This is a genomic window from Ekhidna sp., from assembly GCF_964218185.1.
Classification (GTDB): Bacteria; Bacteroidota; Bacteroidia; order Cytophagales; family Cyclobacteriaceae; genus Ekhidna.
Window position 1 is genome coordinate 1 of sequence record NZ_CAXPLV010000004.1, and the last position, 57,671, is coordinate 57,671.

A 57,671-nucleotide genomic window follows, 5' to 3' on the forward strand; every position below is an offset into this window, starting at 1 on the left:
TTTTGACTTGCTGGATATCAATGGGGATGGACGTATCAGTGGGGGAGAGCTGGTAAAAGCTTTTGAAGAGTTTTTTCTATCTCCGGATGAAAAAGCACCCGGCAACTGGATTTTTGGGGATTGGAGGAATGGGTAATAAAAAAGCCACCTTGCTCAAGGTGGCTTAATCTGAACTTTGACTTTCTTATTCTTTTCTGCCCGGACGCTCCCTTGGAGCTTTAATTGTCATAGGTGTTTCAACATTCGTACCTCCGACTGTGATTCTTACAGTGTACTCACCCACCACTAAATGATAGTCTCCATTCTCCGCAGCTTTATAATCTTCTTTTTGCTCATCATCCAGAAGATCCTTGAAAGACTCATCTGTTTCCAGACCTAGTTCTATGATATTCAACCCCTTGTCCGCTTTGATGTTTATGGATGAAACCACCTGATCTTTGTAAACCACCTCGATTTTGCCATCACCATTTGCATTGGAGTAGAATGAGACATTGGTAGTTGGTTCGTAAGGGTCTCTCCATGCCCGTGCACTTCCCCATCTGGAGCTGTGCGTGATTTCCTCAATAGGAAATGCATGAATTTCTTTAGCAAGAATATCATTGGAAAGCTGCTGCACCAGTGATATGTTACCAATGTAAATGCCTCTACCATGAGTGCCCAGTACCAGGTCATTCTCTCGTGGATGAACAATCAAGTCATGTACCGGTGTGTTTGGCAAACCAGACACAAAAGCATTGTAGTTTCTTCCTCCAACCACTGAAACGTACACGCCGTGATCAGTGCCTACATAGATGATGTTTTCGTTTACAGGATCTTCTTTCACCACATTCACTGGCTCTTGCGGGAGATTGGAAGAAATGTTTTTCCAAGTCTTCCCATAATCCTCGCTCATGTAAACCATAGGTTGGAAGTTATCCCATCGGTAGCCATTTAGGGAAGCGTATACTCTCCCTTCCTTATGTGCTGAAGCTACCACGGTACTCACCCAATAGTTGGCTGGCAGGCCTTCGGTGATTCTGTTCCAACTTGCTCCTGCATTGTCTGAGCGGTGAATTAACCCGTCATCACTTCCAACATAGATTAATCCAAATCGAGTAGGTGATTCGGAGATTGTTGTAAGTGTTCCATAACTCACATCTCCTTTTTTTCCACCTTGAGTTAAATCGCCACTCAAGGTTTCAAAGTTTTCCCCCTTGTCCATTGATCGATGAAATCGATTGCTGCCGAAGTAGACAATGTCCTGATTGTGACTGGATAGGGCGATTGGTGCCTCCCAGTTCCAGCGGTAAGGTGCATCACCTAGCTTATGACGAGGAGTGATGTACTTTCTGTCACCTGTCTTGGTGTTAATTCTAAAGTAGTTACCAAATTGATATCCGGTGTACACTGTTTCATTGTCCCGGGTATCCACAGCCACTTGCATACCATCACCACCCATGAGTCGTTCATATGGGTATCGTCCTTCCTGATACCACCCTCTGGAATATTCGTAAGTGCTTGGTCCCTTCCACACTCCGTTATCTTGTAATCCACCGTAAACATTGTAAGGCTTGGCCATGTCCACTGCGATGGAGTAAAACTGACCTACAGAAGGAGAGTTGCAATTGATCCAGGTAGCTCCCGTATCGTAGCTCACATATACTCCGCCATCATTTCCTAAAATCAGATGTCGAGGATCGTTGGGGTTGATCCAAAGTGCATGATGATCAACATGCACATTGTCTTCATTGATGCTTTTGAAGGTTTTCCCTCCATCATCTGACCGAACAATCGGTACACCCATCGTGTACACTACATTCGGATCTTGAGCATCCACTCTTACCTGACCGAAGTAGTATCCATAAGAGTAGATCATACTTTCAATATAGTCTTCATGTGTTTTTGTCCAGGTTTTTCCCGCGTCATTGGAGCGATACATCTCGCCCCCTTTCACCGGAGTGTCAAAAAGCAGTGAGTTGGCATCTTCTGTGTATACTACCAGATCTATGGGCTTTACTTTTCCAGCCTCCACATCTTTTTTAATGTCTACCGCATTGTATTCCCTTGGAAATCCATTATCATCCAAAAACTGATTGATAGCTTTATTTTCCAACGCCAGAAACTGAGCATTGTTCATGCTTCTCAATTGATCTTTGGTTAGTCCCTCGTCCTCGTTTTCTTCTGGCTCTCTTCTATCCTGATTGTCCAAAATAGCGTAGATGATGTTTTGATCGGATGGAGCGAACGCAAGCCCGATACGGCCTGTACCATCAGTATCCGGGAACCCGGAATCATCCGAGATTTCTGTCCAGGTATTTCCACCATCTTCTGATCTGTAAAGTGCAGTTCCTGGACCTGCCTCTTCGAAGTTCCAGGCTTTTCTGTCCTTTTCCCACGCAGCAGCAACAAGGGTGTTCGGGCTGTCAGGATGCATCACCAAATCAACAATTCCGGTTCGGTTGTTGACGAACAGGGTTTTACTCCAGGTTTTACCTCCGTCTGTGGATTTATAGACTCCTCGCTCAGGGTTTTCAGAATAGAGATGTCCAAGAGCTGCGACCCAAATCGTGTTGGGATCAGAGGGGTGAATGAGGATTCGGCTGATGTGATGGGTTTCCGTCAAGCCAATATTCTCCCAGCTTTCACCATTGTTAGATGATTTAAACATCCCATAGCCAGAGTAAGATGATCGGCTTGAGTTATTTTCTCCAGATCCCACATAGATGATATTATTTTCCCAATCAACTGCAATATCACCTATCGTCATCACGATTTGGTTGTCAAAGATTGGCTCGAATGAGGTTCCGCTATTCTTCGTTTCCCATAGTGATCCTGATGCGTAGGCAACATAGAAATGAGAAGGATCAGCTGGATCTACTGCAAGATCTACAACACGACCGCTCATGACTGTTGGACCTACATTTCGGAATGGAACGTTTTTTACTAGAGAATTTTCTTCCAGCCTTAGTCTTTGCTGAAAGCCGTTCCATCTTTCACCAGCAGGTGTAGCAGGGGGTATGTCATTCGTTTTTTTCTTCCGCTGAGCAGGTAAAATAATTACGATACTCAGAAATAGAAGTAAGTAAAAGGTTTTCATGTGGATGTGTTTGTTTTTTATAGGACACATGGAATTCACATATTATTAATCATCCTAAGTAGATGTTTTATTAATCATGCTCATTTCATGGGGTTAGATTTTTTAATAAGTTAGTAAGTATAAAACTTTAGCCTTGTGAAAACAATATATAAATACATGAAGCAGCATTTCTGGATTTTAGTGGTAGCCGTATTTGGGTGTACCACTGTCGTTAATGATAGTGATGAGGTAGTCAATGATAAGATCTTGCCCGAAGCTAACTATTCACTTACATCAGATCAAACACATAATAAATGGAGTAGGTCGATTGAGCCTGTTTTAACTATTAATTCTGGAGAAGTAGTGGAGATCAGCACTGAGGAAGCCACCGATGGCCAGCTTACGCTTGACTCTGACACCTCAGATTTGATGAATTTAAGCTTTGAGCCTATACATCCATTAACCGGACCAATTTATATCAATGGAGCTCAGCCTGGAGATGTGATAGCTGTTACATTACATAAGATTGAAATTGGAGACTGGGGTTGGACTGCCATTCTTCCTGGTTTTGGTTTTTTAGCCGATGAATTTACCGAACCGCATTTGAAAACTTTTGAGTTGGCCGGAAAGAATAATGTTCGATTTGCTGATGGTATTAACATTCCTTTGAAGCCTTTTCCCGGTGTGCTAGGTGTGGCACCAAATACAGATTCGCTTCTTTCTACCATCCCACCTCGTGCCAATGGAGGCAACATGGATGACCCAAATATTGTGGAGGGCACGACTGTGTATCTTCCGGTATTCGTTGAGGGTGCTTTGTTCTCCATAGGGGATGCACATGCTGCGCAAGGCTTGGGTGAGGTGTGTGGAACAGCTATTGAAGCACCCATGAAGTTCCTTGTTGAGATTGAAGTGTTGAAGGGATCTTCGATATCAGAACCACAGTATGAAAATGATGATGTATATGCGGTGACTGCCTTTGCCACTACCATAGATGAAGCTGCAAAAAAGGCTACCAGATACATGATTGATTACCTTATGTCCAATCATGGCCTAAGCAGAAATGATGCTTACATGCTTTGCTCGCTGGCAGGTGATCTTAAAATAGCTGAAGTAGTAGATGTTCCACACATGTTGGTGACAATGTCCATTTCTAAGGAAGTTTTATAAAAATGATTACAATTTATCACAACCCCAGATGCAGTAAAAGCAGGCAAACACTTGGCTTGATTGAAGAAAAAGGTCATGATTTCGTCGTAAAGGAGTACCTCAAAAATGTCCCCTCAAAGGAGGAATTAAAGCAAGTGGTTGGACTACTAGGAATTAAACCTGAACAACTTGTCAGAAAAGGGGAGCCTGAATTCAAAGAAAATTTTAAAGGGAAAAACCTCTCTGATGATGAATGGATTGATGCCATGGTCCGTTATCCTAAGTTGATAGAACGACCTATCGTAATCGATGGAGATAAAGCTGTGTTGGGTCGCCCTCCTGAAAATGTTTTGAAACTTTTATGAAAGCCATTCTGGTAGAGGAGCTTGGTGGGCCTGAAAAATTAGTTTATCGAGATCATGATATAGGTTCACCTGGATCCGGTAAAGTTAAAATAGCTGTAGAATATGCTGGTGTCAACTTTCCGGATACTTTAATTATTCAAGGGAAGTATCAATTTCAACCAGAACTCCCATTCTCCCCTGGAGGAGAGGTTGCGGGTACAATCATAGAGGTAGGGCCTGATGTTTCAGAGTTCAAGCCAGGCGATCGGGTAGTTTCTGGAACTTCATGGGGCGGATTTGCTGAGGAAGCCATTGGCTTTGCATCCAACACTCATCATCTCCCAACTGAGGTTTCTTTTAAAGATGCTGCCGCTACGCTAATGACTCATGGTACAGTTATTCATGCATTGAAAGACAGAGCCAAACTTCAAGCTGGTGATACCATGGCGATTCTCGGTGCTTCAGGTGGAGTAGGAACAGCGGCCATTCAGTTGGGAAAAGCCATGGGAGCTAAAGTCATTGCGTGTGCCTCCACTGATGAAAAGCTAGATTTTTGCAAAAAAGTCGGTGCAGATATTGTACATAAATATTCACCCGAAAATATAAAAACAGCTTTAAAGGATTTAACTGATGGACGTGGGGTTGACGTGGTTTTTGATGCTGTAGGTGGTGGCTTTACTGAGCAGGCATTCAGAGCCATCGCTCCGATGGGAAGATACTTGGTTGTAGGATTTGCTGCGGGGCATGTGCCAGCGATCCCTCTCAACCTTCCTCTGCTCAAAAGTGCTTCTATAACAGGTGTTTTCTGGGGTAACTTTTTTAGGAATTTTCCGGAAGAGAATAAGAAAAATATTCAGGAGTTGTTAGGGATGCTAGCCACAAAAAAAGTATGTCCATTTATTGATGAAATTATCCCTTTGCATGAGGCTAGAAATGCCTTAGAAAAAGTTGAGAATCGGAATGTGAAGGGGAAGATCATACTAGAGGTTAATGCTGAATGAAAATATTCAGAATATAATACTGAGAGTGTATTGGTTTTCAATTGGAAGTTGCATTAACAATTTTATTCCTCGATGTTTTTTTGGTATTCATCTGATATTTCGTGATTTTTAATGGAATGTTAAATCAATTTTTAAGTTAAAAACTCTACTATGATGAAAAACTACTTAAAAAGAAAACTGATGGTTTTGGCGTTAATGCTACCCATTAGTTTTTTGATGGCCCAGGATGTAAGGGTCAATGGAACGGTTACGGATGCCTCTAACGGAGAGCCGTTACCGGGTGTGACTGTATTAGTAAAAGGGACTACAAACGGAACTATTACAGGAATCAACGGAGAATACGAACTGTCAGTACCTTCAGGTGCAACATTGGTCTTCTCATCAATAGGATATGCAAGTCAGGAGATAGACGCTTCGAGTGCTGGAGACGTTTCTATGAAGACGGATGTGACTAATCTAGATGAGGTGGTAGTGACAGGTCTGGCCACTTCAGTGAAACGTTCGAATTTGGCTAATTCGGTCAGTACAGTTTCTTCTGAGCAACTAACAGGGATGACCAATCAGGGGACTGTTGATGGAGCTCTTTATGGTAAGCTTACTGGTGTGAATCTTACCTCCATTTCTGGAGCCCCCGGGGGAGGAATTGCAATGAGACTTAGAGGTATATCTTCAATTAAGGGGAATAACCAGCCATTAGTGATAATAGATGGTATCTATATGAGCAATGCGGAAGTGCCTTCAGGTTTAAGGTTTGCTTCCGGCGCTAACAGGCCTAATGAAGAGCAAGCATCAAACCGCTTAGCTGATTTGGATCCAAATGATATTCAAAACATTGAAGTTCTAAAAGGTGCTTCTGCAGCTGCTATTTATGGTACCCGAGCTAATGCCGGTGTAATCATTATTACCACTAAGAGGGGTAGTCAGGGTAGAACTCAGTTCAGCCTATCTCAGGATGTTGGCTTTAGCAAAGCGGTAAGGTTGAAAGGACTTAGAGATTGGAATGCAACTAATGTTGCATCAACTTTTGGTGATGCGGAAGTAGCTGCATTTAATGCAGGTGAGGTGGTTGATTATGAGAAGGAGTTGTTTGGTGAAACCGGCCTTATCACAAACACAAATTTTTCAGCTCGAGGTGGAAGTGATAAAACCTCATTTTTTATTGGGGGATCAATCAGAGATGAAGAAGGCATTATGAAAAACACTGGTTTCCAGAGGTATAATATCAGAACCAACATTGATCATAAAATCAGTGATCGAGTAAAAATTGCAAGTTCATCATCTTTTATTCGTTCAGAGACACAAAGAGGATTTACTGGTAATGAAAACGAGGGTGGATTGGCAGTGATTTATAATTTGGCCTATACACGTCCATGGTACAACTTATTCCCTGATGCAAATGGAAATTATCCTGATAACCCATCAGCCTCAGGAAATATGATCCTTGTTAGAGATCAAGCTAAAAATGATGATAAGGTAAATCGAGTACTTCAGTCACTTGCGTTTGACGCAGACCTTATTAAAAAGGATGATCAAGTATTGAAGTTTAAATGGCAAGGTGGTTTAGACCATTTCACCAATGAAACTTACGTTTATGTACCGGAATACCATCAAGCTCAAAGAGGAAAGCAAAATGGTTATATAGGAGTTGGTAAGAATAACTTTACCAACCTTAACTATACTGCTTTTCTGGTTCATGATATCTTCTTAGGTGACATCTCACTTAGTACCAGTGCTGGTATATCCTACCTTAATTTTAAAAGAGAGTTTGTTTACAATCAGGCTACCCAATTAATTCAGGGACAAACAAGTCTGACTCAAGCAACAGCTTATGATATAGTTCAGACTTTTGAAAATGAGGAGGAATTCGGTTTTGTTTTTCAGGAACAAGCCAATTATAATGATCAACTAATTGGTACCGTAGGTATCAGAATGGATAAGTCAAGTCTTAACGGAGACCCAAACAAGTATTATTCCTTCTTTAAAGGGTCACTTGCAGCGAACATTCACAATTTTGATTTCTGGAGTGTAGACCAAATCAATCAGTTGAAAGTAAGAGCGGCATATGGAGAAACAGGATCTAGTGCTACATATGGAGCCTTATTTACAACATTTGATAGAAATAGCTCAGGAGGAATAGGAGGTAGTATTATCGATCAGCAACGTGGAACTCCGGGTTTGGAACCGGAAACTTCACAAGAGCTGGAATTCGGTTTTGATGTAGGCTTGTTCGATGGAATTGTTGGACTTGAATTCACAGCCTACAATAGAAAAGTGAAAAACTTGCTATTCGATAGAGGGTTACCTTCTTCAGTAGGATTTAGCACACAGGTACTCAACGATGCAGATCTTGAGAATAAAGGAATGGAGATTGCTTTAAATGCTCGTCCAGTAAGTAATGAGAACATTACATGGAATTCTACAATTAACTGGTGGAGAAATGAAGCAACATATACTCGTTTAGGAGTTCCTCCATTTGCCGCTCCTAACAATGGTTTTGGTACATCATTGGGAACTTTTTATATAGAGCCGGGAGGATCGGTAACTGGTATATATCAAGATGTAGATGGTACTCCTGTTGAGGTAGGAAACACAGCTCCTGATTTCCAGATGTCATTTTATAACACAGTGAACTTTATGAAAAACTTTGATTTTTCATTCTTGCTTCACTGGAAAAAAGGAAGCGAAAACCTGAACTTATCAGATTTATTATTTGATGATGGAGGAACCAACCCAATCATCGATCAAAGAGGATCTCAGTATGCCAGCACATGGATTCAGCCAGCAGGGTACTGGAGGTTGAGAGAGGTTGCACTATATTATACAATACCTAAAAATGTGTTGAATGTGTTCAATGGGACGATTGAAGGTGTGAAAATTGGTGCGTCAGGAAGAAATCTTTGGACCAAGACTGACTATCTGGGTTATGATCCAGAAGTTTCAACTAATGGTACCAACGCTTTGGGAACAGGTTTGGATGTTGGGCCATACCCAAACAACAGGCAAATTTTCTTCCATCTCAATGTTAACTTTTAATAACTACTGAAATGAAAAAAATATTAATAACAATAATTGCTGCTTTTGTGGCATTTAGCTGTGAAATAGATGAGCAAATAAATCCAAATGCACCTGCTTTGGATGATATTCTTGAAAGCGCATCAAAAGCTCAGCTAAATAACTTAACAGCTGGTGCGGTTGCAGGAATGCGAACAAATCATTCAATATTTGTGACTGCCGTTGGAACAATAACACGTGAGCTATACCTATTTGATGCGGATCCTAGAAATAGAACTGATCTTATTGGAACAAAAGGTACTCTTAGCCAAAGTGTTTTTTATACGACTGCTAATTGGACAAGTCGATATAGAGTAATTAAAAACTGCAATATTCTGTTAGAAGCATTGGATGTTGCAGAAGCAGATGTTACGAATGCAGAAAAGGCTGGATATCGAGGCTTTGCACAAACTATTATGGCGCATCAGCTTTTAGTGCTGTGGGGCGCTTACTATGATAGTGGGGTAAGATTGGATGTGTCTGATCCTGATAATCCTGGACCGCTAGTGACAAATCCCAATACTGTATTGCAGGAAGTGAGAGACCTATTGGATGACGGACTTGCTAGTCTATCAGGGGCAGAATTTGCCTTCTCACTATCAAGTGGTTTTGCAGGGTTTGATACACCCGCGACTTTTTCTGAATTTAATAGAGCTCTTGCAGCTAGGGCAGCATTATATGCTGGCGATATGGCCGCTGCTAGAGCTGCACTTACTGCGTCGTTTTTTGATATAGACGGAGATTTGAGCGTAGGCCCAAAAATGGCTTTTAGCACAAGCCCAGGCGATCAATTGAATGACATATTTAAACCTTCTGGACAGAATGGTGATCAAATTTTCGCATCTGATACATGGGTAGATGAAGCACAAGATCCAAACGATCTAAGGTTAAATAAGGTAACGGAGAGAGCTGAACCCTTTACAGGTTCAGGTATCACTGTAAATTATGAAACCAATCTTTATGAAAGTGCAATTAGCCCAATTGACATTATTAGAAATGAAGAGCTGGCACTGATTTATGCAGAGGCTAATATTGGATTTGATAATACAGAAGCTCTTGCTGGAATTAACGCTGTTAGAGATGCGGCAGGTCTTACTCCATTAGCGGGGACAGTGACCGTTGAGGATGTTCTTGTCGAAAGAAGATATTCACTTTGGGCAGAGGGTCATCGAATGGTGGACTTGAGAAGAACAGATAATTTGAATGAGACTTATATTACTCTGGATAATATTACCACAACAGATTCTGATGGAAATGTTATTCCAGCTCAGCAAATTATTTTCACAAAATTCCCACTCCCATTGACGGAGGAGGGTAGTTAAAAAGGTGTTAGAATCTTAAAAAAAAAGGCTCACGTCAATAGTGAGCCTTTTTTTATTTCAGCTCACCCAGCAAATTCTCCATGTTTAGAGGCCTGGTATACATATCCAATGAGCCGTCCTCTTTTTTAGGCCATTCTTCCCTTGGTCTGTCCCAATAAAGTTCAACTCCATTTTCATCTGGATCATTAAGGTAAATGGCTTCCGATACTCCATGATCTGAAGCACCGGATAGTGGATATTTTGCTTCTCTCAATCTCATATAAAGCAGAGCTAAATCCTTTCTGGTTGGTAAAAGAATAGCGGTGTGAAATAATCCGGTAGCCTCTCGTGGAGACGGACTTCCGCCTTTACTCATCCATGTATTTAAACCAATGTGGTGGTGATATCCACCAGCTGAAATAAATGCTGCATCCTCACCATAGGTGGTCATGAGTTCAAAGCCCAATAGATCGCAATAGAATTCCAGTGACCGCTTCAAGTCGGAGACTTTCAGGTGAACATGACCAATACGTGTCCCACCTGGTATTTTGTATTCGTTCATATGCGTCATATTAAATCATAGGCACTTCAATGAACAATAACCTGGCATTGGTACTCGCGGACACTTCCAGTTTTGAGGTGTCAGATATGCCTAATGCGTCTCGTTTCTTTAGAAGCTCACCTGCAACAGACACATTCCCATCAATTACGAATAGGTAAACACCGTTTCCGGATTTATGAAAATCGTAGGTGATAGATGTGTTTCTATCCAGGTCAGTTAGTGAAAACCAGGCATCCTGATTGATCCATAGTGCATTCTTATTATCCGGAGCAACTACCACCTGAATCTTATTCTTTCGAGCATTTTCATCAAAAAGTTTCTGTTCATATCGTGGATTTATGTCACGTTCTTTCGGAAGAACCCATACCTGAAGGAAGTTTACCTCCTCAGTTTTGCTTGCATTGTATTCGGAGTGGGACAATCCACTCCCCGCACTCATTATTTGCACTTCACCCGTAGCAATGATTTTTTCAGTTCCGGTGCTATCCTTGTGGGCAAGAGCCCCTTCCAGAGGAATGGAAACAATTTCCATGTTATTGTGGGGATGCGTAGGAAATCCGGCACCACCTACCACAATATCATCATTAAGTACTCGGAGCGCTCCAAACTGGATTCTTTCCGGATCAAAATAGTGACCAAAGCTGAATGTATGACGGCTGTTGAGCCAGCCAAAATTTGCTTTTCCCCGAGTATCTGATCTATGTGTTATAGTTTTCATTTTTTTTGCTTTTATATCACTGATGCTAAATGTACGTAATTACATTATATGTAGTTACATATAAATATATCCTCCTAAAAATCACCCTTCATATTTTTTGTACCTTTGCGTCAATTATTTCACAAGAAAAGAAAAATGATGAAGGCTAAAGCTAACGACAAGGTAAAAGTGCATTATACAGGAAAGCTTACTACAGGAGAAGTTTTTGATTCTTCTGAAGGACGTGAGCCCCTAGAGTTTACAGTTGGAGGAGGACAAATGATTAAGGGATTCGATGAGGCTGTAAATGGGATGGCGATCGACGAGAAAAAGACAGTGGAGATTCCATCTGCTGAGGCATATGGTGAGCGAAGAGAAGAATTGATTCAGGAGGTTCCGAAAGATCAGCTGCCTGCAGATATGAAACCTGAGGTAGGTCAGAAGCTTGTGGCTACAAATGATTTGGGACATCAGACATATGTGAGTGTTACGGCTGTTACCGATGATGCGATCACAGTAGATGCTAACCATGATTTGGCTGGAAAGGATCTGATTTTCGATATTCAGCTGGTAGAAATCGGATAGAATACAAAAAAGAATTAGTACAAAAGAGACCTTATTTCAGGGTCTCTTTTTTTGTGCTTTTTTTATTGTAAATTCAATCCCAACCTTTCATTAAATTCAGCGTTGATAGCGCAAATTATTGCAATGAATAAATTATTCCTCGTCGTTACCATCTGCATTTTCGCAGGGTCTTCCCACGCTCAAACCAATGCAGACAGTTTAAAATCTGATAGTGTTCAGCGGAGGTTGAATAGCTTGAGTCAGCAGCTTGAGACATATGAGCGCCTGATTTTACAAAACAAGCAAAAAAGAAAGCAAGACTCGCTGGCTAGGGTAGATCTGATGCGTCGCATTCAGCTTTTGCAGGAAAGTGGGCAGGTGAATCAGGCTACCTTAAAAGAGCAGATCAGAGAAATAGAACTTCGCGATTCGATAAGAAATTCGGAGCAAAAAAATCGCATACTTAAGTTAAAAGAAAGTTATAAAGGGTATGTGGTAGCTCCAAGAGGAGATTCATTGTTTACAATCTTTACGAAACTCGGGCCGGTAATGGCAGAAGATCGTGCGGCGAATGTTACTGAAAAGATAGAGTTGCTGGTGCGAGATGATTATTTCTTTCCAGACTCTTTGTATGTGGAACCGCATGAGGGAACGGTTGATTTAATGTATCAAAACTTGATCGTCACCAGTATTTCAGATTGGGATGCACTTTGGGTTGATGGAGAATCCAAAGAATCCCTTGCTAAAATTTATCGTGAGCAGATTTCAAACTTTGTGATATCTGATCGTAATCGAAGCAATATCAGAAATATTGCCGCTCGTATCGGACTTGTGTTTTTGATTCTAGGTATTGCTGTTCTAATTATCTATTTCTTAAACAGGCTGTTCACAGGCATTCAGGGTTGGATGGTCATGAATAAGAAAAAGTACTTTACCGGAATTAAGGTTGGTAATTATGAATTTCTACCTCCTGAAAGACAATTAGATGTTAGTGTGCGAGTGGTTGGGGTGCTTAAATGGGCCTTCTTTGCTATTGTTCTTTACTTCTGTCTGCCAATTATTTTTGGGCTCTTCCCTTTCACTAAGAATTGGGCGGAAACACTCATGGGCTGGATTTTAAGTCCAGCGCAGAGCATATTCCTATCTTTCTGGAATTACCTTCCGAATGCATTCACTATTGCGGTGATTTATGTGATCACTAAATACCTTGTGCGTTTTCTTAAGTTCATTTCACATGAGATTGAGACCAGCAGGCTGAAAATCACAGGTTTCCACGAGGATTGGGCCATGCCTACTTACAACATCGTTAAGTTTCTGGTATATGCGTTCATGTTCATTGTGATATGGGATTATTTACCAGGATCTGATTCTGATATTTTCAAAGGTGTTTCAGTATTTCTGGGTATCCTTTTTTCACTGGGATCATCCTCAGCAATCGCTAATGCAGTAGCGGGATTGGTAATCACCTATATGAGACCATTTCGCCTGGGCGATCGTGTGAAAATAGGAGAGGTAACAGGACAGGTAGTGGAAAAAACCCTTTTGGTAACCAGAGTACGGACTACCAAAAATGAAGATATCACTGTTCCTAATGCATCTATCCTAAGTGGGCATACTGTGAACTATACTTCAAGTAGCAAAGAGCTGGGCTTGATCCTTCATACATCTGTGACGATTGGTTATGATGTTCCCTGGCGTCAGGTACATGAGTTGCTAATTGAAGCAGCAGTGGCTACAGAAGGAGTGAATATAAGCAGGGAACCTTTTGTACTCCAGACGAGCCTTGACGATTGGTATGTGGCCTATCAGCTCAACGCCTATACCGACACTCCTGAGAAAATGCCTAAAATTTATTCTGAACTTCACGCCAATATTCAAGATAAGTTCAATGCGGCTGGTGTAGAGATCATGTCACCTCACTATCGTGCTGTGAGGGATGGAAATGCCATTACAATTCCTAAAGAACCTGATGGAAAAGATTGAATCCAAAAAACGATATCTTCAAAGAAGTAACTAGTCGATTGATAAATCTGAAAGGAAAGTTATTCTTGCTTCTATCACTTTTGAGCTTGTAGGCATACCGGATATTTCTTTGAAAAAGCAATTCTAATAGTTTTGCTTATACTTGTTTAGGTATATGCAATTATGGAGACAATAGGCTATTTTTAGTTTATTGCAGTTGTTTATTTCCTTCACCGAGAAAAGTGTATTATCTGCCGAGACAATACTGCGTGCCAGCGATTAATTGAACCAATCTTTAATCCTGAATCTAAGTTTGTGTGACTTATCACCTGTTATAATGAAAATAGTAATTTTTCTTACCCTTTTAACATCTTGTGCGTTATTAGATGTACTAGAAGCCTCTAATCCGGATCAAGAATTTGCTAATTCAGGACAGATAGCTGATGCATATGATCACTCAGTAAAAAGTGTTTCCCAATGTTCTTCCAATTATCAATCGCTTGATTTTTCACTTTCAGCTTATTTTGGAGCATTGCTAAGTACAGAAAACTGGCCGGCAAGATGGACCTGTGGAAACTGGTCTTCGGTGGAGGGCTGGATGTATATATCTGCTGATTTTTCCATTTTTATTGCGTATCTCTCAATACCCATTATCCTTTTTTTGTATATAAGGAAGCGTAACTTGGGGAAAGCGAGAAGGTTAGTCGTGTTATTTGCTGCATTCATTCTTTTATGCGGATTTACGCACCTTATAGATGTAGTACTTTTTTGGGAGCCTATGTACAGGCTCAGTGGTTTCGTTAAGCTACTTACCGGTGCTATTTCACTTACAACAGCTATTGTGTTGGGATTTATTATTCCTAAGGCACTGAAATTTAAGAGTCCTGAAATCCTTCAAGCTGAGATTGATGAAAAGAAAAGATTGCAAAATCAGTTTGAACTTTTTGTAAAGTTTTCCCCTGGAGCTATCGCAATGGTTGATACAGAGATGCGATATATCATGGCGAATAAGGGGTGGTATAAAGATTATGGGATTGAAGAGCAGGAAATTATTGGAAAATCACACTATGAGGTTTTCCCACAGATTTTAGAAATGCCTCTGTGGCTGGATTACCATAAGAGAGCGCTTTCTGGAGAAAAATTAAAGAATGATTTTGACTCATTCCAAAATGGAGATGATATCACCTACTTAAGATGGAAACTGGAACCCTGGTATAATTCTGATGATACTGTAGGGGGCATAATCATGTTTACTGAGGTGATAAATGAAGAGGTACTAATACAGAAAAAACTAAAAGAAAGCGAGAGAAAATTCACCAATATTTTTAATAAGGCACAATTTGCAATTGCATTAGTAGGTGATGAGGGGATTCCATTTCTTGTTAATTCCCAATTCTGTGAACTGCTTGGTTATTCAGAAGACGAACTCACCAGTATGAGCTTTGTTGAATTTACCCATCCCGAGGATGTGGATAAAGATATGACACGGTATCAGAAGCTATTAAATAATGAAATTGATAGCTATACGATCGACAAACGATATATCACAAAATCTGGTGAAATTAAATATGTGAAGCTAAACGTGACCTTGGTTGATGAGGGTACCGAAAAAGAATATGCTCTTGCCCTAATTGAGGATATCACGGAATCTGAATTGATTAGGATTAAAGAAAAAGAAGCCGAGCAGAAAATGAAAGCAATGAATAAAACGTTTGTCGAGATTTCGTCGCTGGCAAAAATCGGAACCTGGGAAGTTGATGTTTTAGAAGGCAAATGCTATTGGAGTGATACCGTTTATAGAATTCATGAAGAAGAACCATCTAAAGTGATATCACTTGAGGATGGAATTAACTATTACCATCCAGATCATAGAGAAATAATTAATAAGGCCGTAGAAAATGGGATAGCAAAAAATCAACCTTGGGATCTGGAATTGAAGATTATTACTGCTAAAGGGAATGTTAAATGGACACGAGCTATTGGTAGAGCCGTTTTTAGAAACGACCAAGTAGTCAAACTCCAAGGTCTCTTTCAGGATGTGGATGATAAGGTAAAAGCGGAGATAAAGATTAATGAAAATACTAATCGGCTAGAACTGCTCAATCAACGATTCAGTATGGCAAAACTTGCGGCAAATTTGGGCGTTTGGGATTGGGATATCATAAACAATAAGCTCACTTGGGATTCTGAAATGTATGAGATTTATGGAGTGGAAGAAAGTGAATTTGAAAATACCTATGAAACGTGGAAAAATGGATTGCACCCTGAAGACAGAGAGCGATCTAGTCAAGAAGTCCAAGATTGTTTTGATAACAATAAAAAGTTAGATACTCATTTCAGGGTAATAAAAGGAGATGGAAAAGTAAGGTACATCAAAGCACTAGGAGAAGTCATCCGCAACAAAAAAGGTGATCCTGTTAGAATGATTGGTGTAAACTGGGATATTACACGAGAGATTGAATGGGAAAATGAAGTAAAAGAGCTTAATGAATCATTGAAAGCCCGTGTTGAAGAGCGAACGAAAGCATTACAGATAGCTAATGAAGAATTGGAAGCTTTCTCATACTCCGTCTCTCATGATTTGAGAGCACCACTAAGAGCGATCAATGGATACTCAGAAGCACTTATTGAGGATTATTCATCAACTATCCCTAAAGATGCACAAAACTACCTTTCAAGAATTTCAGCCAACAGCAAAAAAATGGGAGCTTTGATTGATGATTTGTTAGAGTTTAGTCGGATGAATAGGAAGAAGGTAAATTATAAGGAAGTGGATCTCAACTTGCTAATTAAAAAGCTAATTAATGACCTTTTTCCAATGGAGAAAGAGCGAATTATAATTCATGGTTTGCCAATTATTACGGGAGATCAGGAGATGTTGGGTCAGGTGCTTTCAAACTTGATCTCCAATGCAATAAAGTATAGCTCAAAAAATAAAAATCCAGAAATAATCATTTCTGCTATGAATGAAGATGATTCTGTTGTAATTTATATTAAAGATAATGGTGTCGGATTCAATATGTTGTACTATGACAAATTGTTCAATGTATTCCAACGGTTGCATAGCGAGTCTGAATTTGAAGGCACAGGGGTAGGCTTATCTCTTTGTGACAAAATCATGAAAGCTCATGAGGGAGAGATTTGGGCAGATTCAACTGAAGGAGAAGGTGCTACCTTTTATTTAAGATTTAAAAAAGAATAGCTATGTCACTTACTAACGACGTGCAGATAGTTTTAGTAGAAGATAGTTTCGATGATGCTGAGTTAACGATGCGGTCGTTGAAAAGCTCAAATTTTGTTAACGAAATTGTTTGGCTTCAAGACGGTGAAGAAGCTCTTAATTATTTGCAAGGAAAAGGTAAGTATGAAGACCGGGATACTTCTATTAAGCCAAAATTGATTTTGTTAGATCTAAAGCTTCCTAAGCTGAGTGGAATTGAAGTTTTAGAAAGGATAAAGAAGGATGAGAATCTATGTAGGATTCCTGTGGTTGTGATGACTTCCTCTAAGGAAAATAGAGATTTAGATAGGTGCTATGAGCTGGGAGCGAACAGCTACGTAGTGAAACCTATAAATTTTTCCAATTTCATGGAGGTGACTAAGGAAATTAGCATGTATTGGGTATTGATTAACCAAATTCCTGAGGAGTAAGATAAAGGAGAAGAGTATTAAAGGGAATTAACATGACTATATGGAAAGAAAAGGTTAGAGTACTTCATCTGGAAGACAATGATGACGATGTGGAGTTATTGAAGATGGCTCTTAGGAAATCTGGTCTGAATGTTGAAATTGACGATGTAAGTACAATGGAAGCATTCCAAGAAGTAGACTTATCTAAATATGATATTGTCGTAACCGACTATAATCTTAGGGGCTATGATGGCTTGTCTGCTATTAAGTATGTTAGAGCTAACATGCCCATTTTACCTATTATACTTATTTCAGGTACAGTAGGAGAAGAATTGGCTGCAGATTTGTTGCGCGCGGGTGCTAATGATTTTGTTTTAAAATCAAATTTGAAGAAAGCACCTATTGTTATGGAACGTGTACTTCATGAAGCATCCATTGCGCATGAAAAAAGGCGCTTCCAAATGGAATTAGTAGAAAAAAATCTAATTCTTGATTCAATATTTGACAGCTTCGAGGATATGATTTTTTTGAAGGACGGAGGTGGAAAATACGTCAAAGTAAATCGTCCTTTCTGTGAGTTTTTAAAATTGCATGAAGCTGAGATAATTGGATGCAGAGAGTTGGATATCTTCCCCGAAGATATAGCCAATGAAGCCTTGGAAAAAGATGATTATGTAAGGCTTTCCAATAGTTCGCTTACCTATGAAGTAGAGTACAATCACAATGGAGTTTTGAAGACACTGGAGGTAACCAAACACCCTCTTGTCAGTGATGATACAGTTACCGGTATAGTAGGTAAATGTCGGGATATCACTTCAAAAAAACTTCTTTTGGAGGATGTCATCAAATCCAAATCCATTCTGAGTCAAGCCGAGAAACTAACAAAATCAGGAAGTTTTGAGTATGATTCCGATTTGGATCTAATTAGCTGTAGTTCACATTTCAAGCATATTTTAAAACTCCAGATAACAGGAGATTCTATCTCGTTTCGAAAATTCACTCAATTAATCAAGGAAGAAGATCGTACCATTTTCAATGAAGGTATCAATAGAGCCATAGAAAACTATGAGGAATATAACAACGAACATCGGTTCTTTATCAACCCAAAGGATAAATCGGTAATCGGTTATTTCAAGATTGTGTTGAGACCGGATTATAAAGACAGTAAGGCGAAAAGATTTTATGGCACTCTTGTAGACGTAACGGCTGAGCATGAGAATCAAATATATCTCATGAACAAGCAGGAGAATGACAGAAAGGAGTTAGCTCGTGAGTTACATGATAATTTGGGACAAAAAATTAATGGCATCTCCATGTTTATTAGCAAAATATCTGATGACATACCTGAAAATATGGATTTGAAAAAGGTGAAAAATCTCACTCACGAAACGATCGATGATCTGAGCTATCTCATCAATAACATTTCAGTTAAACAGATAGAAGAGCATAGTTTGAATTATGCCATTGACAAACTGGTGAGCTATATGCCTTCAACTATCAAGGTGAACAAGAATTATGAAATCGTAGAAGGTGAATTGTCATCATTTGTGAAATCACAAATCTATCGTGTCATTCAAGAGGCACTCAATAATATTGTTAAGTACAGTGAGGCATCAGAAGTATTGATGAACCTTCGACAAGGTGGTGGAATCCTCACACTAGAGATAAATGATGATGGTAAAGGTTTTGAAGTTGAAAAGGTGATCAATGGCAATGGCCTTCAAAATATTACTCACCGCGTAAAACGCAGCAATGGGCTAGTTAACATTAATTCACAAAAAGGGCATGGCACTCGGGTAACCGTAAAGATGCCTGTCTGCTAAAAAGAGAAAAGTAAGAAAATGCGAACACTATTATTAGTAGATGATCATCAAATCATAAGGGATGGTATCCGATTCTATTTTGAAGGCGATGAGGAGTTTGTCATCAAAGATGAGGCTGAAAATGGGCTTGAGGCACTAGAGTTACTTAAGGAAAACGAATACGATATTATTCTCACAGACATCAATATGCCTAAAATGGACGGGCTTGAGTTTATGAAGAGCGTAAAGGAAAATTATCCCGATCAGAAAGTACTGGTGCTATCCATGTATAATGAGGCTGGCTATATCAATAAGATGATAGCCTATGGAGCCAATGGATATGTTCTGAAAAAATCGGACAAGGCGGAGCTGGTATCTGCCATCAAAAAGGTGTTGGATGGTCAGGATCATTACTCTGATGAGGTTTACAAGACAATTATTGGAAATATTGCTGGAAGAAAGCCAAAGGAACGTCTCACCTTGGAAATGGAACTGTCAGATAGGGAGAAAGAAGTACTGGTACACATTGCTAATGAATATACCAATCAGGAAATTGCTGATAAACTGTTTATAAGTATTAGAACGGTAGAAACACACAAAAGGAATTTGCTGGAAAAGACTGGATGCAAGAATGTGGCGGGTCTTGTCATGTATGCGGTTGAACGCAATTTGGTTTAAGTGAATGAGAGAAAAATTTTATTAAAATATTAAAGTCCCGGATCATATGGGACTGTGAGTATGGATCACCAACAAATCATACATAGTATTAGTAACCCTGTCGTGATCATGGACATGGATGCAGGTCATTTTGTTGATTGCAATGATCTTGCACTTGATTTATTCAGTATGCCTAGGGAGGAGTTATTAAAAACAAGTCCATCAAAACTAAGCCCTACAAATATATTTGGTCGCGATGCTGAAGCTTATAGCAGACAACTTATTCAAGAGGCCCTAGCAGGGGATAACCCCTCTTTTGATTGGATTCACATCGATAAAAATGGGAACGAAATTCCATGTGAGGTTAGACTAATTAGATTTCCCCCATACAATCGTAATCTAGTTCGAGGGACAATCATTCACAAAGACGATAATAGCCGCATCGCAAGGAGAGCTAGTGAGGGACGACTCATTTTAACCTTGGAGTCAGCTAAGATTGGGACCTTTGACTGGTTTCCGCAAGTGAATCAGTTAACCTGGGATAAGAGATTATACGGAATATTTGAACTTGATCCCAATTCCAAGATCGACTTAAATGATCATTTCTTCAGCATCATACATTCTGATGATAAGGAACGGGTTGGGAAAGAATTTGAGAAATCTCTTATGCCTGGTGGCCCAAATCACCATCGTATTGAGTACCGAGTAGTTACAGATGGAAGGGTAAAGCACCTATTGGCACATAGCCGAATGATTCGGGATGACAAAGGGGAGGTGATTCGTATGCTTGGTACTACTCAGGATATTACAGAGCTAAGAGAAACCGAAAATTTTTTGGATTTGGTGCTAGATTCTGCTGGTATTGGCACCTTCGAGAATTATCCTACTGAAGACAGATCGGTATTTGATCATAGATTTCGGTCAATATTTGGTATAGATGAAAATCAAACTGAAAACTTGCTTGAAACTTTTTTTAGCAGAATCCATCAAGAAGATTTGGATTTAGTTAATGAACGTTATGAGAAGGTATTACAAAAAAATGGACTGGATGATGTTAACCTGGAATATAAAATTGTAGTAAATGATTCCATCAAGTATGTCTTAGGTTACGGAAAGGTTTTTCGAAACAAAAATGGAGAAGCCACACGATTGGTTGGAACAGTTCAGGATATCACAGCTCGAAGAATTTCAGAAGAAAAAGTAAGAAAAAATGAGGAGCTCCTCGACTCCATCGTTCAGGATCAAAAAGAAATGATTGTTAGGTGGAGGCCAGGGGGGTATCGCACATTTGTAAACAGAGCCTATTGCGAAACTTTTAATTTGGAGCCTCAAACTGCAATAGATGAAAGCTTTTTTCCTCTTTTAGAAAAGACCTTTAAAGAAAAATTCATCAAGGATATAGAAAGCCTTACACCTGAAAATCCTGTAAGGATCTACACGATTCAAAATCAATTACCAAATGGTGAAAAAGCATGGCAAGAGTGGTCTGATCGTGCCTACTTTGATAATGAAGGAATGACTATCGAGTATCAAAGTGTAGGAAGGGATATTACAGCTTGGAAGGAAAGCGAACACAAACAGCGGGCGATATCTGAGCGTTTAAAAGCTATCTCGGATAATTTGCCAGGTGTTGTTTTGCGCTATAAATTAAATTCAGACTTCACAGAGGAGCTCGTATTTGTAAGTGATGGTGTTCGTGATCTTATAGGAGTAGAGGTTGAGGACGCTATTGCGGATATTAACATTGTATGGTCAAAATTTCATCAGGAAGATTTAGAGACGGTTAAACAATCCATTCAGGAGTCATATGTAAATATGACAAGGTGGTATGCTGAGTGGAGAGTTCATTTAGTTAATGGAAGTATAGGGTGGGTACAAGGAACAGGGCAGCCTAAAAAATTAGAAGATGGCAGTGTGATATGGGATTCTGTGATTTTGGATATCACTTCGCAGATGCTCGTCAAAAGACAATTAGAGGAAAGTGAGAAACGATACCGAAATGTATTTAATCAGCAGTTTCAATTTACTGCGGTATTGGATTTGGATGGTAAGGTCATTCATATAAATGATCTTCCTTTGAAAGTTCAGGGGTTGAAAAAAGAGGATTATTTAGGAAAATATTTTTGGGAATCACCTAGCTGGTCTGGTAATAAAGAGTGGCAGGAGAAGATTAAGAGTCAGGTACTTTTTGCAAAAAAAATGGGTGAAACACTTATTGTGGAGGATCCATTTTATGGTTCCAATAGACAAATACATTGGGCCATGGCAGCTTACAGTGTAATCAAGAATAGCGGTGGTGAATTGGAGAATATCTTGGTTCAAGCAACGGATATTACCGCGGAAAAACAAGCCAAACAAGAAATTGAAGAACGGGAAAGAAAGCTTTCTCTTATTTATGAAAATACCAATGACTTTATTCTACTGATCCGATGTGACGAGGAAGAATATGTATTAGAAGAAATAAATGAGAGCAATTTCAAGCTTTTTGACTTTTTTAATATTAATCGTTCGAAAGAGGAAGTTATTGGGATCACTATGAAAGAAGTGTATCGCGATTTACTCCAACTACCTGGGGGAAAAGTAAAAGAAAGGTTACTGACATTTGATCAAATAAAAAGTAAAAGAACCCCGATTTCATATCAACAATTGATCGAAAACGAAAAGGGACTCCTTGTGACCACTGTTGAATTAGTGCCGGTTATTCAGAATAATCTTGTTACGCACATTTTGATGGTGGCTAAAGATATCACTGAAACTTACTTAGGTCAGAAAAGGCTAGAAGAAGCTTATCAGCAGGTAAATAAATTGAAAGCTCAACTGGAGCAGGAAAATATTTACCTGAAAGAAGAAATCAAGCAGGCTAATGATTTTGAAAATATGGTCTTTAAGAGCAAGGAGTTCAGGGGCGTACTCAAAAAAGTAGAACAGGTAGCTAAAACAGATGCGACGGTCTTGATTACAGGAGAGACAGGTACAGGTAAAGAACTGATCGCACGCGCTATTCACAATGTGAGTAAGCGATTGGAAAAACCAATGATTAAGGTGAATACAGCAGCCATTCCAAAAGATTTGATCGAAAGCGAGCTTTTTGGTTATCAGAAAGGGGCTTTTACTGGTGCCTTGGGCGAAAAGCCAGGTAAGTTCGAGCTTGCTGATGGAGGAACCATATTTCTAGATGAAATAGGTGATATGGCATTGGATCTTCAGGTAAAAATTCTTCGTGTCCTTCAGGAAGGAGAAGTAGAACGATTGGGAAGTACCCAGACTAAGAAAATAGACGTAAGAATTATTTCCGCCACCAATAAAGATCTTGAAAAAGCGGTGGAGGATGGTAGCTTCCGTGAGGATCTTTACTTTAGACTCAAGGTATTCCCCATTGAAATTCCACCGTTGCGTTCAAGATCTGATGATATTCCAATTTTGGTAGAGCATTTTATATCCAAGTATGGAGTGAAATATGGCAATCCGATTAAGATAATACCAAAATCTGTAATGGACTACCTGCGAAATAACTCCTGGCCTGGGAATGTACGAGAATTGGAGAATACGATCGAGCGTGCCGTTATCTTATCCACGAGCGGAAAACTGGAATTGCCAGAGGTAATAGACAATACTAATGCAGTTCCGTGGGAGCATAACAGCTCGCTAGATGTTGTCATGGAAAATCACATACGCAAAGTACTGAAGGAATGTGATTGGAAAGTAGAAGGTGAAGATGGTGCAGCTGCACAGTTGAAAATCAAACCTAGCACACTTCGCGATCGAATGCGAAAATTTAGCATAAAACGCCCAAGGTAGTCTCCACGGGATACCGTGACGCACTCAATATCTAACGGTTTTACCCACGGATTTCCGTGGAAAAATTTTAATAAGTATTATGCTTAATAAAATTTAATCATACTGATTATCAGTTAGTTATGTGGTTTTATTTCTCAATGCCTATAACTGGCACGCCTATTGGAAATAAGGTTTTGTGTCTGTTAATAAAAATCAAATTGAACTGAAAACGGGTAAGCACTGGGTGTCAAAAAATCAAATTTTTCATTCGGAATTTATGATACCTTCAGGGTGTCCAATGATAGACAGCAGAATGATAAAGGAGCACCTGAAGGAGATAAGCCAATTTCTTAGAGATAAAAAGCTTCCATTCTTAATTGACTTAACAAATGCAGAAAGTGTTCTCAGTTTTGATGCTCTGAAAACATGGGGGCAAAGCGACCTCTTGAATGAATATCGTATAGTTGAGGCCTATGTAGTTAACAATCTGGCCGATTTAATTTTCATAAAACAGCACATACGATTAAATATGATTAAGTATCCAGCAATGGTCTTTCAGGGTCTGGCACCAGCAAAAGACTGGCTTAAATCACACACTATTAATAATATCCACCACGCAACAGTACGAAATGACCACTAACTAGCATGAAGATGAACAAGGTATTGGAAAGGGAGATCAGAATTTTAGCATTAGAAGATAATCCTGATGACGTTGAGTTAACAAAAATGTTATTAGATAAATCCGAGATCAATTATACTATACGAGTGATAGATACGGAGAATCAATTGAAGTCAGAAAATTTGAATGATTATGACATAGTTCTCTGTGATTATAGCATCACAAATTATGATGGGTTGCGATCCATCAATTACATTAAACAGCATTCCAACATTCCTGTGATTTGTGTGTCTGGATCTATTTCTGAAGAGCTAGGGTTTGACCTTTTAGAAGCGGGAGCAGATGATTTTATTACCAAATCATTCTTAAAGAAGCTCCCTATGGTGATGAATAAATCATTATCAACAACCAAATGGAAAAGACAGGCAGATCAGTGCATGAGAAAGTTAGAGGAAATCTCTCAAATGTTTGACAACCTGTTTGATGGCCTAGACAACCCTCTATTTCTAAAAGATGCAGAAAGACGATATGTCCGAGTGAATGAGGCATTCAGTAAACTATATGAGCGTAGTGAAAATGAAATCATCGGAAAGACGGATGATGAAATCGACTGGATGGACCAGAGTGACATGTACTATCAAGACGATATTAATATTCTCAGTAAAGGTGTTTCATCCCAATTCGATACATGTTATATCGATGATAGGGGTCGACGTGTCTGGCTTGAAGTGACCAAGAATCCAATTTCGATTGATGGGGAGATTACGGGTATTTTAGGGCAGGCTAAAAATGTAACGGATAGAAATGATGCAATAGTCACAAAGGAACGGTCACAACACATTTTACAGCAAGCAGAGGAGTTGACCCAGTCAGGTAGCTTTGAATATGATGTGGATCTGGATTTGGTAACTTGTTCTGTAAACATGGTGAAAATGCTGGGTACTCACTCCAATCAGATATCTCTCGGAAGATTGGTGCGCCTGGTTAAACCCGAAGACAGAGCTATGTTTTTGGAGGGTATCTATGAAAGCATTGAAAATAAAAAGGAGTACCGTATGGAGCATCGGTATCAGATAAACGAAAAGAATCAGGGATATTTTGAGATTTTATTTCGACCGGATTATAAAGATAGCTCAGGTAATAGGTTTTACGGAACAGTGCTGGATGTAACTCGCCAATCAAAAGAGAGCCGATCACGAATAGAGCATCAGGAGGAATCCCGAAATGAAATAGCCAGGGAGTTGCATGATAACCTCGGACAAAAACTTAACGCAGTGTCTATGTATCTGAGCAAAGCAGCTAATTGTGATCAGTGTGCTCCGATATTAGGGAAGAGCACAGATCTACTTCATGAAGGAATCGACGATTTGGGGAGATTGCTGACTAATATTTCTGTAAAACACATCGATGATATTTCCCTAAGATACGCATTAGAGAAGTTGACTTCATACTTACCAGAGGAAATGAACCTCACGTTTAATTGCAGTATAGATGAGTCTAGTGTAGACCGGTTTGTTAAGCGGCAGGTGTTTCGTGTAGTGCAAGAAACAGTTAACAATGCAATTAAGTATAGCAATGCGAAAAATATGAGCATTTTGCTTCAACATGAAGGGAGCATATTGAGCATGGTTATTGAGGATGATGGCAATGGTTTTGATATGGAAAATAATGAGTTGGGGAATGGCTTGATGAACATTACACATCGAGTAAAAAGATCCAATGGTCTAATAGATATCAATTCCCAAAAAGGAGCAGGCACAAAGGTCATGGTGAAGATGCCTGTGGCATAAATAAATAATAATAGTGATGCCTCTACTCGGAGGTAGTGATTAGGTGAGGGCCTGTCCGCCAGTTGGTAGACGGGCTTTTTTATTGCCTGCTAAGAAAGAGTACCTTTTTTGTCCTCTTGATTGACGGCTGATAAGGCCAAGGTTATGGAAGAACGGAAATAGTGCAGATGTTAGTCAATAAACCAGTGTATACTAAATTTTAAAATCATCCTCAATTCAGCATTCGTACTTCACACTAAGTGATACACTTATTCAGCTAAGTATTAGCCCTTATACGTATCTCACGTAACTTTCTACGCACTTTTCTGAATCTTTTCAAATCCGAAAATCCCTCTCACATACAGAGCTGCTTTTTCTGACTTTTGAATTATCAAACAAACAAAAACACATAAGAAAATGAAAAAGCAATTATTATTATCTCTTCTTTTTGCCACAGTTCTGGGAACAGTATCTGCTCAAAAAGTAGTTGTGAGAACCTATGTAGAAAAGACCAATATGAGTCTTAAAACCGGGACTGCTATTGGTTTTGAAAACAAATTCAATTGGGAGTATGGAGCATTCTTTCAGGAGGCATCTTTAATGGAGTCATTCATGATGAGCAAAGAAGATTTAGAGGAATTACCGCACATGTATGAAAAGGATTTTGTCGGAATATACTTCGCCGTGCCGATTGTTTCCAGAGAGCAATATTTAGTAAAAGCTAATGTGCGAACAGGAATAACAAATGGAGAAAACTTTGTGATTACACCATCTGTCCTGGCTGATTACAAACCAATAAAGCACCTAATAATAGGTATGGGGGTTGGAGTAAGGGGATTACGACCTACACTACAAGCTTCCGTGGCTTTATCATTCTAAAATAGATCTTCCAAATTTTTAAACTCACAGTAAAATGACTGCACAGATTTTATCGAATAATTGTCATGAGGAAGTTTCCCCTCTTAGATTAATAAAAAGTGAATTGAAGGTATTCAACGTTCGCTACCTAAAAACCCTAGACCTTATAATGGTTACAGGTTGGAGCATTACGGATGATGCCTGGATCAAATACTGCCAAATGATGGCGGACATTGAACTCCACCTTAAAAGAAATGAGGTGCTAAAGATTTATTTTAGGCTGGAAATAATGAATACCTCATCTGCGGGATATCTTTTCAAAATCATAAAGCGACTTAATAGAGCACATGCTGAGGGGAAGGCAATAAAAATTTTTTGGAGTTGCTCATCTGCTGACTATGGAAATGAAATGGTGGAAACAGGCCTGGACATAGCAGGCATGTGTGACTTCAAATTCCAGATTACAGAAGCCTAATAGTTGGGGCACAAGCCTATTCTAATCGCCATAAAGGCGTCTAATAACAAAGGATATTACTATATGTTATTCACTATTTCGGTGGAGATGAGGTGGCCCCTCATGATATTTTGAACCACTAACCAAATATTAAAACACAATAACTACCGCCATGCAATTGCTAAAAACACAAACACCAAATTTCAATGACAAGATAGATCAGTTTGATGGGAGCATATTTCTGAATGTAGGAAGGCAAATCCAACGCATATCTCTGAAAAGTATTGAATATGTAAAAGGCTATGGAGACTATATGAAAGTAAGATGTAAGGAGGGAAGTCACACTGTACACATCACGATGAAAAATCTACAGAAAATCCTCCCATCTGCAGATTTTTACAGAGTTCATAAATCCTACATTATTAGGATAGACAAGATTCAAAAAGTTTCATCTTCTCATGTTGAAGTTAATGAAGCACAAATACCCATTAGCAGAAACAACAAGCAGGAATTGCTCTCGCTAATTCCGTGGGTAAAATAGAGATGTGTTTTTTGGTGGTTAGTAAGGGTGACTCAGTGATGGGTCACTTTTTTTATTTACAACCTAAAACGTCACCTCCAGCGCAGAGAAAGTATTGAACCATAGCTTGTCTACAGGAACTAATGGAGCAAAATCATAAATGGTCTGAAGGTTCACAGCAAAAGCGATGTTTTCTGTGAATGAATACGAGAGACCGAGTGCCCCGGCCCACCTTGGCTCTTCAAATAGCGTCTTAAAATCATCCTGAAAATACAAAGAGGCCTCCATTCGTATTTTTTCAGATAGATTTCTTTTCGTACTTACGTACCAGTTTAGCTTCCAGGCTTTATTGTCAACACTGGATTGATCAAGCGGGAGCCTTTCCTCCGGTACTCCTCTATAATCCCACAGTTCAAACTCAAAGAATGGCCCAATCCCAACGAACGCTCCCCCTGTTTGTGATTTGAAGATTTTGTACCTCAGGTTTGATCCTACAGCTACTTTTTCATCCAGTCCTCTGGCTTCTGCCCACTGATACTGCACATAGTGCTCAAGCACAAAGGGATTATCGTAAAATGTCTTAAACTTTCCGTAGATAAACCCACCGCTTAAAATAGTCTGATCCCCATCCCTTGTAAGCTCGAACTTGTTTGCCAATGTGATGCCGTGATTCTTAAATCGAAAAGCTACGTCCGCCCTGTTGGTGATTTCTACGTAAAGCTGTCGCTGTGTTTTGATCTCAAGCGAGGGAGCTACCGTTCCTTTGAAATGGCGTGTGGTGTCAAAGATCACTACAAAACTTTCTGGAAAGAGGAGTTGAGACTGTGCCATCAATGGGATAGCACAAGTCAGGGTTAGGAGCAGCCTTCTCATGTTTTCCTTTAAAATTAGACATAAGAAGATCAGATAAAAAGCCGACCCAGGTGGGTCGGCTTTAGTCTAGCTGGTCGAAATGATATAGGATTTTAGCTCTTTAATTTTGGTGGAGCCTGCACTCACAAATCGATACATATCACAGAAGGCATAGGATTTTCCTCCCATTTTGATCTCCCCATTCAGCGCAGCTTCCGCTCCATGCGTCACTATGGAATGAATGGTCACCTCATCTGCTACATAGTCTTTCATGATGTTGATCTCTTTTGCGAAATCCTTCTTGCCCTTCAGTTCTTTGTCGCCATACATGATCCACCTAATATCATCACTTACCTGACTGATGATGAAGTCAGCATTTCCTGTAGCAAAGGCTACATTAAAGTCCTTCAAAAACTCTTTTTTCGATGAGTTGCTACAGTCGGTCTGTATATTAATTTTAGTCATAGATAGCTTATTTAATCATTGGTAAATACTTCTCTCTATTTTCAATGATCGCCCACACCAGGATCAAAGCCATCACTGCTGGTATTGGAAAAAGGCCAAAACCAAGTGTAAGTTGGTGAATGATTATACCGGTCATGATTGGTACAAGAACCATTGCTCCTAAGGCACGAAAACGTGGGATGATGAAAAGCACGCCACCGATGATCTCAAATGTAGCAATCAGAGGCATCAGCCAGGTGATCTCCATCATGGCCATAAACATCTTCATCACTGACTCAGGCAAATCTTCAGGTACAGGGATGTAATTGAAGAATTTGTTAAGGCCTGCGTTGATGAACATCAGCCCAAAAAGTAGGTAGATTACGAATAGAATTTTATTTTTCATTTAAGTATAATTTAGTTTTCCGTTAATGACTAAGCGGGCATCTGACCAGGGTCCATCCAAAAGAATTCCCAGCAGTTTCCATCCGGGTCCTCAAAGCTCCGACCATACATAAATCCATAATCCTGAGCCTCTTTGTATTCATTAGCGCCCGCATCCAACCCCTTTTGGATGATAGCATCCACATCTTCTTTGCTGGCCATCTGAATGGCATTGATAGCTCCACAAAATTTCGCAGTATCAGCTACCTTTTTATGAGGAATAAATGATTGAAACTTCTCCGTTTCCAACAGCATGAAAATGATACCTTCATCCACGATCATAGCTGTGGATGTCTCATCAGAAAATTGCTCATTGAATGTGAAGCCCAGCTTAGCGAAAAAGTCTTTTGAACGCTTCAAATCCTTGATCGGAAGGTTCACATATAGTTGTTTTTTCATAATTATTCCTTTGGCATTTTATCCCAGTCCATATAGATAATGTTCCACCGGTGGCCATCTAAATCGATCATGGCCATTCCGTACATCCACCCTTGTATTTCCTCAGGTTCTGAATACACTGTTCCTCCTGCTTCTTTTATTTTTCTTGTAATCTCATCTACATAGGCCCGATTTGGTGCACTCACTGAAATAAGAAACTCACTTCCTTTAGATGTATCTGAAATCTTGTGCCTGGTATATTGCTCCAGCTGTGCTTCCAGTACCATCATTACTGGTACTTTACCAATCCGAAAGCCGATCATACCGGGTGAATCCCTCAGATTCTCAAAGCCCAGTTCATTAAAAAATGCTCTGCTTTTTTCCAGATCCTTTACTGGTAAGTTGATCCATAGTTCTTGTTCCATAAGTGATAATCTTGTTTTTTAGTTGCCCACTGAGAGCGGAATAATTTTTACATAAGTCAAAGCTAGGGGTGATTTTTATAGCATGTGAAGTGTAAATACGGCAAACTGTGGGGTTGATCCCGACAAGCACTTTCAGTACTTTTAACTTATGAAACATGTATCACTAATTGTCCCAAATGGGGAGTTCAGTATCACCAACCTAGATCTCACCCGCCAGCTTTTTAGCTGGGTAAATGAAAACCTGCCATCTCCAGTCTTTGATTTAAAGATTGTAGGCATGACTGAGGAAGCCCATGTAGTAGGAGGCCTTTATACGGTGAAAACCGATTGCCGGATAGATGACATAGATCACACAGATGTGGTGATCATCCCTGCGATGTTCGGTGATCCGCGCGGACTGATGGAGCAGAATGCTGCCCTGGTGCCATGGGTAGAAAGGCAATACCACAATGGAGCTGACCTGGTGAGCATGTGTGTGGGTGCATTTTTCCTTGGGGGCATGGGACTGCTCAATGGCAAGCGATGCTCTACGCACTGGGGAGCAGCGGAGGATTTTCGTAAGCTTTTCCCGGAGGTGATTCTGGAAGATGAGCGCATCGTTTCCGAGTCACACAGGATATATACGAGTGGTGGCGCGCTGGCATTTACCAATCTCCTTATTTATTTGATTGAGCGCTATGCCGGGAGAGAGGCCGCTATTGCAGCAGCTAAAGCTTACATGATCGACGTGGATCGCACCAGCCAGTCACCGTTCATGATGTTTTCCGGGCAAAAGTCGCATGAAGATAAAGAAGTGCTGAAAGCGCAGGAGTACATAGAGACACATTTCAAAGATAAGATCAGCGTAGAGGATTTGTGTGATGAAATAGGAGTTGGTCGGCGCACCTTTGAGCGTAGATTTAAAAGCTCTACGACCAACACTATATTTGAGTACATCCAGCGGGTAAAGATAGAAGCCGCCAAGACCGAACTGGAAAAGGGCGTCAAAACTGTGTCTCAGGTGATGTTTGAGGTAGGGTACAACGACACGAAAGCCTTTCGGGAGATTTTCAAGCGTATCACTGGCATGACGCCAGTGGCATACAAAGAAAAGTATGTGCGCATGCTGCAAGTAGCATAAAAAAAGCCGACCCAATACAGGTCGGCTATCATTAAAACCCTATCACTGATAGTGAAAGATGCCTCACCTACGAAAGATGTGTAAGGGTTGGATTTACAGATTTTAAAGAAAACACCACCTCAAAATAGCCGTATCATCTCTTCAATTCACTCAACTACGTATCATAAGTTTTAATCTATTCGTTGTTCGTCTATCTATGTCAATGACTTATCTAATTGCTTGCGTTGGCACACTTAAAATGTCTATATTTCATGCTGTCACCGGTCCTATATATGAACATTAGAAAGGGAATACAACTCTTCTTTACAACGGTTTTAATATCGCATTTCGCGGAGGCTCAAACGGATCGCCAAAGTCAGTTGGTGACGTCTACTTATTCTATTGCCAAAAATATTGAGTGGCCCAAAAAAGAAACTCCGTTTAAAATCCATGTGATCACCACGGATGAAGCACTAAAGACACAATTTAGAAGTACAAGTCAAAGCCAAAAAATCGCGGGAAGAAACGTAGCTGTAAGTTTCACCAGCTATGTAATTACGCCACAGGATGCTGACATCATTTTTGTGACGAACCAATACAATACGACTATCCCAACACTATTGGATCGAATAAGCGGGAATGGCCTGTTGTTAGTGACTGATAGATACGATAAGCAGCGAGATGTGATGATCAATTTCCTGGACAAACCATCAGGAGAGCTGACTTTTGAGTTTAACCGAGCTAATATCACGAATCAGGGCCTGAAATTAAAGCCAAACATCACGGACATGGGTGGTTCTGAGGTTGATCTGGCAAAGATTTTTAAGCAGGTGAGGGATTCAGTAAGGGCGATGGAACTTAGGGCTAATGCATTGAAGCTGCAATTTGATACGCTTAATATGAATGTGGCAATTACTCAACGTATTGCACGTCAGCAACAGCTTCTAATGGCTGAAAAGGATCAGGAAATTGAACAGAAACAGTTAGAAATTGATAAACAAACAGGTATTCTTGATAGTCTAAGAGTTGAATTTGCCGTATCTCAAAAAAGACTGGATGACTTAACTCAAGTATTAGATGCCCGCGAGCAGGAGCTTGAAGTTCTGGGAAACGAAATTGATGAACAGAAAAACAATCTAGCTGAGGGAAATAGAATATTGGAGGAGCAGGAAGATCGGATAGCACAGCAAAATCAGGCTATCGCCCAGCGAGAAGATCAGCTAAAAGAAATGTCCACGGTGGTTGACTCGCAGCAGAGTGCGTTGATTTTCTTAGTGCTCTTTTTGGTAGCTGTGGTAGGCTTCTCCTTTCTAATTTTTACAGCCTATAGAGCAAGAAAGCGAGCTGCTAGAAAGCTTGCGGAGCAGAAAGAAGATCTTGGCAGACTGGTAGAGGAGCTCAAGGAAACTCAGTCCCAACTAGTTCAGTCTGAAAAGATGGCCTCTCTCGGTGTGCTTACCGCTGGCATTGCTCATGAAATCAACAATGCGATCAATTTTGTCTATTCTGGTATTCACGTTCTTAGCGATAAGTTTTCAGAGATTAGACCGGTGATTTCTCATGTGACCGAACTGAATGAGGAGGACAATAATCTGAAAAAATCAATAAAAGAACTCATTAAAGAACGTGAAGAAGTGAGCTATGATGAAGCGCAGGGAGTTATTGATCAAATGATCACAAGCATTAAGGTAGGAGCAGAGCGAACTACAGAAATTGTTAAAGGTCTGAGGATATTCTCCCGGTCTGAAACTGAAAAGAAAACGAAAATTGATATCCACAATGACTTGGATGTAGCATTGCTACTGCTCAATAGTCGCCATAAAGATTCCGTGAAAATAAATAAGAACTTTACTAAAGAATCATTGGAAATTGACGGGTACAAAGGGCAGTTGAGTCAGGCCTTTTTAAATATTATCAGCAATTCGATTGACGCGGTAGCTGATAAAGGCAAAGAAGGAAAGATTGATATTTTCACTTCTATGAATGGCCAGCGGATAGAAGTGAAAATAGTGGACAATGGCATAGGAATGACTGATGAAGAACGTCAGAAAATATTTGATCCTTTTTACACTACAAAAAAGGTCGGAGCTGGAACAGGTCTTGGTCTGTCCATCACCTATGGAATTGTGGAAAGACATGGAGGGACGATTGCGGTGAACTCTGTAAAGAACGAGGGGGCTGAATTTATAATTAAACTACCAATAGCAGGCCAAAATCATGAGTGAGATGAAACCGTCACTGATATACCTGGACGATGAGGAAATTAACCTTATCCTTTTTAAAGAGATGTTTAAAAGGGATTTTGACATTGTGACCACTACATCACCACAAGATGCTATTGATTATGTATCCAAAAACAGTTTGGACTATATCCTCACAGATCAATTGATGCCTGTGATGACCGGAGTAGAGTACCTGAAGGAACTGAAACAGCGTGGTGTTTCAGACAACTCTATGAAGGTAATAATATCTGGATTTACGCAAGAGGGAGAGGTAGACGAAGCGCTCGAAACGAAGCTGATTGACCATTTTGTGAGCAAACCATGGTCTTATCAAAACTTAAAGGAACTATTACTCAACAATCAAACCTAATTCATCGAAAATGAAATTGATTGTTTAACAAACTAAATCTTTAATCCGTTAGATTTGTTCATCAATCAGCGCAATAACATAATTCAATGAGTCAAAGTAAACCAGCAGTAATATACTTAGACGATGAAGAAATCAACCTCCTTTTGTTTAAGGAGATGTTCAAGAAGGATTTTGAAGTCTTTACAACTACCTACCCTGAAGAAGCCCTGGAATATCTAAAAAGCCATAATGTGGAGTATGTCTTTACAGACCAACGAATGCCTATTATGTCTGGGGTGGAATTTTTGAGAGAGATGGAAGGAATGAAAATAACTACCTCTCCTAAAAAAGTAATGATCTCTGGCTATGCCGCAGAGGGTGAAGTAAGTGAAGCGATCGCTACAAATCTCATTGACCGATTTGTAGACAAGCCATGGACCTATCAGGGTCTCAAAGAGGTGATTAGCACCATTTAAGCGTATCTCAATTTTATTGGTTTTCTGGTTAGTCATGATTTCTTAAATCATGCTGAGGTATTAGATTGCACATACTAACCGAACCATCATACCATGAGTTCAACTTTCGATATCTCAGCGATCGACGCAGATTTGCTGGCTTCCTTTCGAAATATCACAGATCCACTTGCAGATCAGACGATTGAAAAAATCATTGAAAGCGGTAAAAAGGAACATGTCAATCAAATGATGATGATGCTTTTTCGGAATGAAAGTTTCGAAAAAGGAATGTTTAGCACCCTTGGAGATGATGTCTCTAAGGTGCTCGATGCGTACATCGAAACCACGCAAAAATTACCTGATTGGGCTGAGCCCCAAAAAATAAAAGATGGAGAAAGGCTCTTTTCTTTGTATGGGCCTGAGATCTTCATGCTGCTCAATGTGAGCTCCTTGCCATTATGCTACACCTGTGCCAATGGAGCCCAGGTTTTGTATGATACAGGCCGACTACTTGTTCATAATAACAACATCGACCCGTTGGCGAGACGTCTGATGGAAACCGCTCAAATGGTGGTGAATGTGCTGGCTGAAGGAGGACTGTCTCCTCAGGGGAAAGGATTGGTCACAGTACAGAAAGTACGCCTGATTCATGCCTCTATCCGATACTACCTTAAACAAAAAAGACAATTTGATACAAAGAAGTTTGGTGAACCCATCAATCAAGAGGATCTGGCAGGCACATTAATGTCTTTTGGACCGGTGATCCTCTCCGGTTTAAGGAAGCTAAATGTAAAACTATCTGATGCGGAGGAGAATAATTACATGCATTGCTGGAGGGTAGTGGGTTATTTGATGGGGATTGACGAGCGACTCCTTCCGGACAATTACCGCGATGGGTTTGAGTTGGCAACCAGAATCCTGAAAAATCAATCTTCTGAATCAGAAGCTGGCAAGGCCTTGACCGACTCATGTATTCAGTTCATAAACTACCTAATTCCCGGTAATGCTTTCAGTGAGGTTCCGGCCTATTTCATGGATTACTTTCTACAGGATTTTGCGGCATCCTCAGGAAAAAATCTTTCTCAATTTATTGGTATTTCTGGGCGACAGGATAGAAAAGAGCGGATCATCCTTGGGCTTGCAAAATTGATAGTAGGAGGACTGAGTCATTTAGAGGAGCACCACTTTGTTCAGAAGATTTCGGCGAGATTTAATAAAAAGCTACTGGAAGGGGTCATCCATCACTTCAATGATGGTAAAAGCGTTCAATTCTTCATCCCTCCTTCGCTTAAAAAGGATTGGGGGTTGATAGACGAATGGGATAATTTGATAACTTCCCCATCTGTATTTGGGAAGCGACTTTCTTTGCAGAAGAAGATTAACCAATAATTACCGATATGAACGAGATATCAGGATTGGATAAGAGAACCACTATCACCATACTTGTATCATCAGGAATTTTGATAGGATGGTCATTTGTATCCTCGATGCTTCAAAGCGGTCCAATATCGGCCAGCATCATCACATACGGTCTTTATCTTTTTTATTGGTTTTACGCGTTAAAGTTTCGTAATCCGTTGATTCAAAGGCTTTTGGTTTTTGGTACCATTGCCGGAATACTTGAGCTGATAACTGATCACTATCTGGTAAGCACCATTGATAGCCTGGTATATCCCGGAGGTGAGCTGATGGTGTGGAGCTCTCCAATGTATATGCCTTTTGCCTGGTCTAATGTGATTCTTCAGCTTGGATTTGTAGGTGTTTTGTTGACCAAAAAGAAAGGTCTTCTTGCTGCATCTATTATTCTTTGCATAGCTGGGGGAATGTACATTCCCTTGTATGAACATCTGGCTAAGGATGCCGGATGGTGGTGGTATCATCAAAATGTGAAGATGGTTTTTAATGCACCTCTTTATGTTGTTGTTTGCGAAGCGCTTATCTCTCTTTCATTGCCATTCCTCATCCAGTATTCTGAACATCATCATCTACGGAAAACAGTTTATCTGGGTATCATCGAAGGAGGATGGATTTTGCTGAGTGCGTTTATCGCTTTTTCCATCGCTCATTAACGGTTAGATTTACTTTCCATGAACCTAGCCAGACTCGTCGATTTTTTTATTCATCCTTCTTATCACGAAGATGATCTGGCATTGCGAAAGGCGCGCCTATTTGTAAGAGCCGCACTTCTGACAAGCCTGTTTTCAAATTCGTACATCTGGTTTAGTCTGCTTTTTGAATATCAGCTGGGGGTGTACCTCATGATATTCAACGTGGTTGGATTCCTCGTATTAGCCCTTCTTGTCAAGACAAAAGTCAACCTCTTATTGATAACCAATCTGTATGTTCTAGTTGGAGGTGCTGCAGTAGTCATACTGACTTATTTTTCGGGAGGAATATGGTCTGCAGTTTACCCCTGGATTATCTCCATACCTGTATTGGCACTCCTTGTGGTAAATAGAGGATATGGGATTGCATGGGGTATCCTATCCTTCCTCATCATGGTCTGGTTTGGCTGGCTGGAACTGCAAGGCACTCAACTGCCGGTGTTATACAATACCGACCTAAAGGCTGAGTGGTTTGTATCGGTATTGCCAGGACTACTACTTATTATTTTGGTGATCTCTGCAGTTTTTGAATCCGTTCAAACCAACGCCTTAAGAAATTTGCAAAAGCAAAATGATCAGCTTGAATCCCAAAAGGAAACCATCGCTGAGCAATCGAAAAAACTGGAAGAGCTGATAGATGATAAAGATCATATCATCAGGATTTTGGCTCACGATTTAAAAAACCCACTAGCCAACATCACTACAATTTCTAATATTCTTAAAGAGGAACGAGATATTGATGAGCAGAAGAAATTTATATCAATGATTGAGAAGGTTTCTGCTCAGGCCCAAGGTCTGGTCAATAGTGTCCTGAATATGGCAACCTTGGAGCAGGGAGCTATCCGTATCAAGCCGGAAATCCTGGATGTGAAAAAGGTGGTGAATGAAGCCATTGAGTCTATGTCTGAGCAAGCAAGACAAAAGGATATTAAGATATCGATCTCAGGTGCTTCTACCACGGTCAATACAGATCATACTTATCTGCTTCTAATCCTCGAAAACCTGATTTCAAATGCGCTTAAATTTTCACCTAAGGGTACAAAAGTGGAGGTGGAAATGACAGCAGGTGAAGGAAAGGTGATTGTGAAAGTAATGGATGAGGGGCCGGGTATTAAGCCGGAAGAAGAGGGGCAGCTATTTGAAAAATTTTCTAAACTAAGCGCCAGACCAACAGGTGAAGAGAGCTCATCCGGGCTTGGACTTTCACTGGTAAAAAGGTATGTGGAAGAGGTCGGTGGCGAGATAAGATATGATCGCGAGGGTGCAAAAGGTGCAACTTTCGTTCTGGAGTTGCCAACAGCCTAGCTATTTGATCAAATGTTGTTCTGTAATGTGAGCAACCACATTGTCAATAAATTTCTTTTTGACTTGAGTGTTTTGAGCTGGATTTACAATCAAGCTTGATGCTCGCCAAATCACCGTTTCCTCATTTTCTTCATGTTTTTCCTTGAGATCATATAGCGTGGCGATCATGTAATATTTATCCGGACGTTCGTAATAGTTGGCATTATATGTATGAAATGATCGCCTCCGAAAGTAGACTTTTTTGAATTTGCTATAGTCTTCCGGCATCATGTATTCATCGTCGTTTTCATGAAGGATCTTCACCACCAAAACGCCATCTACTTTGTTCTGAACGATCAAGCTGGTGATACTATCCTGATTGTGATCCAACTCGGTCACCTCTTGAGGAAAAATATTTAGTCCCTTGATCGCATGAAATCCTACTTTCTCCAACTCTGTTACCGCCTCTTCTTCATAAAACTTACGAGTGTCTAGTTCATGCGATAATCCAACCACAACGAGCTTATTGAAGTGTGTTCCTTCGTATGGTTCCTTTCTCCATTCGTCATCAAAATCTGAAGAACAGGAAATACAAAACAAAGCAGATACAATGATGAGTAGGCGAGTAATCATGCTACAATTATAGGATATTGATAATAACTGAACAATGTAGCTATTACTTTTAGGCCTGCTCAAACTATTACTTAGTTGGTTAGGGTTTATTAATTTTTCCTCGTCATTGTAAATGATTGACTCACAAGCAATCTTATTACTCTAAATATGATGCGTACACCATTAACTCTAATAATCACCTTTTTATTCATGATTCAGGCCTCTGCTCAGGACGAGGATTTGTTAAAATCAGAAAAGTGGGTGAAGTTTTTTACTGAAAGACCCTACTTGGAAAAGGCTAAAAATATCAATGATGAAACATTTTGGGAGGTAGATGAACAATATACGTACTATACAGGCTATCCACTGCTGCTCATCTATGCAGATGGTGGAACTCGGGAAATAAAGTGGTCTTACAGTGGATTGGCAAGCCTGATTGATAAAAAACAGCAACTTGAAGACGTGGATTTTGAGCGTTATGCAAAGGAGAATATCGTCTACATTGTCTTTGATGGATACTTATTCAAAAATCCGGAGGTGGAAAATGCCATTCATGGCAACTTTATGCTTGTTTATGCGCAGGGTCCTTTGAGTGTTTATCGTGAGTGGATTACCAATCCGATCACCCGTGATAACATTGCGTCAATTTTTGCGATCTACAAGGAGAGTCAAAAAGATGACACCTTTTATTTAGGCAAGTTTGAAAAAAAAGCTGCCAAGCTGGTAGATGACTACCCTAATTTGGCTAAGAAAATTGAAGATAGAATCATCGGGTACCGAAATGAAGAGGACGATATCGTGCGAATAGCCCAAGAGTATAATGCACTTGTAAAAAAGAACAATCCCTATCGGTACGATGATCACTACCTGTTTTCCTGGCAGAGGTGGTATTGATCCAAGTTAGTCCCACACAAACTTCCAGCTACCATCAGGTTGACGCTTCCATACGGTATGGAAAATCCCTGTATCGCTTTGGATGTTCCCAAGCGAGTCAGTCTGTGAGTAGACATATTTTCCATAGGTATAAGCCATATCTCCGGATTCGGATACATTCACAAAGTCCGGCTTCCAGGTGAGTGAAGTTCCTGGTGTGGGATCCAGGTTTGAATACCGGGCTCTAAGCGCTTCCTTCCCAATTGTCAGCTTATTGTTTCTCATCAGCACTACATCTTCCGCTGAGAAGTGAAGAAAAGCAGCGGGAATTCCCTCTTCCTGAGACATTTTTGAAAATGCAGCTTCGACATCCATAATTTCTTGCTTCCACTCCTCAGATTTTGATTCACTTGGTTGACAAGCCACTGCGATGCTGGCTATGAGAAAGCAACGTATCAAAATTTTCATATTGGTAGTTTTTAGCTTAATAAGCTTAGAACCATTTAGGGATTAGCAACCCCACAAAAGTTTAGAGTTTTCTTTTTTACAGTAATAAACTTATCTAAATCCTCCTTAAAGGAGAGGGACTAATTGATTGTTATTGTTGGCAAGGAAGCTGGGAATTTTATATCTTGAATGACCATGAAAAACTTACTGATCCTATTATCGCTTGCATTTTCTCTTTGCGCATATTCGCAGAAGAAGATCAACATTGTTTCGGTGATCGATAACCTGACTGTGAAATGGGATATGTCTGCCATCAAACTGAAGAACTATCAGGGCATTCAGGAATTTTGCCTTACTGAGGAATATAGAACTGAGACCATCAAATTGCTTGATGAAATCCACCACTGGGACACGACCTTATATTTTATTGTGAGCGAAAAGTTCGACACTAATAAAGATGTGGAAGCAGCCGCAACCTTGCGAGATATTGAAAAACTTGAGACTGAATACTCTACCGAGAACTTCAAAAATTTTATCTCGAAGGAGTGCGAAATGTTAAAGGTAATTCAGGACAGCTTTGATAAAGAGACCGTAAAGCAGTACGAGAAAGACATTCGCAAATTTGAAAAAGAGCTAGTCAAATACATCAATAGCATCACCTACCGCATTGATATTATAGATGAGCATATTCATCATTTGAATTTTGATTAACTACTTATTTCAAATTCTCTCTAAAAAACTCAATCGTCCGGTTCCAGGCTAGTTTAGCTGCTTCTTCGTCATACCTTGCCGTGGTGTCGTTATGAAAGCCGTGATTAGCGTTGGCGTACATATGTGCTGTGTAGCTTTTTCCATTCTCTTTTAGCGCTTTCTCATAAGCCGGCCACCCGGCGTTAACCCTTTCATCAAGCTCACCAAAATGCAGTAGGAGTGGAGCCTGAATCTCAGGAACCATCTCGGCATCTGGCTGTCCGCCATAAAAGGGTACTGCAGCTTTGAGGTCAGGAACTTTTACAGCCATCATATTAGATATCCAGCCACCAAAACAGAACCCAACAACGCCAATATTTCCGGTACATTCCGGGTGATTTCTTAAGTATTCAAATGCAGCAATGAAGTCTTCCAGCATCTCATTTCTATCTCGTTTTCGCTGCATGGTTCGTCCATCGTCATCGTTCCCCGGATATCCACCCAAAGGAGATAGGGCATCCGGTGAAATGGAAATGAACCCGGCCATGGCTGCCCTTCGGCCTACATCGGCAATATGAGGATTAAGCCCTCGGTTTTCGTGCACAACCACAATCCCCGGAAGCTTGCCTTTCGCATCCTTCGGTCTGGAGAGTTGTGCTTTTATCGTGCCGCCACCTTTAGGAGAATTGTATTCAATCGTCTCGGTGTTGAGCTGAGGATTGTCCTGTTTGATCTGGATCGCATCATAATTAGGCATGATTGAACTCATGAGGGAGGTTAGGGTCAATCCGCCCACAGCATAGAGAGAGAGCTTTTCAATGAATTCGCGACGTTCCATACGATTGTGCGCATAATCGTCATACAGTTTGAATACCTGCGGATCAATTTCTTCTTTGTTTAGCTTTTTCATAGATGTATGGTAAGTGTTTTCACTATTATTTATTCTCAATATTCAACTTCCCAACTATTGGCAGTTTAATCTGTGATGGGTACTCGGCAGAATGATGAATGGTGTTGTGGGCTACAATTCCTTCGGTTTCGTCATAATTGTTTCCTCCGGTATTTAGGTTTCTCATGAACCGAGGAAAGTTGCTACTCGAAACTTCAATTCTTATTCTGTGACCTTTATCAAAATAATTGCTGGTAGAAAGCGGTGTTAAATCGATTTGATAAACTTCACCTTCTTTCATGAATACTTCTTTATCATAGCCCTCTCTGTATCTGGCTCGTTGGATCGTTTCATCCAGATTGTAAGCAGTTCCGTCAGGGTAAACATCAATCAGCTTTACTGTAAAATCTGTATCCTTCACATCTGACGATACAAATAACGACATTTCAATAAACCCTGAGACCTCAATCCCTTCAGTCAATGGATCGGAAGTGTAAACCAGGATATCACTTCTGGTTTCCATTTCTCGTTGATCTCTGGAGCCATTTTCGATGGCATTACCGGTACAGCAAACGTTTCCTCCATAAGAATAAACCGGATTGTTAGGATCATAGCTATAGTTGTCTTGATTTGGCTCGGCAGGAGGGGAAAGGGTGAGTTTGCCATCTCCGAATAGACTATTTGCATTTCCATCGCTATCGAGATAGAATGATGTCATATTGGCTTCTTTTGGTGGCCAGGTTTCAGAGGTTTTCCATTCGTTCTTACCCATCAAATAATACTGAATTCGAGGTAGATCCTTAAGGAAATCACTTTTGCCATCGTTTTTCAGCCAATGATCAAACCACCCATAAACTAACTCGTCGTAGTTGAGCCTTGCATCGCCCACACTTCTTTCTCCAACAATTGTATTTTCGGTAGCCCTGGTATATCCGCAGTGTAGCGTCGGTGCAATCACCAGGTATTGGTTGTTCGCTACTTCTGGATCTTTATGATTTCTCAGGTGATTAAAAAGTTCAATATTCGGACTTACCGATACATCATACCAGGATACAAACCAGAATCCCGGCTTTTTTATCTCCATATCGTCATGATAGAGTCCTCCTTCAAACCACGCAGGATCATTTGGTTTTCGGCGAATCATTTTGTCAAAAATCTCTCGCTTTCCTCCCATATTGATCAACATGTCCTGCACTGGTAAGTGAGACATTGCAGCAAGCATATCATCTATTTGAGGATTTTCCGGAGCAAGATCATAAAATCGTGAGATTCGGATCAGATCCTCCTGAGTGGCTCCTGCGGGAATGCGCGGTTTGAATTTATCGTGCTCCACACTGTAAAGCCAGGAGGCAAACAGCATTTGAAAAGCACCACCTCTGTACCAGTTGCCCTGCTCGTAATAGTCACCTACTGTACCGATTCCTGCTCCAAAGCCTTGAGGTACCATAGCTGCATGTGCCGGGTGATCTAAGGCAGCAACTGCCATCTGCCATTCAGCCGTAGATGAGCAACCCAAGGTTCCGATTTTACCATTACTCCAGTCCTGATCCTTCATCCAGGAGAAAGCATCGTATCCATCAGTTAGAGGTACACCCAGAATGTCCCATTCACCTTCAGAGAAGTATCTGCCTCGTTCATTTTGAACCACGTAGGCATACCCCCTTTTCACAGCTTCAAGAGCTCGTTCATATGTTCTGGTTCGCTCCTCACCATCTCCCCACGAGTTGAAATTGTAGGGTGTTCTTGAAAAGATGATAGGTACTTTTTCGTTTGTCTTAGGACGATATATGTCTGTAGCCAAGCGAATGCCATCACGCATCGGCATCATCACTTTTTGGTCGATTATGGCAATTTCTTCAAGCTGTTCACGGATGGATTGAGCATTGAGTAGACAGCTAAAGGAGATAAATAGAACGAAAAATTTGAATGCTTTCATACTTAGTTAGGAGTTAGGTTTAGTGAATATCAAGTTAAGCATAATCGAGGAGCAAGTCACTTGAAATGATATGAGTGGCTGATTTTATGTATAACTTGTTAAAAAAGGCCAGATGAAAAGATTGATTACTACCATATTCGCTGTGAATCTATCCTTTGGAGTCACAGCTCAGACGGGTTATCTCAGTAAGGTTCAAACGCTTGACAGCACCATTGAAACACTCTACAGTGTTATATCCGGGGAGGCAGGTGAAAAACGAGATTGGGAGCTATTTAAATTCCTCTTTACAGCAGATGCTTTGCTCATTCCATCAGGACCAAATGAGGAGGGAAAGGTGGGTTATCGTGCCATGACACCTCAAGGTTATATCGAGACCTCTGGAGCATGGCTTGAGGAGAATGGTTTTTTTGAAAAGGAAATTTTCAGGGTGACCGAATCATTTGGTTCAGTTACTCATATTTTCAGCACCTATGAATCTTACCGAAGTGAATCTGATGAGAAACCATTTACTAGGGGGATTAACAGCATTCAACTGATGAATGATGGAGAAAGGTGGTGGGTAGTAAATATCTACTGGACAGGAGAGCGCAAAGACAATCCTATTCCAGCAAAATATTTACCTGATTAATCTATTGAGGCTTTTTAGCGTATGCCTGTGTTGCCAATTTGGAATCGGAAAGATTGAAATAGGCTTTCACAGCTTCATAATCCGAATAGTCGATTCTCCCTGAAAACTGGGCGGGTACCACAACAACCCGGGCAATCCAGTTATCCGTATATGCTGCACCAAGACCATCCAGGTTTACGGTACCATCAAGAAATACCCGGGCGTCAAGCTTGGTGTAATCATAATTGTAGGAGAGTGCTCCATCTTCGAAATAGAGGGTCTGAGGTAAGGCTCTCCACACTTCAATGTCATCTTCGGTTACTTCCCATAGAAAGTATACGAGCATTGCATCCGAATCAAACATAGTGAAATCATCCGGTAGCAGTAGCAATTGACTGTAATCGGGAGCAGTGAAGCTAAACTCATATTCAAAAACATAGCTTTCCTCACCGTTTGCCCCGTCGATTCCATCTCGTCCATCATAACCTCGCGGACCCCTGGGCCCATCACCAAAGTAGCAGCCTGATAGCCCGATCAAGCAAAATATTAAGAGTGTGTTTAGTCCTTTCATGGCGATTTCATTTAGTGAAACATTAACCTTGTGTAGGTTATAAAAGGAAAAATGATGCCAGAAATGGGATACGCTTGTTTTAGAGCCGAACGAAGGGCTTTGGTATTTACAATGTTGTCACTTTCTCGATAGCCTTCAGAAATCGAGCGTAGGTTATTTCGGACTTTTGGAGGTAGTCAGCTATTTCTTTTTGAAAAAAGGATCGAAGGTACTTGGGGTTGGAAGAGATGACGATGACTTGTTGGTTTGGACTTTTGTCAAGCTTAAACGCTGAACCGTAGAATTCTGTATCTATAAAAACAACATCAGCTTGATCAGTATCAGAAGGTTTCATGTTCGAAATCCCTTCTGTTTGATCAATAAAATTGCAAATTAGCTCTTTAGTGAACTTATCTTCATCATAAACGACACACTTTAAATCTCTCTCACTCACGATGGTTATTCGGGGTATTAGATTACGAATTTACCCAAGTATCTTATCAAATGATAAAATAGTCGGTGACTAGGGAAGAATGTACGCTGACTTGCTCTAAAACTACGGTAGAAGAAAGCTGCTAAAAAGTGCTGATTTTATTCATCAATTTTGGGCGCATGGACTTACTAATTGGAATTATTTTATCGGTAACCTGAAGATTTCCCTGATCTATATTATCTATTTTATCTATTCGAACAATAAAGGATCTGTGAATTCTCATGAAATCTTCATTTAGGCGTTCTTCTATTTTTGAGAGAGTAGAATGTATAACGTAAACCTTTTTGTCAGTGCCTATTTTTACATAATCACCATATGCCTCGAAGTAAAGGATGTCCTTCGTTTTGATGTTTACAAGAAGTGATTTATCTCTCACGTAGATAGACTCACCAACCTTATTATTTGCTGGTTTGAAACCCTCCTTGGCTTTCCCTACCGCCTTCAAAAACCGAGAATAATCATCTACCGGCTTTAGGAGATAGTCAAGTACATTTAGCTCAAAAGCTTCAACAGCATAATCCTTCTTTCCGGTGATAATGATTGTCTGAGGTACCTGATTTAAAGATTTGATAAGGTCGAATCCTGATAATTCTGGCATCTCTATGTCCAAAAGAATAAGGTCAGGATTTGATCCAATGATGGCGTCTAAACCTTCAAGTGGCTTGTCATAGGCTCCTTCTAGTGACAAGAATTGTGTGTTTTTCACAAATGATGAGATGATTTCCAGCTGAAATTTATCATCATCTACTACGATTGTTTTTAGGATTTCACTCATAACACTTTCAATTCACTAAGTATTTTATCAACTCCTTTTTTGTGCTTTAACGCCTTTTCCAATACTCTGGATTTCACTGAATTTTTATCAATCATATCTTCCAATTCTTCTGCTTCTTTGCTTAGATTTTCTAAACCTCCCAGAGCTAAACTTGATTTATTTTTATGTGCATATGCTTTTAATGCCGGAAGGTTTTCTCCTCTTATGCTTGCATTTAGTACCTCACTTTCTTCTTTCAATGTTTTGATAAATACATCAAAATACTTCTGGATTTGCTGCTCCCCAGAGCCTAGCGTTTGTTGTAATTTATTTATTATTTGAGAGTCTACATTGCTTTCAGACTGAATATTTGAAACTGGATTTATTTGCGTGATTATTTTTTGATAGAAGTCTGAAGGATGAAATGGTTTAGTGATAAAATCATCCATTCCAGATTGATAAACCTTGTTTTCGATATCACCCAAAGCAGCCGCCGTTAAGGCTATAACTGGTAAACTCTTAATGGATTCAGAGCTGTGTGATCGTATGATACTGATTGTTTCAAAGCCATCCATCACGGGCATTTGTAGATCCAGTAACACAACGTCTACTTCCTTAGATTCCAGAATGTCTAAGGCCTCTTTACCATTCCCAGCTTCCAGCACTTTACATTTCCAGGATTCAAGAAAATCCTTGGCAATGGCTCGGTTAAAAATGTTGTCTTCTACCAGTAGGATGGTAGCATTTAGCGCTTTGAATCCTGTGGTGGCGGGGGTTGCCAGCTTGGCAAGTTTGGCAGATGATCTGGGCATTATCAGCTTAAAAGAAAATGTAGATCCTGCGCCTTCAGCACTCTCCAAATTGATCTGACTATTCATTAGCTCCAGCAGCCTTCTGGTGATTGCCAATCCAAGGCCAGAGCCGCCAAACTTTCGGGCTGTCGTCTTGTCTGCTTGAATGAATACATCAAAAATCTCATCTAGCTTGTTCTTGGGGATTCCTACTCCAGAGTCCTTGATGAGAAACTCGACCTCATCAAAATTGTCATGCTGATTGGTCAATTTAAGATCAAGTGAAACTTGTCCCTCGTGAGTGAATTTCACTGCATTGTTGAGCAGATTGTGTAGAATTTGACTGATACGTACCGAATCTCCTATGTAAAAATTAGAAAGAGTTTGATCGTAATTCAGAATCACCTCTAAACCCTTTTCATTCCCCTGTGTTTTGTAATTTTTAAAGATGCTGTTTACCAGCTCGCTCAGGTCGAAAGCGGTTTTATCAATCTGAATTTTGCCTTCCTCAATTTTATTGAAATCAAGGATGTCGTTTACGATTGCCATCAGATTGTTGCTACTCTGTTCAAGCACTTTCAGGTGTGGCACCTGTACCTTGGATGGCGACTTGGATAGTAGGAGATGGGTCGTGCCTATTATTCCATTGAGTGGGGTTCTGATCTCGTGAGACATCATGGAAAGGAAGCTGTCTTTTGCTTCTGATGCTGCTTCAGCATGTTTTTTGGCTTTTTCCAATTGCTCTTTTTCTTCCTGGGCTTCTAGTATATAGCCTACCCAATTGGCAAACAATTGTAAAAATTCTTTATCATATGTGCTGACCTTTTCGTTTTGCTGATAACTTATCAGGTCTACAGTGCCATACTTTTCTCTGTTTTTGAAAATACATGAACCCACGTATGAGGTAAACGTGCTTTTACGAAAGCAAGGGTGATCTTGATGAGTGACTTTTTTGTCGGTGAGCAATATTATTCCTTCTTGATCATAGGTAGTTTGAGAATAAGTATTTGCAACTGGATATTTTTTTAAATCATCAATTTCATCATTTTTAGAAAAGTAATGTTTTACAACATAAAAATCATCCCGGATCTGTCCGATGATACCAATATCCATTCCCAAGTGTAGGGTCACTTTCTGTATTGCATTGTTCAACACATCCTCATCTCGAGCCGGTAAACTTGCCAGTTCATTGAGTAGGGTAAGTCCATCCAGATGCTTGCTTATTTTAAACTCCTCATTTTTCTTCTCGCTAATATCTCTGGCCGAACTTTGAAATGAGACAACATTACCCTCTTTGTCTATGATTGGATTAGCATATGACTCCAACCATACCCACGTGCCGTCTTTCCGTTTTGCTCTTCTTTCAATTTTGCTTACGGCCTTTCCATTGAGGGCTTGTTGGTGCGCTCCGTTTTTTAGCTGTTCAATGTCGTCAGGATGAATAAATTCGTATGGGTTTCTTCCGATGAGTTCTTCGCTGGTGTACCCTAAAATATCTACAGCTGATGGCGAAACGTATTTGTAAGTGCCATCCAACTCATGAAGTGCAATCAAATCTGAGGAATTTTCAGATACTAGTTTGTATAATGACTCCTTTAAGGCCAGCTCTTTTTCCAGAGCTTTTGTTTCGGTGATGTCTCGGGAAATACTTCTCAACCTCACCATTTTTTTGCCTTCATAGGCCATGGTTGTGCTTTGTGAAATCCAGATTGGATCAGCATTCTTGGGCTGCAAACGGTATTCGTAATAACATTTTTTGGATAGTTTTTTGAATTGCCCCCCATAAAAACGCTTCATTTTATCCACATCCTCTTCATAGATCATATCCCAGATTGAAGTATTGAGCACCTCAGTACTGCTTCTCTGAAGCATTTGGAGCATTTTACTATTGGCATAGGTGCAATTACCCTTCTCATCAAGCTCAAAAACCCCATCGCCAAGATTTTCAACCAGTTCATTGAAATTTTGATCCGTCTGCGAACGCATTCGAATTTCCTTCCTCAGCTGCAAAAGCGAAACAACCTGCCTGGAAAGTGCCCATAACGTGTCCTTTTGATCTTTTGTCAAGAGCCTCTCCTCATGATCGATGACACAAAGTGTGCCTAAAGTAAATCCGTCTCCGTCTGTTAGCGGGGCGCCTGCATAGAATCGTACATGCGGTTCTCCCACGGCCAGGGGATTATCGTGAAATCGATCATCCTTTAGTGCATCAGGTACTTCTAATATTTTATCTGGCTTGTTGATCGCATGCGCACAGTAAGCCAGTTCCCGGGGAGTTTCTTTCGCATCAAGTCCATGATTTGATTTGAACCACTGTCGGTCTTTATCGATCAGGCTAATCAAAGCGATGGGAGTACCACAAATTTGAGAGGCGATTTTAGTAATGTCATCGTATTCCTGCTCTGGAAGTGAATCCAGAATTTGGTAGGACTCAAGAGCTTTGAGCCGGTGAGTTTCGTTTGGCGGAATAGCTGGGCGTTTCACTAAATGGTTTTTCTTGAACTTAATGATGAAAGCTGAAAATATAAAACGTTACACTTCAAATAATCATTTATCAATGATTTAAGTAGTCAGCGAGTCTTCAGCTTTGATTCTTAAGTTAATTCCAAACAGGGTAAAACACCAATATATGTTCTTAAAATTATATTCATCGAACATAAATAAGTACTCGTCTTTAATTGCAAAAAGATTGAAACACTGGCATGAATATTCGTTTACAGATGCAGGACTAAAAATTCAAAATAGATGAAGACTAAAAAGATACTCCTCCTGGTGTACCTTACCATTTTGGTAGTTACTCTGATACTTGCATAATTCTATCTATTCATCCTTCAAAATAGCAGCAGGATTGGTCCGTGCTGTTCTAGATGAAATATACCCTGAGGTAAGTAATACAATAAGGATCATTGCCACAGTGGAGATGATAAAGAGTAGTACCGGAATTTCGGTTTGATATGCAAAGTCCCTGAGCCACCATTTGGAGAGAATAAATGCACCCGGCAGACCAACAGCAATAGCGAAGAGCAAAAGATACAAAAAGCCACGAAGTAGTTGCCAGAGCATCTCAATATAGGAAGCTCCCAAGACCTTTCTCACCGCAATTTCTTTTGATTTTTTACGGGCATTATAGGAGGCTACACCAAATACTCCTGATATGGTTAAGAAAATGGTCAGCAGGCAAAATACCCAAATGATGGCCTGTAGTTTGGTTTCGGCATGATATAGTTCTTCAAACCTTGAATCAAGGAACTCTGTTTCAATATCAGGTAGGTTAGGATAAACTTCATCACTGATTTCACTTAGATTTAATAGCACATTATCAACAGCCTGAGGGTTAAATTGAATGGATAAATATCTATTGGCATGACGCGGTAATTTTACCATGGTGAGAGGTTCTACAGAAGTATGCAAGGACTGAAAATTGAAATCTTTTACTATACCGACCACTCGTCCAGTGTCATTCCATATTAATTGCTCACCAATAGGATTCCTATCAGGAAAGCTTAATGCCGCCATAGATTCATTGATGATGAATTCTGTTTGATTTCTTGATTCGCTAAAGTTTTCTCCGGTCGCGATTTCCATACTATAAGTATCAATGAAAGATTCATCTACGATTAGAATTCTGCTGGCTTTACTTTCCGAATCACCTATGGTTCTCACTCCTTCCATCATTATCCTATATCCTGGAACCGAGCTGCTGATGGTTAGATGATTCACACCGGGAATATCACTAATCATTTCTTTGAATGTCTCGATTTTCTGATTTAATGAATAATTGAGTTTTACCAATAGGATTTGATCTTTCTCAAACCCCAGGTTTTTAGTTTTCAAAAAGTTCATCTGATTGGTGACCATAATGGACCCAATAATGAGAATCAAAGAAAGGCTGAACTGAAGGATAACTAAAGCCTTTCGCGTGAGCCCCACTTTGCTAATACTTGTAGGAGCATTGATAGAAGAGTGGATAATTTCTGCAGGTCTGAATTTTGATAAAAGCAGCGCAGGGTAAAGACCACTTAATAGCTGCAATCCAACCAAAATCATTAAAAGCACCAAACCAATCGACGGATTTTTAATTACGTTAAGAATCACATGCTTACCAGTGAAATTCTGAACCAAAGGCTCTACCAGAATAAGAAGCAAAAGTGATGAAATCCCTGCGATCAAAAGAAAAACAAGATTCTCCGAAAGAAATTGTGTTATAAGGCTGACTCTACTCGCACCTACCGTCTTTCTAAGGCCCACCTCTTTGGATCTGTCTAATCCCTTGATTATCGTGATGTTGATGAAGTTGATGCATGAGATAATTAATACAAACGCACCAATAGACAGCAAAATGTAAATCGTGTATACATCGCCATTGTCAGCCAAATCCTTTTCCTGATTTGTATACAAGTGGATGCGATGAACTGGAGTCAGGACAGTTTTAAATCTCTCTCGATCTTCATCATCACCATTATATCTGGCAATAAATTCTTCTTTGACCAGATTGTCTATCCTGAAAAAGTCAGGGTTATCGTATGTTTCGATGTAGGTATAGACGAAATAGTTTCTCCAGCTCCTTTGGTATTCTTCATCACCATATGCATAGACTGATCTTAAAAAGTCAAATGATAAATGTGATTGATCAGTGATGTCTTTGATGACTCCAGTAACAATACTTGGGTCGTCTCCATCAACTAGAAGCTGCATTTGCTTACCCATCGGATCTTCATTGCCAAAATACTTTTTTGCCATGCTTTCTGTAATGACAATAGAGGAGGGGTCTTTTAAAGCAGTTTTAGGATTCCCTTGAATCATCTCATACGAGAACATATTAAAGAAAGAAGAGTCAGCATAGAAGATATCTCTTTCGTAAAACTTCTTATCCCCGCTACTTATCCAGGTATTCCTTTCAGGAATTAATCTGGTAACACGTTTGACATCAGCTACATTTTCCAACAAGAATGGGCCAAGTCCAAATGGTCCTGCCGCCCAGGCACGATCTCCTCCCTGATCTTGCCCTATTCGATAGATATTTTCTGCATTCTTATGAAACCGATCATAGTTCAACTCATAGTCGGCATAGATCAAGGCCAGCATGAATACTGCAATCCCTATGACCAAATTAGAATATCGTATGAAGCCTGAGATTTTATCTTTTCTAAGGTTGCGGAAAGTTATTTTGATGATGCTTTTCATAGATAAGTATTGAGGATGTTGAACAATATTTTGAAATGTTTTTGACCTTTCGAGCGAGAAATAGCGGATGACATTCAGGAGATATTTTAAGTTTCTAAATGTGGTGCCACTTTCACCAGCCTGTGCATACCATTCATGAAGGTCTCCTTGAACTTCTTCCAGGTAATATTCAGAGCAATACCACTCTAGAATTCGATCCATCCACTTTGGTGGGTTTTGGTAGTCCTTTTGCATATTAAGATCGACTAAATTCAAATGTTAAAGCCGGTACTTTGTCCCACAGCTGAGTCCGAAGCTCTTTTGCTTCGTTCATTGCTGCATACCCTGAAGCAGTGATTTTATATAGCCTTCTTCTGCGTCCACCCCTTTCATTTGTAGCTCCACCCATAAATGATTTTAAGAATCCCTTTTTTTCAAGTCTGACCAGAACTGTGTGCACCGCACTAAGCGTAAGTTTTCTCCCAGTATTCGCCTCAACCTCATTCACAATAGATACCGTGTAAGCATCCCCTAGTATAGTGGTGGTGATTAAAACCAATTCTTCTAGTTCTCCCAGGTGTTGTCCCTTCATTGATATTAGTATTATAAATGTAAGACTAATACGAAGCAATCAAATGAAGGTTTAAATAATGTTGAAAAAAATCTTGCGGTTACTCTGTTACTTTCTGGAATTCCTTCGTCTAAGCATTAACTCAGAAAAGGATGTGAATGTGAAAATGAGAAGGGTATCCAGAGATATTGATGCGATGATTGAAACCTTGAGACGGAGGGAAAGTAGGGCGATTGCCAAGTTCAAACCTATCTATCAAAGGAGGATCGAGGAATTGCAAAAATTAAAAGGTCATTGTCCTATATCAACTCAAAAACAGATAGAGGAGAGTGACCCCTTGCAATTAATGCCATGAAATACCCTGATTTGACCTCTGATTATTGTTCGCTCACTCTTAACAAATTACCTAAAAATATTCTCTGGTAACCAATTATATGCTTCAATCATCTCAGCAATCGTGGGGTTCCAGAATTGGGTTGATCCTGGCCATGGCCGGAAACTCTGTAGGGTTAGGCAACTTCCTCAGATTTCCTGTTCAGGCGGTGGAAAATGGTGGAGGTGCCTTCATTATCCCTTATCTGGTTTGCTTTCTATTAATGGGAATTCCTCTTCTTTGGGTGGAATGGTCAATGGGTCGGAGAGGTGGTGCAAATGGCTATCATGCCACACCTTTTATTCTTCAATCCATTGGCAAACGAAAGTTATGGGCTTATATAGGTGTCTTCGGAATATTCACCAACATTGGAGTAGCTGCATATTACTGCTACATTGAGAGCTGGACCTTGTCTTATTTTCTTCATTCCATGAAGGGCACATTCCAGTCACTGGATCAGGTCGGAATCGTTCAGTTTTTTGATAGATACATTCAGTTTGAAACGTCTTTCTTGGGCATTCCTTATGAGGCTGTATTCTTCTTCATTGTCTGTGTGTTTTTAAATAGTTTCATTCTGAGTAAGGGTTTAAAAGGGGTGGAGATAGTCGCCAAGATTGGAATGCCATTGCTTATCCTTTTCGGAGTTTTTTTAGCTGTCAAATCATTGTCACTTGGAACATCAGCTGCATCCGAACAATTTCCTCAAGGCAATGCATGGGATGGATTAAACTTTTTGTGGACTCCTGAATATGATTCACTCTGGAAGCCCCGAGTGTGGCTTGCAGCTGCCGGACAGATATTTTTTACACTCTCTGTGGGAATGGGTACCATCCATTGCTATGCTTCATATTTAAAGTCAAGAGAGGATATTACGCTTAATTCTACTTCAGCGGGATTCATGAATGAATTCGTAGAGGTGATTCTGGGCAGCTTAATTGTTGTGCCTCTTGCCGCTGGATATCTTGGACTGGATTGGGTTAAAGAAAATATTGGGTTTGGAGTTGCTTTTCAGACCATGCCTTTTCTCTTTGGTCAGTGGGGGCCGTTTCTATCTGTTTTAGCTGGAGTAATGTGGTTTGGTTTGCTTTTTTTCGCGGGGATCACATCGTCCCTTGCAATGGGTACGCCCTGGATAGGATTCATGAGAGATGAATTCAAATGGACACAAACCAAAGGAGCGTATTCGTTTGGTTTGCTCACCCTGCTTCTGGGAATTCCATGTGTGCTCTTTTATCACCTGGGAGTGTTTGAAGAATTTGACTACTGGGCCGGAACGGTATCCCTGGTCATTTTTGCTACAGCAGAGATCATTCTGTTTTCATGGGTAATAGGTGTGAACGAAGGATGGAAGGAGATCAATATCGGTGCAGAGTTAAAGCTGTCTGTGATATTCAAATTTGTTCTTAAATACGTCACTCCAATATTCCTGATTGCAGTTTTCCTTGGTGCGCTTTTTACACCGGTGGATAACAACTGGATTAACGCATTCAATAATTTATCAGATGGAAATGGCTGGCAGTTGGATCATTCATCTATTATCAGCAAGATCATGCTAACTGATTTAAGGGAGCAGATTACAAATGCAACAGACGCAGCAGTAATGGCCGACCTAAGGAAGCAGCTATTTTTTGTTAGTGGTGCTCGAATTCTACTGGCTTCATTATTCGTGGGTATTGCTTATTTGGTTTTTAGGGCGAATAAAAAACATAAATCACAATGACACAGGAGGCGCTTATCTGGATGATTTCCGTGCATGGCCTGGTTGCGATAGCCACTGGATATCTGTTTTACAAGGTGTTTAAGAAAGATGGAAAACATGGCAATTGACTCGCTTAAAAAATACTTAAGCCCTTGCCTCATCGACATTGATAAATTAAGCTCGATAATATTTGAAATGTACCATCAAAATAAAAATGTGAAAGATTACATTTGGCCAATTTTTTATTGTACAATACTTAGAATGAGAAGATGATTTTAGCCTATTCCTTATTTGTTATCGGGTTTATCATTCTTATTAAATCAGCCGATTGGTTGGTAGATGGTGCCTCATCAATTGCTAAGCGATATGCCATACCTGAACTTGTTATTGGGCTTACCATTGTCTCTTTTGGCACAAGTATGCCGGAGCTGATCGTAAACGTCTTGGCCAGTTTGAATGGTAGCTCTGAGTTAGCTATTGGAAACATATTTGGTAGCAATATTGCCAATATCCTTCTCATATTGGGAGCTTCCGCTTTAGTAAAGCCTTTGCCTATCCAACGGAGTATTTATTACACAGAAATTCCAATTTCTTTGGTAGCCACATTTATGGTAGGCTTTCTTGCCAATGCCAACTTATTCGGAAGGAGTGAGGGACTGGCTATTAGCAGGATCGACGGACTGTTTCTATTGCTCTTCTTTGGACTCTTCATGACATACATCTATGTAGTCAGTAAGGACAAGAAAGAGGAACTGATGGACACCTCCGGTGAATCATCCATGGAAATGATGTCGATGGCGAAATCACTCGTTTTGATAGCGGTGGGACTTGCAGGTTTGTTCATAGGAGGTAAATGGATTGTAGACGGAGCGATTGTAATTGCTACCTCATTTGGGTTGAGCGAATCATTTATTGGATTGACTATTATCGCGGTAGGAACCTCATTGCCAGAGCTTGTCACTAGCGTAATGGCAGCCAAGAAAGGAAAAGCTGACATGGCAATTGGAAACGTGATCGGATCGAACATCTTCAATATTTTCTGGATACTAGGACTTAGCGCCTCTATAAAATCACTTCCTTTCAACGAGTTGAATAATGATGACATCCTTATGCTCATCTTCTCCAATACGGTTTTGATTTTTGCAGTGATAAATGGAAAGAAACCAGCTGTCAGCCGTTTTGAAGGAATGGTTTTTGTGATTATTTACTTTTCGTACATTACTTATCTGGTAATGAGAGGGTAGGGTTGCCTGTGAGCAGCTTTACCTTCTTAAATCTATTATCCCGCATCCGATAAGCATTCATTGCAGTCTTTCCCAGCTTGTTTGTAAGCATGTGGTTAACTAATGCACCAGCGATTGCACCGACTCCAGGGATAAGTTGAAGCAGCTTCGCCAGGTCTATGTAATCACGGTATTCCAACTGAAAAGTACGCCAGTCAAATGTGTTTAGATCGTCTGGCAGTTGCTCTTTGATCAAATCCCAGCTTTCCATGTTTTCAAAGATCATGTTTCGGTGTTGCTGGCTGGAAAACGTTAGCTGAAATATGTATAGAATATATATCCGCTCTTTATAATCTTTGGTATCGTATCCATATCTGGATGCTATTTCAAATAGCATCTTCATCTTCAGTGTCAGCCACAGAGGAAAATCAGCCAGACTAAGCAGAAATCCTCCGAATCCTGTCGCCGCTCCTTCAACCGCTGCTGAAGAAGAGTAAAAGTTGATTCGCTCCTTGATTTTCGCTTCTGTTTCTTCGAGCGAATTGATCTTTCTTGGTTTTCTTGTCGTAAATCCAGATCCGAAAAGCACCCCTCGTGTGATCTCTTTGATTGCTTTGGTGATAGCTAAATGTACTTTCTCAGGGATGATATTGTTGATTTTCTTTTGAACCTTTTTGGTTGTCTTGTTCCAGAACGAGGGCCTTTTTCGCATGGCTTGCTGCCATTTATGTAGTTCGGTTGCTACTAGTTGTTCATAGATGGAGCTGGTGCTTGACATTAAAGTGAATATAAAACTTTTGGCGCCATAATATTAAGATCGTATTTGACAAACAAATTGTATCACTTTGCGTTTTCAATCCTTCGAAATGATCAAGCGATTTTCCCACCTCCGACTTGTTGTAGCTATTACCTTTTATATCGGATTGATGAATCCAATTCAGGCACAGAATGCCGGTTTGGTCAACCGTGTATGGAATTCCATATTTAATGATACTACTTCAATAGAGCAACCTAAATTCATCGCCTATCCAACCATCGCCTATTCTCCCGAAACCAAATGGGAATTTGGAGTGAGCGCCGTGTATGTATACTATGCCAATCGGGATATAAAAAATCGATTGAGTGAGATTACGGCATTTAGCTTTATCACCCTGGAAAATCAATATGGGCTCTGGATGGATCATGCCCTGTACAGCGACCAAAGTAAATGGTTTTTTCTTGGAAGGATCCGCCTTCAGCAGTTTCCGCTTCTTTATTTTGGAGAAGGACCAGACACAAGAGGAGAGGAGTTGGCGCAGATAGATGCTGGCAGTATCAGCATACGAGAACGTGTGCTCAGGAAGGTTTACAAGAGCCTGTATCTGGGATTGGAAACAGACTTTCAAAGGTTATCAGATGTGAGTCTGACCTCACTAACTTCTGATCCCTATGTGACACCCAGTGGCTTACAGAAATTCAGCAACATCGGTCTGGGTCTGGGATTGGTTTATGACAACCGTCACAACGTGCTCAATGTTCGTGACGGCTTCTTTGGTGAAACAGGATTTCTGCGCTACGATGATGTTTGGGGAAGTGATTTTGAGTTTACCTCATTCTTTTTAGACTCCCGATATTATTTGCCGATGAATGAAACTCAGGTGTTAGCTTCTCAGGTCTATTTCTCAGAAGTTCAAGGCTCAGCTCCTTTCAGTCAACTTTCACTGATGGGAGGGGAATCACTTATGAGAGGATACTATTTAGGTAGGTATCGAGATAATACGTTGTTGGCAACACAGACAGAATATCGGTTTCTCCCATTTCCATTCAGTGAGCGCTGGGGAGCGGCGGCATTCGTTGGAGTTGGAACAGTTAGCGATGGAATATCCAAACTTGATTTGCGTAAGCTGAAAGTAGCAGGAGGAACAGGAGTGCGCTTTTTGATCTTTAGAAGTAAAGATATATTCACCCGTTTTGATGTGGCCTTTACAGAAGATGGCCTGGGGTATTACTTCTTTATCGGCGAGGCATTTTAGAATTTTAAGAAGATTTTTTTGATAGCTGATTAATGAGTGACATAAGGTTGTCACTCTATCTTTTCTATTTGTGATTGAAATGAAAGTTTTGACGCAAACAGCCTCTAATTGTGGCGTTTTTGCACCTTAAAAATCACGATATTACAACCCAACTTTGAC

General features: G+C 40.2%; 49 protein-coding genes. 30 read left to right on the forward strand and 19 right to left on the reverse strand.

Features of this window, described 5'->3' with window-relative positions; all coding sequences use genetic code 11:
* Positions 1 to 184 precede the first annotated feature (184 nt).
* Positions 185 to 3,076: a WD40/YVTN/BNR-like repeat-containing protein gene (locus ACEQZT_RS03840; protein ID WP_370087408.1), complete on the reverse strand. Its 2,892-nt coding sequence runs from the start codon at positions 3,074 to 3,076 to the stop codon at positions 185 to 187.
* A 135-nt stretch (positions 3,077 to 3,211) separates the two neighbouring features.
* On the opposite strand from ACEQZT_RS03840, the gene ACEQZT_RS03845 reads away from it, so the two are divergent.
* From ACEQZT_RS03845 to ACEQZT_RS03865, 5 genes are all read left to right on the forward strand, one after another.
* Positions 3,212 to 4,225, forward strand: a complete 1,014-nt coding sequence (locus ACEQZT_RS03845; RefSeq protein ID WP_370087410.1) for an acetamidase/formamidase family protein — start codon at positions 3,212 to 3,214, stop codon at positions 4,223 to 4,225.
* A complete protein-coding gene (arsC, locus tag ACEQZT_RS03850) occupies positions 4,222 to 4,569 on the forward strand; it encodes an arsenate reductase (glutaredoxin) (RefSeq protein ID WP_370088021.1) in 348 nt (115 codons plus the stop codon). The genes ACEQZT_RS03845 and arsC overlap by 4 nt, the downstream gene beginning before the upstream one ends.
* Complete coding sequence (locus ACEQZT_RS03855; RefSeq protein ID WP_370087412.1) at positions 4,566 to 5,549, forward strand: NADPH:quinone oxidoreductase family protein; 984 nt, start codon at positions 4,566 to 4,568, stop codon at positions 5,547 to 5,549. The genes arsC and ACEQZT_RS03855 overlap by 4 nt, the downstream gene beginning before the upstream one ends.
* Positions 5,550 to 5,699: 150 nt before the next feature.
* Entirely contained in the window at positions 5,700 to 8,582 is a 2,883-nt protein-coding gene (locus ACEQZT_RS03860; RefSeq protein ID WP_370087414.1) for a SusC/RagA family TonB-linked outer membrane protein, read from the forward strand.
* 11 nt (positions 8,583 to 8,593) lie between these two features.
* Entirely contained in the window at positions 8,594 to 9,922 is a 1,329-nt protein-coding gene (locus tag ACEQZT_RS03865; RefSeq protein ID WP_370087416.1) for a RagB/SusD family nutrient uptake outer membrane protein, read from the forward strand.
* A gap of 52 nt (positions 9,923 to 9,974) precedes the next feature.
* Here ACEQZT_RS03865 and ACEQZT_RS03870 read toward each other — a convergent pair whose 3' ends face one another.
* The gene (locus ACEQZT_RS03870; RefSeq protein ID WP_370087418.1) at positions 9,975 to 10,463 is read right to left on the reverse strand and encodes a VOC family protein; all 489 of its coding nucleotides are present in this window, start codon (positions 10,461 to 10,463) and stop codon (positions 9,975 to 9,977) included.
* 10 nt (positions 10,464 to 10,473) lie between these two features.
* A complete protein-coding gene (locus tag ACEQZT_RS03875; RefSeq protein WP_370087420.1) occupies positions 10,474 to 11,181 on the reverse strand; it encodes a pirin family protein in 708 nt (235 codons plus the stop codon).
* A gap of 135 nt (positions 11,182 to 11,316) precedes the next feature.
* Between ACEQZT_RS03875 and ACEQZT_RS03880 the strand changes: the two genes are divergently transcribed.
* The 12 genes from ACEQZT_RS03880 to ACEQZT_RS03935 all read left to right on the forward strand — a co-directional run bounded on the left by ACEQZT_RS03880 (position 11,317) and on the right by ACEQZT_RS03935 (position 27,793).
* Entirely contained in the window at positions 11,317 to 11,745 is a 429-nt protein-coding gene (locus tag ACEQZT_RS03880; RefSeq protein WP_370087421.1) for a peptidylprolyl isomerase, read from the forward strand.
* A gap of 123 nt (positions 11,746 to 11,868) precedes the next feature.
* On the forward strand, positions 11,869 to 13,707 hold the full coding sequence (locus tag ACEQZT_RS03885; protein WP_370087423.1) for a mechanosensitive ion channel domain-containing protein: 1,839 nt from the start codon (positions 11,869 to 11,871) through the stop codon (positions 13,705 to 13,707).
* A gap of 316 nt (positions 13,708 to 14,023) precedes the next feature.
* Positions 14,024 to 16,888 carry a PAS domain-containing protein gene (locus ACEQZT_RS03890; RefSeq protein WP_370087425.1) on the forward strand — a complete coding sequence of 955 codons (2,865 nt, stop codon included), beginning with the start codon at positions 14,024 to 14,026 and terminating at the stop codon, positions 16,886 to 16,888.
* Between the two features lie 2 nt (positions 16,889 to 16,890).
* Positions 16,891 to 17,337 carry a response regulator gene (locus ACEQZT_RS03895; protein WP_370087427.1) on the forward strand — a complete coding sequence of 149 codons (447 nt, stop codon included), beginning with the start codon at positions 16,891 to 16,893 and terminating at the stop codon, positions 17,335 to 17,337.
* A 32-nt stretch (positions 17,338 to 17,369) separates the two neighbouring features.
* Positions 17,370 to 19,139 (forward strand): PAS domain S-box protein, encoded by a 1,770-nt coding sequence (locus ACEQZT_RS03900; RefSeq protein WP_370087428.1) that lies wholly within the window; start codon positions 17,370 to 17,372, stop codon positions 19,137 to 19,139.
* An 18-nt stretch (positions 19,140 to 19,157) separates the two neighbouring features.
* Positions 19,158 to 19,796, forward strand: coding sequence for a response regulator (locus tag ACEQZT_RS03905; protein ID WP_370087429.1), 639 nt, complete (start codon positions 19,158 to 19,160; stop codon positions 19,794 to 19,796).
* A 60-nt stretch (positions 19,797 to 19,856) separates the two neighbouring features.
* Complete coding sequence (locus tag ACEQZT_RS03910; protein ID WP_370087431.1) at positions 19,857 to 23,573, forward strand: sigma 54-interacting transcriptional regulator; 3,717 nt, start codon at positions 19,857 to 19,859, stop codon at positions 23,571 to 23,573.
* Between the two features lie 277 nt (positions 23,574 to 23,850).
* The gene (locus ACEQZT_RS03915; protein WP_370087433.1) at positions 23,851 to 24,192 is read left to right on the forward strand and encodes a hypothetical protein; all 342 of its coding nucleotides are present in this window, start codon (positions 23,851 to 23,853) and stop codon (positions 24,190 to 24,192) included.
* A gap of 11 nt (positions 24,193 to 24,203) precedes the next feature.
* On the forward strand, positions 24,204 to 25,961 hold the full coding sequence (locus tag ACEQZT_RS03920; protein ID WP_370087435.1) for a response regulator: 1,758 nt from the start codon (positions 24,204 to 24,206) through the stop codon (positions 25,959 to 25,961).
* Between the two features lie 396 nt (positions 25,962 to 26,357).
* A complete protein-coding gene (locus ACEQZT_RS03925; RefSeq protein WP_370087437.1) occupies positions 26,358 to 26,819 on the forward strand; it encodes a hypothetical protein in 462 nt (153 codons plus the stop codon).
* 34 nt (positions 26,820 to 26,853) lie between these two features.
* Positions 26,854 to 27,273: a SiaC family regulatory phosphoprotein gene (locus ACEQZT_RS03930; RefSeq protein ID WP_370087439.1), complete on the forward strand. Its 420-nt coding sequence runs from the start codon at positions 26,854 to 26,856 to the stop codon at positions 27,271 to 27,273.
* A 151-nt stretch (positions 27,274 to 27,424) separates the two neighbouring features.
* On the forward strand, positions 27,425 to 27,793 hold the full coding sequence (locus ACEQZT_RS03935) for a LytR/AlgR family response regulator transcription factor (RefSeq protein WP_370087441.1): 369 nt from the start codon (positions 27,425 to 27,427) through the stop codon (positions 27,791 to 27,793).
* A 63-nt stretch (positions 27,794 to 27,856) separates the two neighbouring features.
* Here ACEQZT_RS03935 and ACEQZT_RS03940 read toward each other — a convergent pair whose 3' ends face one another.
* The 5 genes from ACEQZT_RS03940 to ACEQZT_RS03960 form a co-directional block, all read right to left on the reverse strand.
* Positions 27,857 to 28,645, reverse strand: a complete 789-nt coding sequence (locus ACEQZT_RS03940; protein WP_370087443.1) for a DUF481 domain-containing protein — start codon at positions 28,643 to 28,645, stop codon at positions 27,857 to 27,859.
* A 66-nt stretch (positions 28,646 to 28,711) separates the two neighbouring features.
* On the reverse strand, positions 28,712 to 29,089 hold the full coding sequence (locus ACEQZT_RS03945) for a nuclear transport factor 2 family protein (protein WP_370087445.1): 378 nt from the start codon (positions 29,087 to 29,089) through the stop codon (positions 28,712 to 28,714).
* A 7-nt stretch (positions 29,090 to 29,096) separates the two neighbouring features.
* Positions 29,097 to 29,474, reverse strand: coding sequence for a DoxX family membrane protein (locus tag ACEQZT_RS03950; RefSeq protein WP_370087447.1), 378 nt, complete (start codon positions 29,472 to 29,474; stop codon positions 29,097 to 29,099).
* Between the two features lie 29 nt (positions 29,475 to 29,503).
* Positions 29,504 to 29,911 carry a VOC family protein gene (locus ACEQZT_RS03955; RefSeq protein ID WP_370087449.1) on the reverse strand — a complete coding sequence of 136 codons (408 nt, stop codon included), beginning with the start codon at positions 29,909 to 29,911 and terminating at the stop codon, positions 29,504 to 29,506.
* 2 nt (positions 29,912 to 29,913) lie between these two features.
* The gene (locus tag ACEQZT_RS03960; RefSeq protein ID WP_370087451.1) at positions 29,914 to 30,315 is read right to left on the reverse strand and encodes a VOC family protein; all 402 of its coding nucleotides are present in this window, start codon (positions 30,313 to 30,315) and stop codon (positions 29,914 to 29,916) included.
* Positions 30,316 to 30,463: 148 nt separating this feature from the next.
* Here ACEQZT_RS03960 and ACEQZT_RS03965 point away from each other — a divergent pair, with 148 nt between their 5' ends.
* From ACEQZT_RS03965 to ACEQZT_RS03995, 7 genes are all read left to right on the forward strand, one after another.
* The gene (locus ACEQZT_RS03965) at positions 30,464 to 31,435 is read left to right on the forward strand and encodes a GlxA family transcriptional regulator (RefSeq protein ID WP_370087453.1); all 972 of its coding nucleotides are present in this window, start codon (positions 30,464 to 30,466) and stop codon (positions 31,433 to 31,435) included.
* 272 nt (positions 31,436 to 31,707) lie between these two features.
* Positions 31,708 to 33,639: a YfiR/HmsC family protein gene (locus tag ACEQZT_RS03970; protein WP_370087455.1), complete on the forward strand. Its 1,932-nt coding sequence runs from the start codon at positions 31,708 to 31,710 to the stop codon at positions 33,637 to 33,639.
* Position 33,640: 1 nt separating this feature from the next.
* Positions 33,641 to 34,006 carry a response regulator gene (locus tag ACEQZT_RS03975; protein WP_370087457.1) on the forward strand — a complete coding sequence of 122 codons (366 nt, stop codon included), beginning with the start codon at positions 33,641 to 33,643 and terminating at the stop codon, positions 34,004 to 34,006.
* An 86-nt stretch (positions 34,007 to 34,092) separates the two neighbouring features.
* Complete coding sequence (locus tag ACEQZT_RS03980) at positions 34,093 to 34,461, forward strand: response regulator (protein WP_370087459.1); 369 nt, start codon at positions 34,093 to 34,095, stop codon at positions 34,459 to 34,461.
* Positions 34,462 to 34,554: 93 nt separating this feature from the next.
* Positions 34,555 to 35,829 carry an oxygenase MpaB family protein gene (locus ACEQZT_RS03985; protein ID WP_370087461.1) on the forward strand — a complete coding sequence of 425 codons (1,275 nt, stop codon included), beginning with the start codon at positions 34,555 to 34,557 and terminating at the stop codon, positions 35,827 to 35,829.
* An 8-nt stretch (positions 35,830 to 35,837) separates the two neighbouring features.
* Positions 35,838 to 36,509, forward strand: a complete 672-nt coding sequence (locus ACEQZT_RS03990; RefSeq protein ID WP_370087462.1) for a hypothetical protein — start codon at positions 35,838 to 35,840, stop codon at positions 36,507 to 36,509.
* A gap of 18 nt (positions 36,510 to 36,527) precedes the next feature.
* Positions 36,528 to 37,850 carry a sensor histidine kinase gene (locus ACEQZT_RS03995; protein ID WP_370087464.1) on the forward strand — a complete coding sequence of 441 codons (1,323 nt, stop codon included), beginning with the start codon at positions 36,528 to 36,530 and terminating at the stop codon, positions 37,848 to 37,850.
* On the opposite strand, the gene ACEQZT_RS04000 is transcribed toward ACEQZT_RS03995, so the two are convergent.
* Positions 37,851 to 38,462, reverse strand: a complete 612-nt coding sequence (locus tag ACEQZT_RS04000) for a hypothetical protein (RefSeq protein WP_370087466.1) — start codon at positions 38,460 to 38,462, stop codon at positions 37,851 to 37,853.
* Between the two features lie 189 nt (positions 38,463 to 38,651).
* Here ACEQZT_RS04000 and ACEQZT_RS04005 point away from each other — a divergent pair, with 189 nt between their 5' ends.
* On the forward strand, positions 38,652 to 39,335 hold the full coding sequence (locus tag ACEQZT_RS04005; RefSeq protein WP_372530133.1) for a hypothetical protein: 684 nt from the start codon (positions 38,652 to 38,654) through the stop codon (positions 39,333 to 39,335).
* 6 nt (positions 39,336 to 39,341) lie between these two features.
* Here the strand turns inward: ACEQZT_RS04005 and ACEQZT_RS04010 are convergent, their stop codons facing one another.
* Entirely contained in the window at positions 39,342 to 39,782 is a 441-nt protein-coding gene (locus ACEQZT_RS04010; RefSeq protein ID WP_370087470.1) for a DUF4440 domain-containing protein, read from the reverse strand.
* Positions 39,783 to 39,956: 174 nt separating this feature from the next.
* Here ACEQZT_RS04010 and ACEQZT_RS04015 point away from each other — a divergent pair, with 174 nt between their 5' ends.
* Entirely contained in the window at positions 39,957 to 40,472 is a 516-nt protein-coding gene (locus tag ACEQZT_RS04015) for a hypothetical protein (RefSeq protein WP_370087472.1), read from the forward strand.
* 4 nt (positions 40,473 to 40,476) lie between these two features.
* Here ACEQZT_RS04015 and ACEQZT_RS04020 read toward each other — a convergent pair whose 3' ends face one another.
* Positions 40,477 to 41,361, reverse strand: coding sequence for a dienelactone hydrolase family protein (locus tag ACEQZT_RS04020; RefSeq protein WP_370087474.1), 885 nt, complete (start codon positions 41,359 to 41,361; stop codon positions 40,477 to 40,479).
* Between the two features lie 25 nt (positions 41,362 to 41,386).
* Positions 41,387 to 43,276, reverse strand: coding sequence for a CocE/NonD family hydrolase (locus ACEQZT_RS04025; RefSeq protein ID WP_370087476.1), 1,890 nt, complete (start codon positions 43,274 to 43,276; stop codon positions 41,387 to 41,389).
* 112 nt (positions 43,277 to 43,388) lie between these two features.
* Here ACEQZT_RS04025 and ACEQZT_RS04030 point away from each other — a divergent pair, with 112 nt between their 5' ends.
* Positions 43,389 to 43,904, forward strand: coding sequence for a hypothetical protein (locus ACEQZT_RS04030; protein ID WP_370087478.1), 516 nt, complete (start codon positions 43,389 to 43,391; stop codon positions 43,902 to 43,904).
* A gap of 1 nt (position 43,905) precedes the next feature.
* Here ACEQZT_RS04030 and ACEQZT_RS04035 read toward each other — a convergent pair whose 3' ends face one another.
* From ACEQZT_RS04035 to ACEQZT_RS04060, 6 genes are all read right to left on the reverse strand, one after another.
* Positions 43,906 to 44,454 carry a hypothetical protein gene (locus ACEQZT_RS04035; protein ID WP_370087480.1) on the reverse strand — a complete coding sequence of 183 codons (549 nt, stop codon included), beginning with the start codon at positions 44,452 to 44,454 and terminating at the stop codon, positions 43,906 to 43,908.
* Between the two features lie 106 nt (positions 44,455 to 44,560).
* Positions 44,561 to 44,887 carry a hypothetical protein gene (locus ACEQZT_RS04040; protein ID WP_370087482.1) on the reverse strand — a complete coding sequence of 109 codons (327 nt, stop codon included), beginning with the start codon at positions 44,885 to 44,887 and terminating at the stop codon, positions 44,561 to 44,563.
* A gap of 121 nt (positions 44,888 to 45,008) precedes the next feature.
* A complete protein-coding gene (locus ACEQZT_RS04045; RefSeq protein ID WP_370087483.1) occupies positions 45,009 to 45,701 on the reverse strand; it encodes a LytR/AlgR family response regulator transcription factor in 693 nt (230 codons plus the stop codon).
* On the reverse strand, positions 45,698 to 48,955 hold the full coding sequence (locus tag ACEQZT_RS04050) for a PAS domain S-box protein (protein WP_370087485.1): 3,258 nt from the start codon (positions 48,953 to 48,955) through the stop codon (positions 45,698 to 45,700). The genes ACEQZT_RS04045 and ACEQZT_RS04050 overlap by 4 nt, the downstream gene beginning before the upstream one ends.
* A gap of 336 nt (positions 48,956 to 49,291) precedes the next feature.
* Positions 49,292 to 51,889: an ABC transporter permease gene (locus ACEQZT_RS04055; RefSeq protein ID WP_370087487.1), complete on the reverse strand. Its 2,598-nt coding sequence runs from the start codon at positions 51,887 to 51,889 to the stop codon at positions 49,292 to 49,294.
* A gap of 1 nt (position 51,890) precedes the next feature.
* Entirely contained in the window at positions 51,891 to 52,226 is a 336-nt protein-coding gene (locus tag ACEQZT_RS04060; protein WP_370087489.1) for a PadR family transcriptional regulator, read from the reverse strand.
* A 413-nt stretch (positions 52,227 to 52,639) separates the two neighbouring features.
* Between ACEQZT_RS04060 and ACEQZT_RS04065 the strand changes: the two genes are divergently transcribed.
* Both ACEQZT_RS04065 and ACEQZT_RS04070 read left to right on the forward strand, forming a co-directional pair.
* On the forward strand, positions 52,640 to 54,298 hold the full coding sequence (locus tag ACEQZT_RS04065) for a sodium-dependent transporter (RefSeq protein ID WP_370087491.1): 1,659 nt from the start codon (positions 52,640 to 52,642) through the stop codon (positions 54,296 to 54,298).
* A 248-nt stretch (positions 54,299 to 54,546) separates the two neighbouring features.
* Positions 54,547 to 55,521, forward strand: coding sequence for a calcium/sodium antiporter (locus ACEQZT_RS04070; protein ID WP_370087493.1), 975 nt, complete (start codon positions 54,547 to 54,549; stop codon positions 55,519 to 55,521).
* On the opposite strand, the gene ACEQZT_RS04075 is transcribed toward ACEQZT_RS04070, so the two are convergent.
* Positions 55,496 to 56,278, reverse strand: a complete 783-nt coding sequence (locus tag ACEQZT_RS04075; RefSeq protein ID WP_370087495.1) for an EcsC family protein — start codon at positions 56,276 to 56,278, stop codon at positions 55,496 to 55,498. The two genes, ACEQZT_RS04070 and ACEQZT_RS04075, sit on opposite strands and share 26 nt — an antisense overlap.
* Positions 56,279 to 56,366: 88 nt before the next feature.
* Between ACEQZT_RS04075 and ACEQZT_RS04080 the strand changes: the two genes are divergently transcribed.
* A complete protein-coding gene (locus tag ACEQZT_RS04080; RefSeq protein WP_370087497.1) occupies positions 56,367 to 57,512 on the forward strand; it encodes a BamA/TamA family outer membrane protein in 1,146 nt (381 codons plus the stop codon).
* Positions 57,513 to 57,671 lie beyond the last annotated feature (159 nt).

What these genes read in the sequence shown, in the direction of transcription:
- ACEQZT_RS03840 (WP_370087408.1), bottom strand. Translation starts at nt 3,076, where the DNA reads ATGAAAACCTTTTACTTACTTCTATTTCTGAGTATCGTAATTATTTTA.
- ACEQZT_RS03855 (WP_370087412.1), top strand. Translation starts at nt 4,566, where the DNA reads ATGAAAGCCATTCTGGTAGAGGAGCTTGGTGGGCCTGAAAAATTAGTT.
- ACEQZT_RS03860 (WP_370087414.1), top strand. Translation starts at nt 5,700, where the DNA reads ATGATGAAAAACTACTTAAAAAGAAAACTGATGGTTTTGGCGTTAATG.
- ACEQZT_RS03865 (WP_370087416.1), top strand. Translation starts at nt 8,594, where the DNA reads ATGAAAAAAATATTAATAACAATAATTGCTGCTTTTGTGGCATTTAGC.
- ACEQZT_RS03870 (WP_370087418.1), bottom strand. Translation starts at nt 10,463, where the DNA reads ATGAACGAATACAAAATACCAGGTGGGACACGTATTGGTCATGTTCAC.
- ACEQZT_RS03875 (WP_370087420.1), bottom strand. Translation starts at nt 11,181, where the DNA reads ATGAAAACTATAACACATAGATCAGATACTCGGGGAAAAGCAAATTTT.
- ACEQZT_RS03880 (WP_370087421.1), top strand. Translation starts at nt 11,317, where the DNA reads ATGATGAAGGCTAAAGCTAACGACAAGGTAAAAGTGCATTATACAGGA.
- ACEQZT_RS03885 (WP_370087423.1), top strand. Translation starts at nt 11,869, where the DNA reads ATGAATAAATTATTCCTCGTCGTTACCATCTGCATTTTCGCAGGGTCT.
- ACEQZT_RS03890 (WP_370087425.1), top strand. Translation starts at nt 14,024, where the DNA reads ATGAAAATAGTAATTTTTCTTACCCTTTTAACATCTTGTGCGTTATTA.
- ACEQZT_RS03895 (WP_370087427.1), top strand. Translation starts at nt 16,891, where the DNA reads ATGTCACTTACTAACGACGTGCAGATAGTTTTAGTAGAAGATAGTTTC.
- ACEQZT_RS03900 (WP_370087428.1), top strand. Translation starts at nt 17,370, where the DNA reads ATGACTATATGGAAAGAAAAGGTTAGAGTACTTCATCTGGAAGACAAT.
- ACEQZT_RS03905 (WP_370087429.1), top strand. Translation starts at nt 19,158, where the DNA reads ATGCGAACACTATTATTAGTAGATGATCATCAAATCATAAGGGATGGT.
- ACEQZT_RS03910 (WP_370087431.1), top strand. Translation starts at nt 19,857, where the DNA reads ATGGATCACCAACAAATCATACATAGTATTAGTAACCCTGTCGTGATC.
- ACEQZT_RS03915 (WP_370087433.1), top strand. Translation starts at nt 23,851, where the DNA reads ATGATAGACAGCAGAATGATAAAGGAGCACCTGAAGGAGATAAGCCAA.
- ACEQZT_RS03920 (WP_370087435.1), top strand. Translation starts at nt 24,204, where the DNA reads ATGAACAAGGTATTGGAAAGGGAGATCAGAATTTTAGCATTAGAAGAT.
- ACEQZT_RS03925 (WP_370087437.1), top strand. Translation starts at nt 26,358, where the DNA reads ATGAAAAAGCAATTATTATTATCTCTTCTTTTTGCCACAGTTCTGGGA.
- ACEQZT_RS03930 (WP_370087439.1), top strand. Translation starts at nt 26,854, where the DNA reads ATGACTGCACAGATTTTATCGAATAATTGTCATGAGGAAGTTTCCCCT.
- ACEQZT_RS03935 (WP_370087441.1), top strand. Translation starts at nt 27,425, where the DNA reads ATGCAATTGCTAAAAACACAAACACCAAATTTCAATGACAAGATAGAT.
- ACEQZT_RS03940 (WP_370087443.1), bottom strand. Translation starts at nt 28,645, where the DNA reads ATGAGAAGGCTGCTCCTAACCCTGACTTGTGCTATCCCATTGATGGCA.
- ACEQZT_RS03945 (WP_370087445.1), bottom strand. Translation starts at nt 29,089, where the DNA reads ATGACTAAAATTAATATACAGACCGACTGTAGCAACTCATCGAAAAAA.
- ACEQZT_RS03950 (WP_370087447.1), bottom strand. Translation starts at nt 29,474, where the DNA reads ATGAAAAATAAAATTCTATTCGTAATCTACCTACTTTTTGGGCTGATG.
- ACEQZT_RS03955 (WP_370087449.1), bottom strand. Translation starts at nt 29,911, where the DNA reads ATGAAAAAACAACTATATGTGAACCTTCCGATCAAGGATTTGAAGCGT.
- ACEQZT_RS03960 (WP_370087451.1), bottom strand. Translation starts at nt 30,315, where the DNA reads ATGGAACAAGAACTATGGATCAACTTACCAGTAAAGGATCTGGAAAAA.
- ACEQZT_RS03965 (WP_370087453.1), top strand. Translation starts at nt 30,464, where the DNA reads ATGAAACATGTATCACTAATTGTCCCAAATGGGGAGTTCAGTATCACC.
- ACEQZT_RS03970 (WP_370087455.1), top strand. Translation starts at nt 31,708, where the DNA reads ATGAACATTAGAAAGGGAATACAACTCTTCTTTACAACGGTTTTAATA.
- ACEQZT_RS03975 (WP_370087457.1), top strand. Translation starts at nt 33,641, where the DNA reads ATGAAACCGTCACTGATATACCTGGACGATGAGGAAATTAACCTTATC.
- ACEQZT_RS03980 (WP_370087459.1), top strand. Translation starts at nt 34,093, where the DNA reads ATGAGTCAAAGTAAACCAGCAGTAATATACTTAGACGATGAAGAAATC.
- ACEQZT_RS03985 (WP_370087461.1), top strand. Translation starts at nt 34,555, where the DNA reads ATGAGTTCAACTTTCGATATCTCAGCGATCGACGCAGATTTGCTGGCT.
- ACEQZT_RS03990 (WP_370087462.1), top strand. Translation starts at nt 35,838, where the DNA reads ATGAACGAGATATCAGGATTGGATAAGAGAACCACTATCACCATACTT.
- ACEQZT_RS03995 (WP_370087464.1), top strand. Translation starts at nt 36,528, where the DNA reads ATGAACCTAGCCAGACTCGTCGATTTTTTTATTCATCCTTCTTATCAC.
- ACEQZT_RS04000 (WP_370087466.1), bottom strand. Translation starts at nt 38,462, where the DNA reads ATGATTACTCGCCTACTCATCATTGTATCTGCTTTGTTTTGTATTTCC.
- ACEQZT_RS04005 (WP_372530133.1), top strand. Translation starts at nt 38,652, where the DNA reads ATGATTCAGGCCTCTGCTCAGGACGAGGATTTGTTAAAATCAGAAAAG.
- ACEQZT_RS04010 (WP_370087470.1), bottom strand. Translation starts at nt 39,782, where the DNA reads ATGAAAATTTTGATACGTTGCTTTCTCATAGCCAGCATCGCAGTGGCT.
- ACEQZT_RS04015 (WP_370087472.1), top strand. Translation starts at nt 39,957, where the DNA reads ATGAAAAACTTACTGATCCTATTATCGCTTGCATTTTCTCTTTGCGCA.
- ACEQZT_RS04020 (WP_370087474.1), bottom strand. Translation starts at nt 41,361, where the DNA reads ATGAAAAAGCTAAACAAAGAAGAAATTGATCCGCAGGTATTCAAACTG.
- ACEQZT_RS04025 (WP_370087476.1), bottom strand. Translation starts at nt 43,276, where the DNA reads ATGAAAGCATTCAAATTTTTCGTTCTATTTATCTCCTTTAGCTGTCTA.
- ACEQZT_RS04030 (WP_370087478.1), top strand. Translation starts at nt 43,389, where the DNA reads ATGAAAAGATTGATTACTACCATATTCGCTGTGAATCTATCCTTTGGA.
- ACEQZT_RS04035 (WP_370087480.1), bottom strand. Translation starts at nt 44,454, where the DNA reads ATGAAAGGACTAAACACACTCTTAATATTTTGCTTGATCGGGCTATCA.
- ACEQZT_RS04045 (WP_370087483.1), bottom strand. Translation starts at nt 45,701, where the DNA reads ATGAGTGAAATCCTAAAAACAATCGTAGTAGATGATGATAAATTTCAG.
- ACEQZT_RS04055 (WP_370087487.1), bottom strand. Translation starts at nt 51,889, where the DNA reads ATGCAAAAGGACTACCAAAACCCACCAAAGTGGATGGATCGAATTCTA.
- ACEQZT_RS04060 (WP_370087489.1), bottom strand. Translation starts at nt 52,226, where the DNA reads ATGAAGGGACAACACCTGGGAGAACTAGAAGAATTGGTTTTAATCACC.
- ACEQZT_RS04065 (WP_370087491.1), top strand. Translation starts at nt 52,640, where the DNA reads ATGCTTCAATCATCTCAGCAATCGTGGGGTTCCAGAATTGGGTTGATC.
- ACEQZT_RS04070 (WP_370087493.1), top strand. Translation starts at nt 54,547, where the DNA reads ATGATTTTAGCCTATTCCTTATTTGTTATCGGGTTTATCATTCTTATT.
- ACEQZT_RS04075 (WP_370087495.1), bottom strand. Translation starts at nt 56,278, where the DNA reads ATGTCAAGCACCAGCTCCATCTATGAACAACTAGTAGCAACCGAACTA.
- ACEQZT_RS04080 (WP_370087497.1), top strand. Translation starts at nt 56,367, where the DNA reads ATGATCAAGCGATTTTCCCACCTCCGACTTGTTGTAGCTATTACCTTT.